At 53.0% G+C, this 57671-nt stretch carries 45 protein-coding genes and 3 pseudogenes (2 of these 48 only partly in view); 16 read left to right on the forward strand and 32 right to left on the reverse strand.

Annotated elements, in window-relative coordinates; genetic code table 11:
- The 3 genes and pseudogenes from MHH78_RS28530 to MHH78_RS28540 all read right to left on the reverse strand — a co-directional run.
- Nucleotides 1-23 carry the 5' end (the start) of a hypothetical protein gene (locus tag MHH78_RS28530; protein WP_339223142.1) on the reverse strand. It extends 112 nt beyond the left edge of the window, so 23 of the gene's 135 nt are visible here — the first part of the coding sequence; it begins with the start codon at nt 21-23; the stop codon falls past the left edge of the window.
- Between the two features lie 69 nt (nt 24-92).
- The gene (locus MHH78_RS28535) at nt 93-1475 is read right to left on the reverse strand and encodes a radical SAM/SPASM domain-containing protein (RefSeq protein ID WP_341169638.1); all 1383 of its coding nucleotides are present in this window, start codon (nt 1473-1475) and stop codon (nt 93-95) included.
- Nucleotides 1476-1880: 405 nt separating this feature from the next.
- A pseudogene (locus MHH78_RS28540) lies at nt 1881-3146 on the reverse strand (IS1182 family transposase); the annotation flags it as partial.
- Nucleotides 3147-3240: 94 nt separating this feature from the next.
- On the opposite strand from MHH78_RS28540, the gene MHH78_RS28545 reads away from it, so the two are divergent.
- The gene (locus MHH78_RS28545; RefSeq protein ID WP_341168437.1) at nt 3241-4371 is read left to right on the forward strand and encodes an IS4 family transposase; all 1131 of its coding nucleotides are present in this window, start codon (nt 3241-3243) and stop codon (nt 4369-4371) included.
- Nucleotides 4372-4392: 21 nt separating this feature from the next.
- Here the strand turns inward: MHH78_RS28545 and MHH78_RS28550 are convergent.
- The 14 genes and pseudogenes from MHH78_RS28550 to iolG form a co-directional block, all read right to left on the reverse strand.
- Nucleotides 4393-4587 (reverse strand): annotated as a pseudogene (locus MHH78_RS28550) (IS5/IS1182 family transposase); the annotation flags it as partial.
- 205 nt (nt 4588-4792) lie between these two features.
- Nucleotides 4793-6571 (reverse strand): hypothetical protein, encoded by a 1779-nt coding sequence (locus MHH78_RS28555; protein ID WP_341169639.1) that lies wholly within the window; start codon nt 6569-6571, stop codon nt 4793-4795.
- A 69-nt stretch (nt 6572-6640) separates the two neighbouring features.
- On the reverse strand, nt 6641-7543 hold the full coding sequence (locus MHH78_RS28560) for a sugar phosphate isomerase/epimerase family protein (RefSeq protein ID WP_341170396.1): 903 nt from the start codon (nt 7541-7543) through the stop codon (nt 6641-6643).
- 79 nt (nt 7544-7622) lie between these two features.
- On the reverse strand, nt 7623-8495 hold the full coding sequence (locus MHH78_RS28565; RefSeq protein ID WP_340755744.1) for a carbohydrate ABC transporter permease: 873 nt from the start codon (nt 8493-8495) through the stop codon (nt 7623-7625).
- Between the two features lie 25 nt (nt 8496-8520).
- Nucleotides 8521-9360, reverse strand: a complete 840-nt coding sequence (locus tag MHH78_RS28570) for an ABC transporter permease (protein WP_235191891.1) — start codon at nt 9358-9360, stop codon at nt 8521-8523.
- 137 nt (nt 9361-9497) lie between these two features.
- Complete coding sequence (locus tag MHH78_RS28575) at nt 9498-11111, reverse strand: extracellular solute-binding protein (RefSeq protein ID WP_339313194.1); 1614 nt, start codon at nt 11109-11111, stop codon at nt 9498-9500.
- 411 nt (nt 11112-11522) lie between these two features.
- Entirely contained in the window at nt 11523-13790 is a 2268-nt protein-coding gene (locus MHH78_RS28580; RefSeq protein ID WP_076076407.1) for a helix-turn-helix domain-containing protein, read from the reverse strand.
- Between the two features lie 754 nt (nt 13791-14544).
- A complete protein-coding gene (iolE, locus tag MHH78_RS28585; RefSeq protein ID WP_341170397.1) occupies nt 14545-15441 on the reverse strand; it encodes a myo-inosose-2 dehydratase in 897 nt (298 codons plus the stop codon).
- A 94-nt stretch (nt 15442-15535) separates the two neighbouring features.
- Complete coding sequence (iolD, locus tag MHH78_RS28590; protein ID WP_341169640.1) at nt 15536-17482, reverse strand: 3D-(3,5/4)-trihydroxycyclohexane-1,2-dione acylhydrolase (decyclizing); 1947 nt, start codon at nt 17480-17482, stop codon at nt 15536-15538.
- Between the two features lie 24 nt (nt 17483-17506).
- Nucleotides 17507-18967: a CoA-acylating methylmalonate-semialdehyde dehydrogenase gene (locus MHH78_RS28595; RefSeq protein ID WP_076076413.1), complete on the reverse strand. Its 1461-nt coding sequence runs from the start codon at nt 18965-18967 to the stop codon at nt 17507-17509.
- A gap of 47 nt (nt 18968-19014) precedes the next feature.
- A complete protein-coding gene (iolC, locus tag MHH78_RS28600; protein WP_076076415.1) occupies nt 19015-20025 on the reverse strand; it encodes a 5-dehydro-2-deoxygluconokinase in 1011 nt (336 codons plus the stop codon).
- Between the two features lie 970 nt (nt 20026-20995).
- The gene (locus MHH78_RS28605; protein ID WP_076076418.1) at nt 20996-22006 is read right to left on the reverse strand and encodes a LacI family DNA-binding transcriptional regulator; all 1011 of its coding nucleotides are present in this window, start codon (nt 22004-22006) and stop codon (nt 20996-20998) included.
- Between the two features lie 198 nt (nt 22007-22204).
- On the reverse strand, nt 22205-23038 hold the full coding sequence (gene iolB, locus MHH78_RS28610) for a 5-deoxy-glucuronate isomerase (protein WP_341169641.1): 834 nt from the start codon (nt 23036-23038) through the stop codon (nt 22205-22207).
- A 39-nt stretch (nt 23039-23077) separates the two neighbouring features.
- A complete protein-coding gene (gene iolG, locus MHH78_RS28615) occupies nt 23078-24124 on the reverse strand; it encodes an inositol 2-dehydrogenase (protein WP_341170398.1) in 1047 nt (348 codons plus the stop codon).
- 214 nt (nt 24125-24338) lie between these two features.
- Between iolG and MHH78_RS28620 the strand changes: the two genes are divergently transcribed.
- The 9 genes and pseudogenes from MHH78_RS28620 (at nt 24339) to MHH78_RS28660 (ending at nt 30770) form a co-directional block, all read left to right on the forward strand.
- A complete protein-coding gene (locus MHH78_RS28620; RefSeq protein WP_341169642.1) occupies nt 24339-25325 on the forward strand; it encodes an alpha/beta hydrolase in 987 nt (328 codons plus the stop codon).
- A 119-nt stretch (nt 25326-25444) separates the two neighbouring features.
- Nucleotides 25445-26374 carry an alpha/beta hydrolase family protein gene (locus MHH78_RS28625; protein ID WP_341169643.1) on the forward strand — a complete coding sequence of 310 codons (930 nt, stop codon included), beginning with the start codon at nt 25445-25447 and terminating at the stop codon, nt 26372-26374.
- A gap of 176 nt (nt 26375-26550) precedes the next feature.
- Nucleotides 26551-26763, forward strand: a pseudogene (locus MHH78_RS28630) (GNAT family N-acetyltransferase); the annotation flags it as partial.
- A 534-nt stretch (nt 26764-27297) separates the two neighbouring features.
- Nucleotides 27298-27822, forward strand: a complete 525-nt coding sequence (locus MHH78_RS28635; RefSeq protein ID WP_341169644.1) for a GrpB family protein — start codon at nt 27298-27300, stop codon at nt 27820-27822.
- 4 nt (nt 27823-27826) lie between these two features.
- A complete protein-coding gene (locus MHH78_RS28640) occupies nt 27827-28405 on the forward strand; it encodes a hypothetical protein (protein ID WP_209875179.1) in 579 nt (192 codons plus the stop codon).
- 59 nt (nt 28406-28464) lie between these two features.
- Nucleotides 28465-28920, forward strand: coding sequence for a DinB family protein (locus tag MHH78_RS28645; protein WP_076076437.1), 456 nt, complete (start codon nt 28465-28467; stop codon nt 28918-28920).
- A gap of 38 nt (nt 28921-28958) precedes the next feature.
- The gene (locus tag MHH78_RS28650) at nt 28959-29411 is read left to right on the forward strand and encodes a GNAT family N-acetyltransferase (RefSeq protein WP_341169645.1); all 453 of its coding nucleotides are present in this window, start codon (nt 28959-28961) and stop codon (nt 29409-29411) included.
- Nucleotides 29412-29485: 74 nt separating this feature from the next.
- A complete protein-coding gene (locus MHH78_RS28655) occupies nt 29486-30415 on the forward strand; it encodes a phosphotransferase enzyme family protein (RefSeq protein ID WP_341169646.1) in 930 nt (309 codons plus the stop codon).
- Nucleotides 30396-30770 carry a hypothetical protein gene (locus MHH78_RS28660; protein WP_341169647.1) on the forward strand — a complete coding sequence of 125 codons (375 nt, stop codon included), beginning with the start codon at nt 30396-30398 and terminating at the stop codon, nt 30768-30770. The genes MHH78_RS28655 and MHH78_RS28660 overlap by 20 nt, the downstream gene beginning before the upstream one ends.
- A gap of 481 nt (nt 30771-31251) precedes the next feature.
- Here MHH78_RS28660 and MHH78_RS28665 read toward each other — a convergent pair whose 3' ends face one another.
- Both MHH78_RS28665 and MHH78_RS28670 read right to left on the reverse strand, forming a co-directional pair.
- Nucleotides 31252-32391 (reverse strand): glycoside hydrolase family 88/105 protein, encoded by a 1140-nt coding sequence (locus tag MHH78_RS28665; protein ID WP_341169648.1) that lies wholly within the window; start codon nt 32389-32391, stop codon nt 31252-31254.
- Nucleotides 32392-32407: 16 nt separating this feature from the next.
- The gene (locus MHH78_RS28670) at nt 32408-35545 is read right to left on the reverse strand and encodes an alpha-mannosidase (RefSeq protein WP_341169649.1); all 3138 of its coding nucleotides are present in this window, start codon (nt 35543-35545) and stop codon (nt 32408-32410) included.
- A 182-nt stretch (nt 35546-35727) separates the two neighbouring features.
- Between MHH78_RS28670 and MHH78_RS28675 the strand changes: the two genes are divergently transcribed.
- Entirely contained in the window at nt 35728-36639 is a 912-nt protein-coding gene (locus MHH78_RS28675; RefSeq protein WP_341169650.1) for a helix-turn-helix transcriptional regulator, read from the forward strand.
- 27 nt (nt 36640-36666) lie between these two features.
- Entirely contained in the window at nt 36667-37056 is a 390-nt protein-coding gene (locus MHH78_RS28680; protein WP_341169651.1) for a hypothetical protein, read from the forward strand.
- A gap of 170 nt (nt 37057-37226) precedes the next feature.
- On the opposite strand, the gene MHH78_RS28685 is transcribed toward MHH78_RS28680, so the two are convergent.
- A complete protein-coding gene (locus tag MHH78_RS28685) occupies nt 37227-40049 on the reverse strand; it encodes a glycoside hydrolase family 3 C-terminal domain-containing protein (RefSeq protein ID WP_341169652.1) in 2823 nt (940 codons plus the stop codon).
- Nucleotides 40050-40325: 276 nt separating this feature from the next.
- Here MHH78_RS28685 and MHH78_RS28690 point away from each other — a divergent pair, with 276 nt between their 5' ends.
- Nucleotides 40326-41537: a sugar efflux transporter gene (locus tag MHH78_RS28690; RefSeq protein ID WP_341169653.1), complete on the forward strand. Its 1212-nt coding sequence runs from the start codon at nt 40326-40328 to the stop codon at nt 41535-41537.
- Nucleotides 41538-41561: 24 nt separating this feature from the next.
- Here MHH78_RS28690 and MHH78_RS28695 read toward each other — a convergent pair whose 3' ends face one another.
- From MHH78_RS28695 to MHH78_RS28705, 3 genes are all read right to left on the reverse strand, one after another.
- Nucleotides 41562-42260 (reverse strand): SDR family NAD(P)-dependent oxidoreductase, encoded by a 699-nt coding sequence (locus tag MHH78_RS28695; protein ID WP_076076464.1) that lies wholly within the window; start codon nt 42258-42260, stop codon nt 41562-41564.
- 33 nt (nt 42261-42293) lie between these two features.
- Nucleotides 42294-42770, reverse strand: coding sequence for a VOC family protein (locus MHH78_RS28700; protein WP_341169654.1), 477 nt, complete (start codon nt 42768-42770; stop codon nt 42294-42296).
- A gap of 139 nt (nt 42771-42909) precedes the next feature.
- Nucleotides 42910-43737 carry a metallophosphoesterase family protein gene (locus tag MHH78_RS28705; RefSeq protein ID WP_341169655.1) on the reverse strand — a complete coding sequence of 276 codons (828 nt, stop codon included), beginning with the start codon at nt 43735-43737 and terminating at the stop codon, nt 42910-42912.
- Between the two features lie 232 nt (nt 43738-43969).
- Here MHH78_RS28705 and MHH78_RS28710 point away from each other — a divergent pair, with 232 nt between their 5' ends.
- A complete protein-coding gene (locus MHH78_RS28710) occupies nt 43970-44260 on the forward strand; it encodes a hypothetical protein (RefSeq protein ID WP_341169656.1) in 291 nt (96 codons plus the stop codon).
- Nucleotides 44261-44304: 44 nt separating this feature from the next.
- On the opposite strand, the gene MHH78_RS28715 is transcribed toward MHH78_RS28710, so the two are convergent.
- Entirely contained in the window at nt 44305-44646 is a 342-nt protein-coding gene (locus MHH78_RS28715; protein ID WP_341169657.1) for a hypothetical protein, read from the reverse strand.
- Nucleotides 44647-44840: 194 nt separating this feature from the next.
- Nucleotides 44841-47219, reverse strand: coding sequence for an ABC transporter ATP-binding protein/permease (locus MHH78_RS28720; protein ID WP_341169658.1), 2379 nt, complete (start codon nt 47217-47219; stop codon nt 44841-44843).
- Nucleotides 47220-47435: 216 nt separating this feature from the next.
- Here MHH78_RS28720 and MHH78_RS28725 point away from each other — a divergent pair, with 216 nt between their 5' ends.
- Both MHH78_RS28725 and MHH78_RS28730 read left to right on the forward strand, forming a co-directional pair.
- Nucleotides 47436-48110 carry a response regulator transcription factor gene (locus MHH78_RS28725; RefSeq protein WP_076076479.1) on the forward strand — a complete coding sequence of 225 codons (675 nt, stop codon included), beginning with the start codon at nt 47436-47438 and terminating at the stop codon, nt 48108-48110.
- On the forward strand, nt 48107-49150 hold the full coding sequence (locus MHH78_RS28730) for a HAMP domain-containing sensor histidine kinase (RefSeq protein WP_341169659.1): 1044 nt from the start codon (nt 48107-48109) through the stop codon (nt 49148-49150). Before MHH78_RS28725 ends, MHH78_RS28730 begins: the two co-directional genes overlap by 4 nt.
- Nucleotides 49151-49669: 519 nt before the next feature.
- Here the strand turns inward: MHH78_RS28730 and MHH78_RS28735 are convergent.
- The 7 genes from MHH78_RS28735 to MHH78_RS28765 form a co-directional block, all read right to left on the reverse strand.
- Nucleotides 49670-50350, reverse strand: coding sequence for a hypothetical protein (locus tag MHH78_RS28735; RefSeq protein WP_341169660.1), 681 nt, complete (start codon nt 50348-50350; stop codon nt 49670-49672).
- A gap of 399 nt (nt 50351-50749) precedes the next feature.
- Entirely contained in the window at nt 50750-51832 is a 1083-nt protein-coding gene (locus MHH78_RS28740; RefSeq protein WP_341169661.1) for a Gfo/Idh/MocA family protein, read from the reverse strand.
- A 111-nt stretch (nt 51833-51943) separates the two neighbouring features.
- Complete coding sequence (locus MHH78_RS28745) at nt 51944-53548, reverse strand: response regulator transcription factor (protein WP_341170399.1); 1605 nt, start codon at nt 53546-53548, stop codon at nt 51944-51946.
- A 42-nt stretch (nt 53549-53590) separates the two neighbouring features.
- Nucleotides 53591-55354, reverse strand: coding sequence for a sensor histidine kinase (locus tag MHH78_RS28750; protein WP_076076489.1), 1764 nt, complete (start codon nt 55352-55354; stop codon nt 53591-53593).
- Between the two features lie 101 nt (nt 55355-55455).
- Nucleotides 55456-56301 (reverse strand): carbohydrate ABC transporter permease, encoded by an 846-nt coding sequence (locus MHH78_RS28755; protein ID WP_036725825.1) that lies wholly within the window; start codon nt 56299-56301, stop codon nt 55456-55458.
- On the reverse strand, nt 56298-57260 hold the full coding sequence (locus MHH78_RS28760; protein ID WP_076076494.1) for a carbohydrate ABC transporter permease: 963 nt from the start codon (nt 57258-57260) through the stop codon (nt 56298-56300). The genes MHH78_RS28755 and MHH78_RS28760 overlap by 4 nt, the downstream gene beginning before the upstream one ends.
- Nucleotides 57261-57428: 168 nt before the next feature.
- Nucleotides 57429-57671: the end of an ABC transporter substrate-binding protein gene (locus MHH78_RS28765; RefSeq protein ID WP_076076497.1), read on the reverse strand. It continues 1107 nt past the right edge of the window; only the last 243 of its 1350 coding nucleotides appear in the window; its start codon lies off the right edge, out of view — the gene reads right to left on this strand; the stop codon is at nt 57429-57431.

Raw genomic sequence — 57671 nt, forward strand, 5'->3', positions numbered from 1 at the left:
TTATTCTTCGTCAGTGATTTCATGTACATTACCTCCTCTCCTCTAAGAATATTTATGGCAAGGTGAATACCTTGACATCAGGGTAATGGAGCTCACTGGCAATAGCTTTCGAGCAGACGGTCCCGGTGAAGATCGAGATAGGTCTTCAGATATTGCCTTGTATCGCTGCAGTTCGATTCGAAATCCCTTAATTCCCCGTCTCTGCTTCCTTTCAGTACGCAGCCGCCCCCACAGAGAGGTGCAAGATTACAGTGACTGCATTTGTCATTCACCACGATATCCCGGTGCCATCTCTGCCACTTCTCTTCATCCAAATGCAGCCCTTGAAGGTAGCTTCCAATCGAATAATCCGGGAATCCGACGGTTTCAACACAAGGATACAGCCGCCCGTCTGCACCAAATACGAGATTATGACGCTTTGAAGCACTGCAGCCGGACAGATCGAAGTAATAGTGGTCATCGTCAGTGTCAAACATAGCTTTGCGGAGTATCCGCAGCTTCTTCTCCATGAAATACCCCAGGCTGACCTTATACCTGCGCCGGTTGGCTTCCCAATCCGGGAAGAGTACATGAAGCTGCTTCAGAAGATCAGATTCAGGCTGGAAGCCGGCAACCTTCCCCGTATTGAAATTATCATTGATCGGGGCAATCTGGCAGGAGAAATCAGGTGAGCTTGTCCACTGAAGCCGCTCGAACCCGGCGAACATCTCCGGCAAATGCCGGACATTCTCCCGGCCTGTGTTGATTCGGACGGTTACGGGTATATGATGCTCCAGGAGAAAAGTAATGTTCGAGCAGATAAGATCATAGCTGCCGCTGTTGTTCCTGTATTTACGCAGCCGGTCGTGGATCTCCTTCGGACCGTCCAGTGTGATTTGCATATGGCGGAAATGCGCCGAATGCTTCTTCAGAAAAGGGAAATACGCACCGAGTTCGGTACCGTTCGTAATGGAGAGAATAGGCCAACTCCGCTCAATAGCCTGCTGTAAAATATACTCCACCTGAGATTGATTACGGGCCAGGAAGGGCTCGCCCCCGAAAAGCTCAAACTGGACGGCCGCCTCAGGCTTCAGATGTACCATCTGATCCATCGCCTGAAATATCTCATTAATCTGTGCAAGGTCAAGCGTCGGCGAGTCCTGGTGAATGTCCGATTGGAAGCAATAAGGGCAGGCGAGGTTGCATTTGTAGGTGGGGCAGATTGTGAATTGTAAGGCCGGATGAGAGCGGTAGTAGGTTTCAAGTGATTCGCGGACATATTGTTCTTCCTTCATATCCGTGAGATACCCTCTGCTCTTAAGCAGGGTACGCGTTTCCGGATCCAGATCGTTTAATGCAGACGTATCAGAGCTTCTATTAAAAAGAACACGGGCTACCTTAGGCTCAACCAAGTCTACAGCGCCGGTTAATGTATTCATGATCAGCAGAACATCATCGCTTAATCTGTGTTTGTAGTTATACTTAGACAATCTCATACGCCCTCATCCTCCTTAGGACTGATAGAGTTGCATTTACTAACTTGTAAATAATGTAAAACTTTTCCTGATGGACAACTATGATAAAAGTCATAAAATAGGAAAAAATCTATTAAATGATAAAAAAACAGGGAAATAGAAATTCCCAATTACTCTTGCAATAAGTAGATAGAAGCGGTTAACCACTCCAGTCCGCACCTGCCGCCGACTTTCTCCGAAATCAGGTGCACAAATGCACCTCATTGTGCCAACCGTATCCTCACGCCAAAGACACCAGCCTCCGAAGAGAGGCCACTGAAAAACTAGCCTTTCTTAGAAAAAGTAAAAAAACGTATTTAAAAGACGACGTTATTCGGTTTCTCCGAATGGACGTCGTCTTTTTCTTACCTATTTCTTCAACTTTGGTTACTCCATGAGTTTCAATATTCGTTTTAAATTAACAGTGAATATCGCCATGGCTCCTTGAATCTCCATGCCAACTAAACCCGTGGAAGATGCAACATCGTACCCGTGTCTGTGTTTGAGTTCGCTATTCTTGGCTTCTATTTTGTAGCGCTCTTTCGCTTTGACCTTAAAGGGTTCACTTTCCTGAAACACAGCTTGCTTGGCATGTTCGTTGCTCTTTATACTTACCGAGTAGGTCTTACTCCGAGCGCCTTCTGTGTAGCACCCTTCCTTTAAAGGACATCGCTTACACTTTTCAATATCATAAAAATAGGTATCCTTTTGGTTTTTGCCCTGTCCCTTTTTGCCTTGCCGTGCTCTTCGAATGGCCAGATGCCCGGCTCTGCAGACATACATACCCGCATCTTTATTAAAATCGAATTCGTCTTCTTTTCTTCGGTTTCCTTGCGTAATCTGTGGATGTAATTTGGCCACAAGTTCAATGCCCTGCTCCGTACTGTAAGCAATATTGTCTTTTTCTGAATAGGCCTTGTCTCCAATGACTGTCTCTACGCTCATGCCCGCAGCTTTGCTCTTTTCAATAAGAGTTTGCAATTCCTTCCCGTCGTTTCGTTCTCCCGTGGTAATGGTCGCTGCCGTAATGATTCGCTCTTCACTCATCGCGATATGGGTCTTGTACCCGAAAAATGAGGAATCTGCGCTTTTGTGGCCTACTTTGGCATCTGGATCAGTAGAAGTCTGCAACTGTTCAACATCGTCAGCGACGGTTTCTTTCAATAGATTGAAGGGTTCTTTGACCTTGGGGAGTCCGGTAAAACGTCCGTCCTTTTCAATGACCTCAATGAGATCTTGGCAGTACCCGATTTCATCTTCCAGTACATTCGTAACGGGCTTCACTGGAAAGGAACTTTTCATAGATTCATCTAAGGCATAGATTGCTTTTCGTACCTTTTTGGAACGTTCTCGCAGCAACTCTTGCGGACTTTTTTGGGTATAGCGGGCTTTGGTGTGGGTAGCATCGACAATAATGGATTTGCTGCGAATGATTCCTTGCTGAATGGCAATCTCCACCGTTTTACCAATGAGTATATCGAGCAACTTCATATCTTTCAGCCGCAACTTACGAAATTTGCTCAGTAAACTAGAATCAATAACCTCTTCCTCTGGCGCCATATGTAGAAAAAACTTGAACGACAAATCGGTTTTGGTGCGTTCCACAAGATCGCCGTCAGACAAGTCATAAATGGATTTAAGCAGTAGATATTTTAAGCGTGTTGATTTCCCAAAAAAAGGGACAAGAAAGGCCGCCATTTCGGGTAATGGTAAGTACGACCAAACCAAACCGAAATGAGGCGACCTCATGAATAATAATACCCCATTCCTGGCCGTGTTCAAACAAGTATTAACCCCGGAAGAAGTCGAAATGGTGACTGGGCAAACCGAGAACTACGAGGATACAGGAACCAAAATGACTGTCGGTGTGTTGTTCGACTACTTTATCCAAGCCTGCTACCACCAATGGGATGGCTTTCGTCAAAGTGCTCGGGTGGGCTCGAACTACGATTTGCCCAAGGTTCATTACTCCACTCTTTCGGGCAAAGCCGGTGAAGTGCCTTACGATATCTTCAAGCGTTTGTTTCAAATGCTCGTCCAGAAATGTAACCGGCAAACCCGGAGGCACCTGAATCTGCCTAAAGATCTTCTGCTTATTGACTCTACGACGGTTACGGCGGCAAACTCCCGTATGTCTTGGGCTCCGTATAAAAAATTCAGAGGAGGTATCAAGCTGCATGTGGCCTTCTCGCATGGACAGCATTCACCCGTGAAGGTGGTCGAATCGATTGCCCGGCGCAATGACGCTCCATTTGGAGAAGTCTTGGCCGATAAGGACTACCTTCTAGTCCAGGATCGGGCATATGGAAAAATCGGTCGATTGGATCAATATGTGCAGCAAGGTCAGTCCTTTGTGATTCGTTTGAAAGACAATCTCCACTTGGTGTTGCCGCGAAAACGTCAGCGACCGGCAGAGGGAGACACCAAAATTGTACGCGATATTACCTGTTATATCGGTCAAGGGAAACACCAATCCGCCCAGCGCCACCGCGTCGTTGAATTTGAAAATGACCGGGGCGAAGTCGTACGGGTCGTCACTGATTTGAGAAAAGAGTCCGCTCACGTGATTGCTGAAATTTACAAAGCACGCTGGGAGATTGAAGTCTTTTTCCGCTGGGTGAAACAGCATTTGAATGTCCCTTGTCTGTTTGGAAACACCGAAAATGCAGTGTATAGCCAATTGTTTGTGGCCCTTACCGCATATGTGCTTCTAAAATACATTTTTGATGAAATTCATCCGAAGGTACCGGTCTTTGCTAAGCTGACTCTTTGGGAATTTATGCAGTACTGGCGTATATTTAATCTTCCGCTGGAGTGGCAGGTTCAGCTTAATCAGCTCAGGCGTAAAGAACATTTAGGTGTTTTTGTCATCCCATAATATGGGTAATCAACATGCCTGTAGATATTTAAACATTCGGACCGGGTCTACCGCGGTTCGTCCATTATCTTGGCAATACCTTTCGTTTAGTTCCTCATAAACAAAGCTGAAGTCCACCAACTCGTCCATGCGCCGCAACAAGTTATCTTTTGGAATGAGTATATTGTAAAGTTCGATATACGGGCTCAAGATAAAACTTTGCTGCTTAGGAAGCATGAAGACCACCAGCCTTTGATTTAATTCTTTAATTGTATCGAAAAAAAGAGACATTCTTTGTGTCGAATGTCTCTTTCAGTTCTTTATGGACTTTTTCAGTGGCCTCTCCGAAGATGCTGGTGTCTTGCGAGCACATAAGTGTTTTTATCAGATCTGGTATCCGAGTGAACATTCCATCGCCCACACGCTACTACTTCTGCCTTCTCTACTGAGCAGGAGAGAGAGTTAGCGTAAATGTCTTGTCAAACGGGGTTACCAGGTTGACCTGTACGGTTTTGAAGCTCTTTGGCGCTCCGGGTTCCGGGGCTGTTCTGCCGAGATGGGCCATCTCTCCACCCGTCAGGTCGATCCAGTCTCCGCCAGAAGTATAACGAATCTGCCCGCCGCTCCACAGGAAGTGATCCTCGTCCACGGACTGCAGTTCTCCCAGGGTGAAGTTGTTCTGATCCGCTGGCTCCAGCTCACCTGAAGCGAAGTTCCCCTCCCAGCCGAATTTGAAGGACAACTGGGCCAGAACCTGGGCAGGCTCCGCGCAGTGCAGCCGGATCGTCCAGCCCGTCTCCGTACGGTGTACCTCTGTCTCCACAGACAGCGTCTGTTCATGGGTCAGCGGACGGCTCTGATGCGGCAAAAGATACCACGGACTGACAGCCGTACCCGCTTCCGGCGGGAGAAGCGCACCCTCTACCGGGCCGTAGTAGCCCTTCTTCTGCACGCCCTTCAGAGAATAGCCCTCCGGCAGCCGGGTCATCTCCTGCATCGGTACGAATCCGGGATAGAAGCTGGTATTCAGCTGCACGGCCAGCAGCCTTACAGCACCGTGACGCATCGCGAAGAACGAAGGCGTCTCCGTGATCAGCGTCACACTGGTCGCCCCGTCTCTGAGCCGGGCCACAGGCGCCCCGAAGTCGGTATGCAGCCGGCTGTGGTAGATCCGTCCCTGGTGACCCGCCGACTCCATTCTTTGCAGATAGCGCTCCCGCAGGAAATCACCGTTCAGGATTTGCTCATACTGCACAGGCAGCTCTGCTGTAACCTCCGGCGGCTGCTGCAGCTCCGGCTCCAGCAGCATACGTACGAGGGCGTTCACCGAGCAGACGCCCGGATTGGACAAGGAGCGTCCAGCCCATTCTGCCATACCCGCCAGCACGGCGTCCTTGTCCGAACGGGCAAGGATCGCATACGGCAGATAATAAGGAGACAGATCATGGAGCACCCCCAGATCCTGCCGCCCGGAATAATCGGTCACGACTTCGCCGGACGGGTGAACAAGGTAGACCATCATGTGCAGGTTCCGGCGCACCGGTTCCAGCAGCTCCGGCTTATCCAGCAGCCGGGCGGCATGAATCAGCATAATATCACTTACGGCGCTGTAGATGCCGTTGCTCCGCTCGGTCCATTCCCCGTCCGGTGTAATATCCATTCCTTCCGCCAGCCATTCATCCGCCCGCTGCCGGGCCTCTTCTCTGCCGAACAGCTCATAGAGAAACCCAAGCGCCGCGCACATCACCCAGCGGTGATTCGGCGTATGGACCCCGCCCGTAAGCATTACGGGGAGGGACTGCTCCAGGAACAGGAGCATGTTGTCCAGCACCGACTGAAGCGGCGGCCACTCCTGCTTCGCCAGCAGCTGATATAACTGCGCGTAGCCGACCACAACGAAGGCCGTATCCGGCGGCGAATGATAATTCGTCCAGCCCGGGGAGATAGAGCCGTCCTGATGCTGGAAGCGCAGCACGAACTCCGTCGCCAGCTTCAGCCGCTCCAGCAGCTCCTCATCCCGGTAATACTTCGAATCCGGGTTCACCAGCGCCGCACCCCAGTAACACATATCCGTCGGGGTACCCGTGGTGTGATTCACCCAGGCAATCCCTGTATGGGGATCAAGGGTCCCTCCATAATACAGGTTGCTCTGATCCAGCACCTGCCGGGGAATTCCCTGCTCTACTGCTCTGTCATTACTCTCTACCAATTGCTTATACATTAGGTTCCTCCTTGCGGGAAGCTCTCTGGCTAATTTCTCTGATTCCTCTGATGCCCATCCGCCTGCGGCCTATCCCCTGCGCGCCAGCTTGGCTGTAAGCAGACGGTGGCTCTCATGTATCTCTTCCGGGCGGCAGGCCGCCTTAAGTTCATACACCTTGACCTGCGCCCGTTCAATCATCGGCAGATAGGCATCGTAGAAATCCGGATCTCCGCTGTTCACATAAGGGCACCAGTGGTCGGCAAGGCCGATCGTCTCATGAATATGGACACCGACGATATTATCCATCAGCCCTTCCATTTCCCCTATACTGTCATACAGGCCCAGACGGTCCATCAGAATAGCGTGACCCGTGTCGTACCAGATGCCGACAGGCGCTCCCTTTAAGGCATGGATGATCGTCTTCGCTTCCGCCAGTGTCGGAATCTGCTGCGGCTTGGAGCGGGTCTCGATGCCGAAGCGGATATTCAGCCCCTTGGACACCGCACGGTTACACACCTCGTCCAGACTCTCAATAATGGTCTGCACATAGCCTGCACTGTACGCTTCACGCCGCTCCATCAGCTCCGCCCATTTGCTGCGGTAAGCTGCCGAATCCCTGCCCTGTCCCTCGTAGATCTGCTCCAGCTCCCCGGAGATATCATACGGGAACGGTACCTCGCCCGGATGCACTACCACGGCTTCGCCGCCGTAACGCTGAGCGTACTCTGCCGAGCGGACCAGCAGGTCTATCGCCCGCTTCCGTTTCTCCTTGTCCTCGAAGCCCAGCAGGACCGAATCCGTGCCGTAGTCAGGGTCCGGGACATGGGGGAACGTATTATGAACGCTCGATATACCGATCTCCCCGCGTTCAATCATCGGCTCGATGGTAACCAGCATTTCCTCCGTCACATTATAATTCAGCTCCACCCTACGGAACCCCAGCTCCCGGATCTCATTAAGTAATCCATCACCTGTAGAATGACGTCTCATATTCCAGCAGGTGGAGAAGGAGAATTCTCCCTTATCCTCCACGACCGTCTCTCCTCTCGCAACGCCTAAGTAATATCAATCAGCCCTTCACAGCTCCCAGCATAACACCACTGACGAAATATTTCTGCAGCCAAGGATAGACGACCAGAATCGGCACCGTGGCGAAGACGACAGTGGCGGCCTTGAGGCTCTCCGGCGGCAGCTTGGTGCGGGCCGCCCCCTCCAGGTTCGTCAGCTCAGTGATCATATTGTTCTGAACCATCTGGAAGAGCTTCAGCTGAAGCGGATACAGATCGGGATTATTGATATACATCAGGGAATCCTGGAATCCGTTCCAGCGTCCTACCGCATAGAAGAGCGCAAGTGTAGCCATAACCGGCATAGATAACGGCAGAACGATTTTGAGCAGGGTGCGGAAATGCGAGCTGCCGTCAATCTCGGCCGATTCTTCCAGACTCGGCGGAATGCTGCGGAAGAAGGAGATCAGGATAATCAGGTTGAACGGGCTGACCAGACCGGGCAGAATCAGCGACCACACGGAATCGATCATATGCAGATCACGGATCAGCAGGTATTCAGGAATAATACCGCCGCTGAAGAACATGGTGATGATGATCAGGTACATGAACATCGTACGGCCCTTCAGCTTGCTTTTGGTCAGCGGGTAAGCAGCTGCAACGGTGAAAAGCATACATAATACCGTAGTCGCAATCGTCAAAATAATGGTGAAGATCAGCGAGCGGATCATCGCATTGTCGGTGAAGACCTGCACATACGCCTTCCAGTTCAGCTCAATCGGGAAAATCGTAACTTCCCCGGAAGTAATGGCCCGCGTGGAGCTGAGGGACACCGCAATAACGTGTATAAACGGAGCCAGGCAGAACAGCACGAACAGCGCAATAAAGGTAACGTTAACGATATCGAATATCCGGTTAGAGGTACGTTCACTCATCGTACTCCGCCTCCTTCTTGTATAATCATAGAATGCCGTCGCCGGTCACTTTTTTCGATATATAATTGGAACCAAGGATGAACACCAGTCCAACCACCGCCTGGAACAATCCAACTACAGTTGCCAGCGTATACTGGCCCGATTCCAGACCAATCCGGTAGACGAAGGTACTAAGCACATCGGAGTATTCGCGCACTGCCGTATTCCCGATGATGTAAGGACGATCGAAGCCGATGCTGACCATTTTCCCCAGGTTGAGAATGAGCAGGGTAATAATGGTTGGTTTGATACTGGGCAACGTAATGTAGAAGATCTTCTTCATCCGGGTAGCCCCATCCACTTCAGCAGCCTCGAACAGCTCGCGGTTGACACCGGTAAGCGCCGCCAGATACAGGATGGTCCCCCAGCCGGCACTTTGCCAGACACCCGTGAACAGGTAGGTAATCAGCCATGGATTTTTTTCGGTCAAAAAAGGAATAGGATTCAGCCCCATGCTCTCCAGTACACCGTTCACCATACCGGATTGGTTGCCGAACAATTGATAGACGATACCCCCGATAATCACCCAGGAAATGAAATGGGGAATGTAGAGGAGGGTCTGTGATATTTTTTTGAACCATACCGACTTCACTTCATACAGCATAATAGCCAGAATAATCGGGGCCGGGAAAGACACTATCAAATCGAGAAAATTCAGCATAAACGTATTGCGTAGACTGCTGTAAAACTCCTTCATGCCAAAAACTTCGCGGAACGCATCGAAGCCGATCCACTCACTGCCGTTGATGCCTTGGAACAGGTTGAAATCCTTAAAGGCAATCTGCACCCCGTACATCGGGCCGTAGCGGAAAATCAGGAAATACATAATGGGCAGTGAAAGCAGCGCGTATAGTTGCCAATACCTTCTGATGTAAGACGCTTTGCTCAAGTTCCTCTCCTCCTATGGAGAAAAAACCGGGCAGAGCAGCATGCCAGCTCCCCCCGGTTTTCACTTTTTTTAGTTTATTTGGCTGAAATCTCTGTAAGCGCCTGCTCCAGCTCCGCTTTCAGCTTGTCTCCGCCCAGAGACATGTAGTCCTTCATTTCCTGTTCGAAAATAGTATCGAATTGATCCGGCTTCGCCATCGCAGTCTTCACGATAATCACGTTAAGCTTGTCGCTGAGCGTAGTGCCGTATTTCGATTCCGATTCAATCGGCTTGCCGAAGACGATAGGACCCACAGTATCTGTGTTGGCAATGTCAATGGACTGCTTCAGCACCTCCTGATTGTTGGCAGGGAAGCCCAGAACCCAGGCTTTCTCATTGGTAGCCTGATCGCCGAGGTTCTTACCGTTGGAGATAATCGCGGTGTCCCCGGAAGTGAACAGACGGTCTTGGAATTCCTGGGAAACATCAGCCTTAACAACCGGGATGCCGTCCACCATATCATAGTTCTCGCCTTCAACACCGTTGTAAATGTCAATCAGGTTGTTGCCAGTCGCCATCCAATCGAGATATTTCACCGCTTCCACCGCACGTTTGCTGCTCTTAGGGATCATGATGTACATGCCGTTCGAGGCATAGCGGGATTTGATATATTTATTGTCCACCTTGGCATTGGTGAGGATATCCGCCGGCAGCACCTTGCTGCCCGGCACATTCTTGTAGAGATTATCAAGAGTGCCATCGGCATAAAACATACTATCCACATCCTCCGACCAGAAGCCGACGTTGCCGTTCTGAATATCCTTGGATACCTGGGCTTTGTCTTCATCCAGACTGAAGTCCTTGCTGACCAGCCCTTCATTGTAGAGCTTGTTGAGGAACTGTGCCGCATCCTTGAAGCCCTCATGCAGCGGCAGCTCGTAGCGCTGGCTGTAAGTAAGGTCGCCGCTGATCGGCTTGATGAAGGAGTAGATCAGGGTCTCCAGCTGAGCCGAGCCGAGGGACATGCCCATCGGAATGGTTTTGCTGCCAAGACCGCCCGGGTCCTTCTCTTTAAACGCTTTCAAAGTAGTGTATAGCTCATCGGTGTTCTTCGGTACCGGCAGCCCCAGCTTATCCAGCCAGTCCTGGCGGATGTATGAAGCGTAGCGGCCTGTAATCGCCCGTTTACCAGGGATAGCGAACTGCTTGCCGTCGAGCTGGCCGAAGGCCATCGTCTCGTCACCAATGAATTTCTTCAGCGTCTGGCCGTGCTCCTCTAATAAGGAACCTACGTCGGTCAACCCTCCCTGCTGGGCGTAACGGTAAAAGACACTGGAATCATAAGTGAAGACAATATCCGGCACATCCGTATTACTGGCCATCAATACGTTCAACTTGGTCACTTCTTCAGAACGCTGCACCGGGACAAATTCTACATTGATATTATTAGGATCACCGAAATTTTTCTGAATCATCTGGGACACGAAGTTGTTGGTAATGGTGTATTGCTTCGGCGTTTTACCGCGGTCGAAGATCTCCACCTTCAAGGTTACGCGTTCCGCGCTCTTCCCGGGTGCGTCTGTACCTCCGGCTGCCGAATTCGATTTACCGTCTGAGGAACAGCCTGCAAGCAGAGTAGCTCCCATTACTGCGGTCAAGCCGATGCCGATTGCCTTCTTCAGAACTCTTTGGTTTACGTTCACTGTCATTGTTCCATCTCCCTCGCCTTAGCAGGCTATAATGGTGACTTCATGATACCCCCGAGCTTGATGATGCCCGTATGTCTTATTCGTTCATCCCGTTCATGTAGGCCGGCCTCAGTGTTTCAAGGCTGCTTGCTGCTGCGGGATGACCACAGTATTCCATAACTTTCGGAGGTCTGACAATAAACCTGTTTCGGATGCGATAAAGCGCCTGAATTCGGACATCCGGTTTATCAGACCAACGATTTTCGTACAATAAACCGCTTTCATATCAGCAAAAACACAGGCCGCATCGCTATTCGCCCCCCTTGTTCAGAGGTTGGCGTAAGAGAAATGCGGCCTGTACCTTACACGAATGCGGCAGATGAATCCCATGCTTCACCATCAAACGGAATTCCTTCATTTCCCCAGCTTACGCTAGTCCTGCGGCTCCAATCTGGAGGCTGCTTCGCGGCGTCTGGAGGAGCGGTAATCGCCCGGCGTGATGCCGGCAATCCGCTTGAAGACTCTTCCGAACGAAATGGCATTCGCATACCCTACTTGAAGTGCGATATCCTGGAGGGAACAATCCGTATCTATCAGCAGCTGCTCCGCTTCCTTCATCCGCAGCTCGGTGAGGAAATCCACGAACTTCATTTTGAATTCGGTCTTGAACAGATAGCTGGCATATTTGCCGGAGACCTGGAACCGGTCACTCAGATGCTTCAGCGAGAGATCGGGATTGGTGAAATTCTCTTCGATATAATCCTTCATCTCATTGACCATGGCCCGGTAGCTCTTCGTTTCGCTGGCAGAGACATAGGTGCGGAATAAATCGGTGACATATTCGAATAGAATGGTTTTCACTTCATAGAGCGCCTCGGCCTCCTCCAATTGCTTCAGCCGGACCTCAGCATTCTCTGCCGACAGCTCGTCCTGCAGCTGTTCAGACATCACCGCCACTTCCCGGCTCAGCATCTGCAGCATAGCCTGGATCAGGGAACGGATATCCTCGTCCTTCAGGAAATCCTGTTCAAACGACTCGAAGATCCGTTCCAGCTGCTCCCGCCACTGGCCGCTCGACATGCGGAAATACTTCACGAATTCAGCAATCATCTGCAGATATTTATACGTCTCAAGCAGCGGCTGGCGCGCTTCGCCGCTGCCTGCCAAGACGATATCCTCATGAATCAGCAGCTTGTGCTGCATCACATATTCGGCGGCCGCATAAGACTCCCGGATCATCCCCGGCCCGGCGGCAGCGGAGCCGATACCGAAGCTGAGCGAGATCCGCAGATTCTGCTCGACCCAGGAGCGGCAATCCTCCGCGAAGACCCGGAGCTTGGCCTCCATCTCCTGATCGCTGCCAGTCGCCAGGAACAGAATCGCTGCGCGTTCGGTTCCCACCCATTCTGCCCATCCCTGCAGCTCCGCATTCCGTGCCAATTCCTGAAATACATTCATCAGGGCAAACTTCAGCGTATTCTGATCCCCCCGGGTATACCGGTCCTCGAATACCTGCTCATAGCGGTTGATCTCCCCAAGCACAACGATGAAGCGCGAGGAAGCATTCGCACCGGTAAGCGGAGACAGCTCCTCCAGCCGCCGGGTCACCTGCTCCAGCCGCTCGCTGTGCAGCAGATCGGTGAACAGCTTGCTGCGCTGCAGCAGCAGGTTCTCCCTGGTTTTGGTATCATAATCGGTCATGTGGTTAATCAGATTCTCCAGCACGCCGTCAATCAGCATCATCTCGTCCGGCCTGTCGGTAGACTGATCCATCGTGCGGATCTGATGGCCTTCAATCCGGTTCATAATCACCTGGATCGGCTTATAATTGCGCCGGGTTACATAGATCAGATACAATACCGCACAGACCACGGTCCCCACCGCAATCGCTACCCAGAGATAAGAGATCACAGAGACCCAGCTGAACAGATTCCCCGCCTTGATTCCACTTGCGAACGTCCAGCCGTTTCTCTCCAGCTTAAGTGTGTTCAGCACCTTGCCGTCAGCAGCACCTTCTGTATCGGAATGAGCCTGGTATACGGTGTTGCCATTGCCGTCCAGAATAGTCATGAACGAGAGCTGCTGGTTAACCATGCTGTCGATGAGCTGCTCCAGGGCACTCATTTTGATATTGATGACCAGTATTCCCCCGGAGCCGAAAGGAAGCGGCATTGCTTTATTGGTTGTCAGCACACGAATTTCTGTACGCTGGGACAGACCCGAATGATAATCCCTGACCGGTTGCCAGCCTTCCGGTACTGCCGGAGTCGAAGTCATGGCCCTGATCCAGTCCTCATCGGCGAATCCCTCCAGCTCCTTCAGCCCCGTATCGGTTAGAACGCTTCCACGCACCCGGTCATACAAATACACCGACTGGATATATGAGGATTCCTGTATCAGATTGCGCAGACTCTGGGCAACCGCATAGATCGTCGCCTGGTCCGGCTGGCTCTGCGTATTGAAATAACGTTTGTAGACCTCGCTCCGCTCTACCGCATCCAGCACCGACAGCTCGGCTTCCTTGATCGTCCGGTCCACACTATCCCTGAGATAGCTGGCGGAGATGCGGTCTGCCTTCTTCGTCTCCGTCCGGGAGATATCATTAATAAACACAAATGAGGCAAAGATCAGAATCGTCACCGTCAGCAAAAATATAGGGAAATAAGACAGCAGCAACCGGCGATACCAGGAACGGGACATTCGACAACCTCCTCCACAACCATCAGGATACCCGGCCGCATCCGGCCGCTTCATATACATATCGTCCAAGGCGGCTCTGGGGCGGCTATGGACTTCAGATCTATTTCATCTGCGGCAACCGGCCATACTGACTGCCGTTCGAATTCCTGCCATTATAGCACATGCGCTTCCCCTCCAGCTAACCAGATAAAGTCAACTCCCCTCGGGCCTTTTCCCCGCCATTCTCCTGTGCTGGTGCAGGTTGTAACTGCCTCCACAAACAGTCAGTAATTAGCGCTTCAACCGCTTCGGCGGGTGCCACTGTAACTGCGCACGCACTACCTTAACAATCACAGCGGCCAACGCTGCAGTAACTGCTTCACAACCACCTTGGCATACCTCGTTAACCAACTCCGGCACTGTCTTCAACCCACTCGGCCACCACCCCTGCAACCGACTCCGGCCACAACAGGTGGATAAATGCATCTTATTTATTCAATTTATTACATTTATGCCCAAGCAAGTGGAAAAACAGCATTTAATAGTATCGATAATGGCACTTTGAATGAAATGCGATTAAATTAAGTGCTGTTTTTCCAACTGCTGTTGTACCAGGATTCATTCTTCCGGCAGCAAGTGGAGTAATTCCAACTAACTCCGCCCGTAGCTTCCACCTGATCTATGGATTTCATGAAAAAACGGAGCGCGCACAGCCGCAGCTGTGCACCCCCGCATATTCCTGCCCTTCAGACATATAGGCTGCCACCCGGATGTCCTACAAACCGCTATTTTCCCGGATATACCGCCGCGCCTTGATCGCATATTCCAGCGGATCGGCAAGCGCCGGGTCCTGCTCCGCTTCAACAACGAACCATCCCGTATAGGGCGAGGCGGCCAGTTCGGCAAAAATCTCCCCGAATGCGATGCAGCCATCGCCCGGTACGGTGAAGGCTCCCGCTTTTACCGCCTGAAGGAAGCTTAGGTTCTCTGCCTTCACCCGCTCGACTACCTCCGGCCGGATGTCCTTCAGATGCACATGCTTAATCCGTGGCAGATGCTCACGCAGCACCTCCAGAGGATTCTCGCCGGAGAAGGCCAGATGTCCCGTATCGTATAGCAGCGACACTTCATTAGGATCTGTAAGCTCCATCAGCCGGGCAATCTCCGCTGCAGTCTGCACCCCGGTGCCCATGTGATGGTGATAGACCAGCGTCATGCCCTTCTCAGCCGCCAGCCGTCCCAGCCCGCTAAGACCCTCTGCGAGCGTGGTCCATTCGCTATCGGTAAATACCGGCTTGTCAGCGAACAGCGGCGTATCCATCTGCCCTTGAATGCTCCGGCCCTGCTCGGATACGACAATGACCTTGGCGCCCATCTCATGCAGGAAATCCCGGTGCGCACGGAAGGCTTTCGCTGTCTCCTCATACGGACGCACCGTCAGGAAGGCGCTGAACCAGGCACTGGCGATACTCAGACCGCGCAGTTCCAGTGCCTTGTGCAAAAGCTCCGGGGAACGCGGATACTTGTTGCCCACCTCGCTGCCCTCATATCCGGCAAGCGCCATCTCGCTGATGCATTGCTCGAACGTATTGCCGCCACCCAGCTCAGGCATATCATCATTCGTCCAGGCAATCGGAGCGATCGCCAGCCGGACGGCATTGTCTCTGAACATGCTCATGTTCTACCCCTTCCACAATCCCAAGTATGGCAGAATCCTTGATCCACTGTGCGCCGTCTGCCTTGGTTCGCGCACATGCAGCGCCCGCTTAGTAGCTCCGGGCTTTCTTGAGTCCGCTGTGCTTCCGGTCATAAGCCTCCTGTACCGCTTCCTTGCCGGACACTTCTGCAACCCCGACATTCCACCAGGCTCCATAGCCATGGGTCATCGTCTTCGGCAGCACTTTGATGTCGATCAGCGTGGAGCGTTCCGACTGGCGGGCCGCAGCAAGGGCCGTGCTAAGCTCCTCGACTGTTGACGCGCGGAAGGTCTGTACCCCATAACCGGCCGCACTCGCCGCATAGTCGATCCGCATCAGCTCACCGCTGAGCTGGCCGTTCGTCCCCCGGTGGCGGAATTCTGTGGCCATGCTGTCCATTCCCTGCTCCATCTGCAGGTTATTAATACAGCCGAAGCCTGCATTATCCAGCAGAAGGACGTTGATCTTCCGGTTCTCCTGCAAGCTGGTTACCAGCTCGGAATGCAGCATCTGGTAGCTGCCGTCCCCGACCAACGCGTAGACTTCACGCCCCGGCTCAGCCAGCTTGATGCCCAGCGCCCCGGCAATCTCATAGCCCATACACGAGAAGCCATATTCCATATGATAGGTATCCGGCACCTCCGAGTTCCACATCCGCTGCATATCTCCCGGCAGACTGCCCGCCGCTCCAATGACAATCGCATCCTGCGGAATCGCTTTATTAATGATCCCCAGCACCTGCGTCTGGGTCAGCGAAGTGCCTAGCACCTCTGCATATTCCGGGAGCTTCTCATCGAGATGACCGGCTACCTCCGGGGTGAACGCACCTGTGCTGCCGGTGTTCACCGGATACTCCACACCAGCCAGGCGTTCCCTCTCCGCAGCCCACGATTTCTTCGCCCGGGTGATCTCATCCGTATACGCAGAGCGGTATCCCCGCTCTTCCAGCGCTGCGGCTAAGGCGTTCAAGCCTTCGGCAGCATCGCAGACCACCGCAAGCGCATCCAGCTTGGCCGCATGATATGGCGAGGCGTTCAGCGTCAGGAATTCCACCTCAGGATGACTGAACAGACTCTTAGAGGCGGTGGTGAAGTCCGTAAACCGGGTGCCGACGCCGATCACCAGATCGGCCTCCGGGGCCAGCGCATTCGCGCAGCCGTTGCCGGTGACGCCGATGCCGCCGAGGTTGTACTCGAAGCTGCTGGCTACGGCGCTTTTGCCGGCCTGGGTCTCTCCGAACGGAATGGCGAATTTCTCGGCAAAAGCGCGCAGCGCCGCTCCGGCATCCCCATACCGGACACCCCCGCCGCAGACCAGCAGCGGCCGCTGCTTGCTGGCGATCAGCTCAGCCGCAGCCGCGATCTCCTGTGGATGAGGCAGCCGGGCGATGACCCGGTGAATCCGCTTGCGGAAGAAATCAGCCGGGTACTCCCAGGCTTCGCCCTGCACATCCTGCGGCAGCGCAATCGTAACCGCCCCGGTATCTCCCGGATCCGTCAGCACCCGCATCGCGTTCAGCATGGCCGACATCAGCTGCTCCGGCCGGGTGACACGGTCCCAGTATTTGCTGACTGCCTTGAAGGCGTCATTAACCGTGATCGACAGATTATACGTATGCTCCATCTGCTGGAGCACCGGATCAGGCTGGCGGGTAGCGAAGGTATCTCCCGGCAGCAGCAGCACAGGAATCTGATTCGCCGTTGCTGTTGCAGCAGCTGTCAGCATGTTAGCGGCCCCCGGCCCTACTGAAGCGGTACAGGCCATAATCTTCCGTCTGCGGCTCTGCTTGGCGAATGCGGTTGCCGCGTGAACCATCCCTTGCTCATTGCGTCCCTGGTAGACCGTCAGTTCACCCGGCGCTTCCTGCAAGGCCTGCCCCAATCCAAGTACATTGCCATGCCCGAACACGGTGAATACCCCGTGCACGAAGCGTTCCGGCCCGCCGCCGTAATCCACATACTGCTGATTCAGAAATTTAACCAGCGCCTGCGCTGTCGTTAATCGGATACGTTCCACTTCATGTTCCTCCCTTCGCCTTGTCTACTGCCAGCGGGCAGTGACGACTTTTTTGCGCGTATAGAATTCTACCCCGTCGCTTCCGTTCGCATGAAGATCGCCGTAGAACGAATCCTTCCAGCCCGAGAACGGGAAGAACGCCATCGGAGCCGGTACGCCCACATTGACACCCAGCATGCCGGACTCGATGTTCTCGCGGAAATAGCGGACTTTCCCGCCATCATTCGTAAAGATACAAGCCCCGTTCGCAAACCGCGAGCGATTCGCAATCTCTACCGCCTCGGCCACATCCTTCACCCGGATCACCGACAGCACCGGCGCAAAAATCTCCTCCTGCCAGATCTTCATCTCCTCCGTCACCCCGTCGAACAGCGTAGGCCCGATGAAATAACCCTCGCCCTGCACCGCAGCATCCTCCCGGCCATCCCTGAGCAGCTTCGCGCCTTCGGCGATCCCCTGTTCAATGTAGCTAACCGTCCGTTCTTTATGGCCTTGACGGATCACCGGCCCAAGGAACGTATCCTCCTCCAGACCGTTCCCGATGGTCATGCTGTTGCACTCCCGCAGCAGGATCGAGATCAGCTCATCGGCGACTTCCTCCTGTACCGTTACCACCGAGCAGGCCATGCAGCGTTCCCCGGCAGAGCCGAAGGCCGCATTCACAATCTGGGAGGCCGAGGCCTCCAGGTTCGCGTCCGCCAGTACGATGGAGTGGTTCTTCGCTCCGGCTAGCGCCTGAACGCGCTTGAGATGGTCCGTTCCTTTTTTGTATACATATTCCGCCACCGGCTGCGATCCGACAAAAGAAATCGCCTTCACATCCGGGTGCTCCAGCAGCCCGTTCACCACCTCATGCGCGCCGTTCACCACATTCAGCACACCGTTAGGCAGTCCGGCTTCCTCCAGCAGTTCCGCAAGGCGGGCCGCCAGCAGCGGTGTACGCTCCGAAGGCTTCAGCACAAAGGTGTTGCCGCAGGCAATCGCCAGCGGGAACATCCAGCACGGCACCATCATCGGGAAATTGAACGGGGTAATCCCGCCAACCACTCCAATCGGATAGCGGTACATGCCTGACTCGATGCCAGTCGCAATATCCGGCAGCTGCCGGCCCATCATCAGTGTCGGAGCACCTGCTGCGAATTCTACGCATTCAATGCCGCGTTGGACCTCGCCGTAGGCTTCTTTGAAGCTTTTGCCGTTCTCCAGGGTGATGATCTTCGCAAGCTTCTCCCAATTCTCGACCAGTAGCTGCTGATATTTGAACAGAATCCGTGCTCTGCGCGGCACCGGTGTTGCGGACCAGCCTGCAAAAGCTGCCTTAGCCGCTGCCACCGCCCGGTCCACATCGGCTCTGCCGGATAGAGGCGTTCTGCCCAGCAGCTCGCCTGTGGCCGGATTCACTACCGGCTCCGTCTGCTCCGTATCGGCTGCTACCCATTGCCCGTTGATATAATTTTTGAGTACTTGTGCCGTTTGCTCTGTCATTCTGTCCACTCCTTCTGTTCTATATAAAGTCTGCTGACTAACCTTACTTATTGCGCTCCTGCTGTAACCTCCTCGTTGGTTCGCAGGAATTCCTCCAGCTCCTCCAGGGTTGGCATAGCATCGGAGCAGCTGTGGCGGGAGATGACAATCGAGGCCGAGGCACTACCGCGCCGCATCGCCTCACTGACACTGTGCCCGCTCATCAGACTGTGGATGAAGGCTGACGCATAGGAATCGCCTGCGCCGAACGTCTTGAGCACTTTTGCCGGGAAAATCCCGCTCCGGTGGCTCTGCCCATCCGCTGTATAGCCAATCGAGCCGCTGCCGCCGTGCTTGATGACCACCAGCTCTGCCTGATGCGAGAACCAGCGGGCTGCTGTGGCCCGATCATCCGCGCCTGCCAGATTGTAAAGATTCTCCATCATATCGAATTCTTCGCGCGTGCCGATGATGCAGTGGCTTTTCTCGGCAGCAAGATTATAGTAGACCGCCGTTTCAGCGGCTGATGTCCAGGTATAAGGGCGGTAATCGAGATCGAAGAACACGGTCACGTTATGCTTGCGGGCAAATTCCAATGCCAGGAACACCGCTTCACGGGAGGGGCTCTGGGCCAGCGCCGTACCGGAGATGAGCAGCGCCTTGGAGCTGGCGATGTACTCCTCCGAGATCTCCTCTGTATTCAGCAGCAGATCGGCCACATGGTCGCGGTACATCAGAATGCTGCACTCCTGCGGGCTCTTAATTTCGGTAAAAGCCAGCCCCGTCACTGCACCCGTCCGGTCCACGCAGACCTGGCTGTCGTCGATGCCATCCTTACGCAGATAGCTGCGGATGAACCTGCCCATCTGGTCGTCAGCCAGCTTGCCGATGAAGCCGGTACGCATGCCGAGCCGCGCTGCACCGATGATAATATTGGCCGGAGAGCCGCCGACATATTTGGTGAAGGTCATCGTCTCTTCCATCGGCCGCCCGGTCTCATTGGCGTTCAAATCAATACACAACCGGCCAACAGCAACTACATCCAGCCGCCGGTCAGGGTCGAACTGTAAACCGTTCATAGTGATGCCTCCTTGATCAAGCTAGGGAAAAGGTAATTCGTTCGGTAACACGAATGGCTGTACATCGGACAATGAAATTAATTGGACAATTAAGATGTTGATCGCACAATCAAATTGTAGATCGTGCAATCAAAAGGTTAGTTTGATACGCCGCTGTATGAGTCGCTTGGCGTGTAGATTGAGCATTTCAATGAGTGATCGTTTCCATGGTTGAACTGGTGATGAATGAATATTGATCGTTAGCTTGGCTGGATCATTGAGTTACTTGTAAATGCAACTTGGAGCAGATTGGAATGCTGTTTTGAAGAAAATCTGGATGTCATTCGGACTGGATGCCATTAGGAACAGATTATTTCACTATTTCTTGGGGGGAGGGTAAGCGCTTAACCTAATTTTCTACTTTAGTATAGTTTAGAAGCGCGCTTTTGGCAATCCTCAATTTGAAAGCGATCTCAACAAGCCGGTAGAATGAATTGAAGGGGAACATTTCCCCCCGGAAAAACAGGTGGAAAAACGTAGCTTAATTCCTCGTTTTTTGACACTTAGGAGCAAGCAAGTGGAAAAAAAGCAACTACTGTGATTGATTTTGCAGCCAAGGTGGATGTCGGGATTATTTAAGTGCCATTTTTCCAACTACTGCTCCTCCGGCGGGCAATCGTTCGCCAGTAGCTGTAGTAAATCCACTTGTTCTCCGGCTTAGCACACGTTGTTGCTTAATGGGCAGACTGGGCTAGCCAATTGTATTCGGTTTTTCGCTTACATTCCGCACGCACGCCCCCCGCAATACCCAATGTATTCGGTTTTTCACTTACATTCCACGCGCACGCGCTCGCAATACCCATTCTATTCGGTTTTTCGCATCCCTCCGGCACTCTCCACCCACACATCTCGCTCTTCCCCCACTACAGCACGCAAAAAAAGACCCGCTCCCAGCCGCAGCCGGAACAGGTCTTGAATAGATAGTGTGTGGTTAGTGCGGAACCGGACCCGTCGAATGACGGATGACAAGTTCGGGCATCAGCATGATTTTGCGCTTGGGGCTGGTGGGGTTACTGATTGATTCATTCAGCAGAAGCATCGCCTGCTCGGTCATCTCGCGCAGAGGCTGGGCGATACTGGTCAGCGAGGGATGGCAGATTTCGGCCAGCATCGTATTGTCGAAGCCTACTACGGACAGGTCGCGGGGAATGGACAGGCCGGCACTGCGCGCCTCCTTGAGCACCCCGATCGCCAGCAGATCATTGCAGCCAAAGATGGCGGTCGGGCGTATGTTCTGTGCCTGGTTCAACATTTCTGCTGCTGCCGTACGCCCGTTCTCCAGCGTTGCCGAGGTGTGGATCATATTCGCCGGATTGTCAAAAGAAATCCCGGCCGCCTTCAGCGCATCCAGGAACCCCTCCACCCGCAGCCTGCTCCCCGGCAGATTGTCAGAGATCACTCCCAGCCTGCGGTGACCGAGGGACAGCAAATATTCTGTAGCCTGATAGCCGCCCTTGTAATCATCGACGGTTACACTGTTGCCCTCCAGCATACGGATATCGGCTGAGAACAGTACGAGCGGCACATGATCGGCCACCATTCCGCGAATCAGCTCAGGATTCCCCGTATGAGAGGCAATAATCAGGCCATCCACCCGTTTGCGCAGCAGGAGCGAGATGTACCGGGCCGCCTTCTCATCGCTGCGGTCCGTACTGCACACGATTAAGTCGCTGCCCTGCTCCTGAGCGTAATCCTCGATACCGCGGGCCGTCTCCGCAAAAAAAGGATTGGCAATATCGGGGATCATCAGCCCGATGGTACCCGTCCGGCGGCTGGTCAACGCAGAAGCTACCAGACTGGGCTGGTAGTTCAGCTCCTCCATGACCCGCCCTACCTTTTCCCGCGTCTTGTCGCTGATCCGGCCGCTTTTATTCAATACCTTGGACACCGTAGCGATAGAGACGCCTGCTTCCCGTGCCACATCATAGATCGTAGGTTTCATCGTTATTAAGCCCGCCTTTGCGTTCATGCCTTCTTATCCTTCGATTATAAGGAAGTCCTCCCACGCTGTCTATCTATCGGGTATGTGTGTCTTTTACAGACCAGCTAGTTCAAAAAGGCTCCCGCTGCGCGGAAGCCCCATAATAATCCATTCGCTTATCTGCCAAGCTGCATAACTTTCTACACTCTTCAGCTCTATTTACTCTGCCGCTGCTGCAGACCCGCTCTGTCCCGGCTTGAACAGCCACTCATGATCGGGATCATTGTGGAACACCCATGTGCGCACCGGTCCGGCCATCACGTTAAGATAATACGAATCATATCCCGGCGGTGCTGAGACAGGATGATAGCCCTCCGGCACAAGCACAATGCTCTTATCCGGAACAGCAATAGTCTCGTCGAGGCTGCGGTCATCATTATAGACCCGCTGCACCACGAAGCCGTGGGCGGGATTGACCCGGTGATAGTACGTCTCCTCCAGATAGGATTCGGCCGGCAGGTTATCCTGGTCATGCTTGTGCGGCGGATAGCTGGACCAATTGCCGCCGCCCGTGCGCACCTCGACCACCAACAGGCTCTCGGCCACACTCTGCTCAGGCAGGATATTAACAACCTTGCGTGACATACTGCCATAGCCGCGATCCTCGATTGCCGCATCTGACGGGGTAATCAGCCGTGCCGGATATTTGCCGCTTCCCGGAGCAAGACAGACTCCAAGCTCCAGCTCTGTCAGTGCAGTAACCTCATAATGCGCTCCCGCCGGAACATACACAGCATAAGGAGCCATATCTTCAAAGACTGACATGCGTCCGCCGATATCGGCGAACCGCTCGCCATCCACCTCTATATCTGCTTTGCCCGCCAGCAGTACCAAACAGACTTCATTCTCTTCGCTATCACGCTCCAGGGTAGCCCCAGCTTGCAATTGGTACACCTCGAACCCGACATACTTCCATCCGGCACTCTCGGGGCTGACCGCAGCGATACAGCCATCCTTATCCGGCGCTCCGGCCTTAATCAGTAGATCAGACATCCTCGTTCATCCTCCTCTGTCTTCAGAATCTGTATCCGCTTACAAGGCCTGCAGTTCAGAAAATCCTGCTTCCGCAGCAGTTACAGACAGCTTGACGGGAAGTCCGCTCAGATACGATTCTCTGGCTGCTTCAGCAATGAGCTGTGCGGCTTCGCCGTCACGGCCGCTGCAGATCACCGGCTCCTGTAGCCGCACAGAACGGGCGAACGCAGCAATCTCCTCCGTGAATGCCTGGTTATAGCGCTCCAGGAAGAAATGCTCCGGCTGATCGCGGGTGACCGAAGCCGCGGTGGATACTTCCACTGTTGTCGGGCGGCAGTTGTCTGCCGTCGCCGAACCCAGCGTTCCGAAGACCTCGACCCGTTGATCATAGCCATATACGGCCTGCCGGCTGTTGTCGATCACGCAGATCGCCCCGTTCACGAACGTCAGTGTAATGACGGCGGTGTCCACATCCCCGCAACGGCCGAACATCGGATCAATCAGGTTCGCCCCCCGGGTGTAGACCTCAGCCACTTCACTGCCTACCAGATAACGGGCCATATCGAAATCATGAATCGTCATATCCATGAACATCCCACCGGAAGAACGTACATAAGCTTCACCGGGAGGCTGCGGGTCACGCGAGGTAATCTTCACAATATGAGGATTCCCCAGCTCTCCGGACTGAACCAGCCGCTTCAGCTTGCGGAAGCTGGGGTCCATCCGGCGGTTGAAGCCGACTTGCAGCAGCACACCAGCGTCCTCTGCCGCCTGCAAAGCCCGCTGGGTCTCTTCCGAGGATAGGCTGATCGGCTTCTCACAGAAAATATGTTTGCCCGCGCGCGCAGCCCGCTCAATCCAGGACGCATGCGAATCAGTCGGCGTGCAGATGAACACCGCTTCAATCTCAGGATCATTCAGTATATCTTCACCCGCAGCAAAAACAGAGCCAAGCCCTCTGCTCTCTGCCCAGGCCAGCAATTCCTCACTCATCATAGCTTCAGCTATGGACTTCAGCTTGAACGAAGGCATCGCACGCAGATTGTCTGCGTGGAGACGGCCGATTCTTCCCGCTCCGATAATGCCAACTACAATCGGTTTAATCATGTTCGCTTATCCTCCTCAGAGGGTAAGCGCTTAACCTTCCCGAGAACAGTATACTTCATGCCCGGGAAAGCTTCAAGCAAAATCTTTTCTCAAAAAGATCAGATAAGCGTAGGCCGAAATAAAATAGGAAATAGATACCGTGAGATTTCTCTTTAACAATTAAATGAATCCTATATTATGCAAGTTAGAACAGGAAAAGAGGTGTTGTCTCATGAGCAAAATTAATTTTACCGAAAGCCTGCTTCGTGTAATTATTTCTCTGATCGGACTTCCATTCACATGGATTCAAGCGGCTCTTTCCAGATACCTTCTGTATAAATATAAAGCTCCAGGAGAAAAGATTTCAGTTGGCTCACATCATCTCCATGCGATGGTTACCGGCAGCAACACAAGTAATCTTCCGACGATTCTATTGGAAGCAGGAATGGGCGGTTGTGCTCTGGATTGGTCATTGGTTCAGCCCGCATTAGCCAAGCATACCAAGGTCCTCTCCTATGACCGGGCCGGTTTCGGTTGGAGTACTACACCTATCAGTGAGCCGACTTGCGAAGGCTATGTTCGTGATTTGCGGGAATTATTGACGCAGCTTGAATTAGAACCCCCATACATTCTTGTAGGGCACTCCTATGGCGGAATGATCATGCGGCTGTTTGCTTCTAAGTATCCTGAAGAGGTCTCCGGGATTATTCTTGTGGACTCCACACATGAGCAAAGATTCATAGAATCCACTTTTAATCAAATCAGATATGAAGAACGGCTGCGGCACCTGAGACGGCTAAGAATGGGTTATCTTTTATCCCCTATTGGGTTGCCCCGTCTATTAAAACAACCTATTGGTGCCAAACGGCTGCCTCCACCAGTTCAACATACAGTGAATACACTCGGATATCGAAATAATGCGTATAAAGCGGCATATCTGGAATCTCTCTGCACTATAGAAAGCGCCCTCCAATTAATAGAGTCAGAGCCTTTAGTTCCGGAATTACCAATCATCGTATTATCTGCCGGAAGGCAGAATGAGGATTGGCAGCAAGCACAGAAGAAGCTCCTCCAGTTAACCGCAAAAACCCGGCAGATCGTGATAGAGGACAGCTGGCATTCCATTCAACTATATAATCCGCAAGCTGTCGTAGATTCGGTACTGAGTTTATTAAGAGATAATCATCGCAACCAAACAGACAAGTGGGCGTCTATTTAGTAGGAATATATATCCATTAAGAAAGGTGAGCTAACATGATCGGGAGATTCATAAGGGTTCTGGAAGGATGTTCCAGACTCGTTATTAGTATTTTTCATCCAGCCATCGGGGGAGAACCGGTGAAGGGTATCGACCTGTACGCACCTTGCCAGGCTGAGGCCGCTAAGCTTTTGACAGAGATGGGCGTGGATCTGGACAACTTAAATATTACCAGTGTAACAACCAACGGGGCCATAGCTCCAAAACAGGGAGGGTATCCCGTCGTCCTCTTCTCCCCTGGATTTGGTGTTGAACGCGATATGTATCTCGGAGTGATTTCCAAGTTAGTCTCCAAAAACTACGTGGTAATTACGATTAGCGCCCCGCATGAGTCTGTCTTCACCGTATTTCCAGATGGCAGCTATCTCAAGCAGGCACCAGAAATGGCGGAGCTGGCAAGCAGCGACTACACCAGTTGGTCCCGTCTGCTCCTCAACCGGGTTCAATACATAAACGCAGTTATGGACATTCTTGAGACGCTTAACTGCTCCGATGATGCTGAGCTCGCCGGGCTGTTCGACCTGGATAAGGTTGCTGTCATGGGACATTCGCTCGGAGGTGCCGCCTCCCTGGAGGCCGCCAAGCAGGATCACCGGATCAAGGCGGCTGTCCTGCTCGATCCCAGTTTTCACCTCATACGCCGCGAAGACGTACTGTCTTCTGTTCCAGTTTTGCTGCTGCGGCAAGAAGCTTCGGCGTACCGGGAGATGGCAGCATCTATGAATGAGACCATTGCATACGATTACATCGATGGGCAGCGCTATGCCTTCAACTCTCTGAATAATGCCCATTTCTATCAGGTAAAAGGGGCTCAGCACATGTCGTTTTCGGATATTCCGCTTCATTACGGTGATCAACATGCAGTTCCCGTTCATGCCGTTACCGCAGAAGCTGCAACCACATTCATGGAGGCGGTCTTTTGTAAGGGTGAGGCGGGCCGAAATCTCGCTTTACAGCCTGGAGAAACCGTCGTTCCCATCAACGCAGAGGGTGAACCTGTAGGAACTTAGTATGAATTGATAAACGTAGTTGCAGGGGCAGTATTGCTTAATTTTAAATGTTCTTTACAGCTAAATACGGGTACTCAATGATACACTTAAGCTATCGTAACTCTTGCTTGAAGGAGTGTTCCAAATGCAATTACGAATAGTGAAAGCGCCCGGCACAAACGATACATCTTATGTTACAGGACTACAGGAAATTCGGATATGGAAAGAAACTGCTGCTCGAAGCCGAAAAAATGGCTAAAAAAAAATGTGATTTTATCAAATTAGATACCCTAAGCTTTCAGGCATTGGATTTTTACTTAAAGCAAGGGTTTGAAGTGTTCGGAACGATACATAACGCCGGCAGTTACTCTCACTATTATTTGACCAAAGAACTCTCTCAAAACAGTTAATTCGTTAGCCAGCGCTTAGGCTAGCAAGCATACGTCTATTTAATTGGGAAAAGCAGATTGGAAATTAAAGGTGTTGCCGGAAGCATCTAAGAGAAGGATAGATCACTTATGAAAGCTAATAGGAATATAGCACTTATTCTTAGTTTCATTGCCTTAACTGGAGGCATGTTCATCTCGTCGCTGATTGGTGTTGTCTTTGGAATCATTAGTATAGCTTTGAGTTTGCAACAAATGAAGGCTGATAGAAAGAAATCCTTAATCGCTATAATAATCAGCACAATTGCAATGTTAATTCCAATAATCCTGGCGGTCACTCTAGCCACTATACTCGATGAGTAGGATAACGCGGGAGTAATGAGGGGAAATCCAGATTTGTAATTAGTGTTTTTTATCCAGCATCCGGGGGAGCCGCTGTGAGTGGTATAGACCTATACGCACCCTGCCGGCGGAGGTCGCTGCGGTCTTAACAGAGATGGGCGTTAATCTCGACACAGAGGATGATCCTGTAGTAACTGTATCGTAGGAGGATTTTTCATGAAAGTTAGACTAAGCGATTATAATCCGGACTGGGTTAACCGTTACCAAGAGGAAGCTTCGTTTTTAACTACAATATTTGCGGATGAAATCGTACGTTTTGAGCATTTTGGCAGCACCTCAGTGCCCGGTTTAAAAGCTAAACCCGTGATTGATATGATGTGTATTGTAAAAGACATAGGCAAAATCGACTCGTACAACGATAAGATGACTCTGCTCGGATATGATGCAGGTGGAGAATGGGGAATTCCCGGCAGAAGGCTATTCCGCAAGGGCGGAGAGGCAAGGACGCATCATATTCATTGTTATCAGGCAGACAACCCTCAGATTGAACGGCATCTCGTGTTCAGAGATTATTTAAGAGCCCATCCGTCGGAAGCGGCAAGATACAGTCAGTTCAAACAAGAATTAGCGGATCGCTTCGAGGATACCAGCCAGTACGGCCCGGCCAAAAAAGCATTTGTGAGCTCGATGGAACAACAGGCGCTTTCCTGGTACGCAAGCCTGCGTTCTGATGCGAGGTGAGCCGATGAATTTCAGATGTGAATGCGGACACCGAATCCACGACAATACGGATTATTTGCCCTATAAAGGATACTTCCTTGCGGACCAGGATCAGGATGATCTTATGGATGAGATTGACGATGCTATTGAGAAATCGGGTCCGACACCGCGGGATAAGGAAGAAGCTGCTATGAGGATTAGATCCTTAATCACTAGACTGTTCAAATCCGCTTACCAGTGCTCCAATTGCGGGAACCTCTTCATGGATCTTGGTCCTGCCGGACTGGAGATGTTCAGGGGAGTTGATCCTGTGAATAAGAATCTGTTACGGTCGGCTTTAGGGGAGCAGTGGCGGGGGCATGTATATGGAGAATGGAAGGACATCCTGCCTGAATGGCAAACTTCCCATGGCATCCTGTACAATGAGACCAATGTCAGCTGTCCAAGCGGAGAATCGGCGGGGAATGGACATTATAGCGATTGGGAAGCCTTGGAACGGGACTATTATCAGTTGTTTGATGAACTCAAGAACAGGAATGCTATACGTTACAGCCAATTGGAAAAGAACGGGACCCTAATTCATTCATGGAGCTTACCTAAATAGCTTTTCTGTATAGGCTGAATGAGTGGAAATAAGCTAAAAAACTCTAAGGAGGAACTCCAATGAAGACAATCCTGCGCATGATGGACCATCTGTACTGGGCGGACGGACGGATTTTGGATGCACTTGAAGCGAGTCACACGAAGGACGCGGAGCTGCTGAAGCTGGTGCGGCATGTGGCGGTGGCGGAGCAAGTCTGGCTGTCGCGCTTGCAGGGTAAGGGCAGCACACAATACGCATTATGGGAAGAAGCGGAAGACCTGACGACAATCCGGCAACTGTTCGAAGAGAATGCTGAGCAATACCGCAGCTATATCGGCAAGCTGGAAGAATCTGTGCTGGATCAGATGATTAGCTACAGCAGCCAAAATGGAACCTCGTTCCAGACCTCCGTCCGGGACATCCTGCTGCAGGTGCTTTTACATGGGCAATATCACCGGGGACAGATCAACCGGGCCCTTCGGATGGAATCGGCAGAGCCTGCCCCTGTTGACTACATCGCATTCTCAAGGCTTTAACCTCGCAACTATTAATGAACAAGGAGCGAATGCAAGAAATGGAGATCAGAGCATTACATACGGGTGAACAACCACCAACCGGATTACTCTTATTGGCGGACCCTTCCCCGAAGCTGGTTGAAGACTATGTGGCAAGAGGGCAATGCTTCGTTGCTGAGGCGGATCAACAAGTGGTCGGAGTCTATGTGTTACTGCCTACAAGACCGGAGACTGCCGAGCTGGTCAATATTGCAGTGAATGAGGAGTTCCAGGGGCAGGGAATCGGGAAGCAACTGGTGAATCACGCGATTCAGGAGGCTAAGCGGCTCAGATTCAAAACGCTGGAGATCGGCACAGGCAACTCTAGTATCTGCCAGCTTGCGTTGTATCAGAAATGCGGCTTCCGGATCACCGGGATAGACAGGGACTTTTTCATCAGACATTATAGTGAAGAAATCTATGAGAACGGGATGCAGGTGGTGGATATGATCCGACTGTCTCAAGATCTGTAAGTCATTCTCGGATACGGAACAGCTTCACCAATGTTAATGCAGTGCAGAAATTACCGCGGGAGGTAACGCATCTTATGCAAGCACAAATATTGCAATTCCTCAATAATACCTATCCGGTTCAACTCTCCAGTATGGAGGCCGTCACCAATGAAATGTACCGTTGCCACTCGGAGAAGGGGACATTCTTCGCCCGAATCACGAATTATAAGACCTATGAAGAACAATTAGCTGAAGTGAACTGGACTACTTATCTGTTCAATCGGGGCGTACGGGTGCCTGAGGTTATACCTACAATACAGGATTCAGTTGTCAGCACCCTGCTGATGAATGAAGAAGAGAAGTGCGTAGTCTTGTTCCAGGCAGCAGCCGGAATTCATTTGCCCCGGGCCAAATGGGACAAAACCATATTCAGAACCCTTGGACAGCAGATAGGCAGAATGCATCAGGTGAGCAAAGAATACCAGCACTCTGAAGCGGCCCAGCCGATTCCGCATTGGTATGATAACGATGAATATGATTTTCTCAAGTCTATTCCTGCAGAAGAGAGGGCCATACGGGATATTGCGAAGGATGTGCTCAAGCAGGTCCGCATGCTGCCGAAGGATGAGGCGAACTACGGCATCATCCACGGCGACCTGTGGCTGAACAATACGCTTGTGGACAGTGACTCTGCGCTGACGATGATTGACTGGCAGGATTGCGAGCGGCATTATTACGTCTATGATCTGGCGGTGCCTATCTACTCTGCCCTGGAGTTCTCGTTTGCGGGCGGACAGAACCTCATAGACTATAAGCGTGCGATAACTAAGGCAATCACGGACGGATATAAGGAAGAGCATTCCCTCTCCGCCGAGATGTCCAGACAGCTGCCGCTGTTTATGAGACTGAAAGAGCTGTTTGAGTACAACCTGATGCATATGTATTGGAACTTCGAGGAGCTCAGCGAGGAGCAGGTGCGCATTCTAAATCTGTACAGAAGCAAGATTGAGTATATGCATACGTGAGGTGAGTGAGGTGTATGACTATATCAGTATTCATTCTGCGGGCTACGCCAAGACTGTAAGGACGGAGGTACTGGAGCGGTTTTTTATTAGTACGATGAGGTTTGAAAAAATCGGTCCTCTATCTTTCTCCAAGGCGCTCCATGGAGCGCATATCGGGGTAAAGGGAATCTCCGCAAATTCGGATGGCAGTTATGCTTACTACATCCTGGAGGGGATTGAAGCGGTGAACCTGGTCGAGGTCATTCTGCCGGCGATGATGGATGAGCAGCTCGAACATGCCATAACCGGTCTGGCGATGGCCATTGCCGACGAATTCGGCTGGTGCATTGATGAGGACCACGGTTTGGATACTTGATGAAATCAGACCTATTCTCTGTGCCTGCACAATGTATGCTGTTTTTCGCATTCATTCGGGCCATATGCCTGCTTGCGAACACAATGTATGCTGTTTTTCGCATACATTCAGGACATACGCCTGCATGTGAGCACAATGTATGCTGTTTTCCACATACATTCGGGCCATGCGCCGGTATGTGAGCACAACGTATGCTGTTTTCCACATACATTCGGGCTATGCGGCGCTGCTGTACCAGCCGATTGCATTCGGTTTTTCGCATACCTTCAGCAACACAGTTACCCTACGAATCACTCTAAGAACTCTTATCCACAAATTTACACACACCTTATCCACTGCAGGAGGAAACGATAGTTTCCTATGCAAAAAAAAGCGGCAGCCGAGGACGATTCGTCCTTGGCCGCCGCTTGTCTGATCCGCTGGCTTCTGTCACCTGCCCACTTCCTGTTTCGACTCTTCTCGCCTAAGCAGAGTTTCCGCCTCAGCAGTAATGCAGCGCTTCACCCAGCGCGACCAGCGCCATCGCCTGGCCGTAGGCCATCGGGGCAATGATGATCCCTTTGTAGTCCTCCTTGGCTGCGCCGATGGGAGTACCGCCGGACACGCCGAGCACTGTGCCTTCGCCGTCAATTCTGTCCAGGATGGCACGGATTGCCTGCAGAGCCGGTTCGCTATAGGCCTCCGGGAGCAGTCCCCGGCGCACACCGTTCAGGATACCTGCGGCAATCGCAGCCGAACCCGAAGTCTCGGTATAGCTGCCGGGATCATCCAGCAGGGTATGCCATAATCCGTCCTCGCTCTGACATGCGAGCAGGGCTTCGGCCTGGGCCTGCAATGTCTGCTGGAGATAGTTGAAGACTCCGTCTGTCAGATAGGGCCGCATCAGCTCCAGATATTCCGGCAGACCGAGCGCGAACCAGCCGTTGCCGCGGCACCAGAAGGCTTCGCTGAAGTTGTGGCGCTCTGCAAAATGCCAGCCATGGAAGAAGAAGCCGTTTTTTTTGTCATACAGATATTTAATATGCAGCAGCAGCTGATGCAGCGAGGTCTCGCGCCACTGCGGGTTGTCGTACTTCACACCCATTTTGGCAGTGAACAGAATCGCCATGAACAGCGTATCAATCCAGATCTCGTTCTCATGGAGCGAGACCTCATGCTTCTGAGTCCCCGTAGTCACATGCTGATAGCCTTGCTCCAGCGTCCGCGGCAGGCCGTGCATCAGCCATTCTATCCATTCGAGACTCAGCTCTCCGGCCTCTTCCAGCTCCATCAGCGAGAGCAGCGGGGCAGTCGTATTAATATTCCGGCTGGGTAGTCCCTTCGTAAGCTGCCGGGCCATCCACGGCTTGGTGTATTCCGCATAACGGCCGTCCCCGAAATGCCGGTCAAGCTTTTGCAGGCCATACAGCCCCACACCCTGCGGCCAATCCCATTCTTCCATCCCGAAATCTCTGGCAAAATACCCCCGGCGTCCCGCGTCTTCCCCCAGGTTCTGCAATTCCGCTTCATTATCCGGCCGGCCCAGCTTCAGCAGCTTATTCGTGACCAGGTCCAGCTTCTGCATAACCTCTTCCTTGCTCACACAGCTAACCGGCACCGCTTGCTTCTCTCCTGCTCCCATCCTAGCCTCTCTCCTCTCAGCTCTGCGCCCCGCGCAGCTTGATTCTGAACGTTCTGATCTCATACGGCTTCACCTGGAAGCTCAGCTGCTCTTCTTCCTTCCAGTCTCCCAGCGGCTCCTCCATCAGGTTGCATTCCTGCCAGGAGGCTATAGAGTAAGCACTGTCTACAGTTATCTGCGTCCGGGAACCGGCGTACTCATGCAGCCGCAGCACCACATCCTTGCCGTCCTCCGAACGTTTGATAGCATCCACTGTCACATGCTCACCATCAATATAGAGCAGCGGGGGCCCTTCCAGCTCACCTGCCACACTGCGAAGCGGATTATTCAGCTCCCACGCCTCCTGGACCACCCTGCCTTCGACGAAATCACCGGTATGCGGGTACAGGGCATACGTAAATTCATGGTGCCCCTGATCCTGCTGCGGATCGGGATGAACCGCCGATTTCAGCAGCGTCAGCCGGAGCACGCTGTCCTTGATGTCATATCCGTATTTGCAGTCATTCAGCAGCGCTATGCCATACCCCTTCTCGCTGATATCCGCCCACTGGTGGCCTACTGTTTCGAAGCGGGCGTAATCCCAGCTCGTATTCCAGTGTGTAGGACGCTTCACGTTACCGAACTGAATATCATAGGTAGCTTCCAGCGCATGAATATCCACCGGGAAAGCCACCTTCAGCAGCTGGTTATGTCCGTGCCAGTCGAGTTCTGTACGGAAGTCAATCCGCACGGTATCGCGGTAGAAGATGATATCCTGGGTAACCGCTGTGCGGTGATAGGTCCAGGTCAAGCGCAGCACCGCCCGCAGCGGGCCGTTCTCGGTCAGCTCACATCCGGTCAGCTGAGTGATCTCAGTCATCTTTTCCTGGTAGAAAATATCGATATCCCACGCTTCAAAATCCAGCGGCTTATCCTCGAACACCTGTAGTACATTCCCCCGCTGCCCTGGCGCCAGCAGCTCACGGCCGCTCTTCCGGTCGATCATTGAAGTGAAATGCCCCTGCTCATTCCACACCACTTCCACAAGCGGTGTGCTCAGCGTGTTGCCGGATACGGCTGCAAGCGGCTGAACCTGTGACTCCTGAGGAGCCTTGCCTGCTTGCCCGTGAACTACCTTCAGCACCGCCGTGCCCAGTGCAGGCACAGACGGAACATAGACCAATACTTCCCCGTCTGCTGTCCGCTGCTGCCATAGCCGGTTCCCGTCAGCGTCATGAACCTGTGCAGAATCTGCAGCACCTACAGCAAGCAGCGCATAACGCGGGCGGTTCCAGTTCGAGCTGTTCATCAGAGTAAACCTGCTGTCAGCCTCTTCTTCTTGGGCCACTCCGTTAATCAGAGCTAGTGAGCGCGCTTCGCCTTCTGCATATTCAGCATCACTGTCCTCATAGACCTCAGCGATCGACGAACCGGGAATGATGTCATGGAACTGGTTGCGCAGCAGAATCTCCCAGATTCCGGTCAGTTCAGCCGCAGGATAAGCGGTTTCAAGATTCCCCTGTCTTACACCCGTCAGCGTATGCAGCCACTCGGCATCGCGCAGCAGCAGCTCCAGGCGGCGGTTATATTTCTTGTTGCGGGCTTGTGAGGTATACGTCCCCCGGTGGCATTCGAAATACAGCTCCCCGTTCCAGGTGTGTACGAACGACTCCGCCTTCCCGATCCGTTCATGCAGCCCGGTGAAATATTCCCCGGCACTGCCCATCTCAATCTTCGGAATGCCCGGAAGCTTGTCGAAGCGCCGGCGAAGCTCCAGCATCTCCCGCGTCGGCCCGCCGCCTCCGTCACCCCAGCCGTATGCAAACATCAGGTGATCATTGATCTCCTTATCCTGATAGGAATTCCAGATCCCGCGCAGCAGCCCCGCCGTCATCCGGCCGTTATACGTGTATTCCGCCCCATCCTTCTCAGAGGTCGTGATGAAATGCGTCAGCACCTCCGAGCCGTCCATCCCCCGCCACCAGAAGGTGTCATGCGGCATCCGGTTGAACTGATTCCAGCTGATTTTGGTCGTCATGAACGTGTCGATGCCCGATTTGCGCAGAATCTGCGGCAACGCCCAGCTGTATCCAAAGACATCCGGCAGCCACAGGTACTTGCTCTCTACGCCGAATTGTTCACGGAGATAGCGTTTGCCCAGCATAATCTGGCGGACCAGCGACTCACCGGACGGGATATTACAATCCGACTCCAGCCACATGGCTCCCTCTGCTTCCCAGCGTCCTTCCTTCACCTTCTCCGTGATTCGTCCGAACAACTCCGGATAATCCTGCTCCAGATATGCGTACAATTGAGGCTGCGTCTGCAGGAACTGGTACTCCGGGAACTCCTCCATCAGCTTCAGTACGGTGGAGAAGGAACGGGCTGTCTTTTCACGGGTATGCTTCAGCCTCCACAGCCAGGCAACATCAATATGGGTATGACCCACAGCTGTAAGCGTTACGTCAAAAGTCTGCGGCATCGCCTCTATCGCCTGATTCAGACTGGCGCCTGCCTTATACAGCGAAGCAGTATGCTCTGGCGAGCCCGGCTCCGACCAGTCGATCAGACGGAAGGCTTCATTCAGCGCTCTAAGCAGCCACTGCTTCTCCGGCTGGTCTCTGCCAAGATAACGGAAGGTGTCGAGCGCTGCCTTCGACATATAGAACAGATCATCAATGCTCTCGTCCAGATAGCCGATGAACGCTTCGCTGAGCCGGTGCTCCTGAATTCTGGGCAGCCCGCCGCCCTCAAGCCCCGACCATAGCCGGAAGGCCAGCTCTACCGTCTGTCCGCCCCATTCATCGCCGAATATTACTTCTCTATGGTTGTTATCTACGCCCTGATAAGGCGATCCGTTCACGAACAGCAGCGATTCGAAGCCGGAGTTATTGAAGTCCCCTGTTTTGCCAAAATCAAATCTGCCGGCAATTTTGAAGCCTGCCTGACTAGGCGGCAGCACGATCTCTGTGCGCAGCCAGATGTAACGGTCCCGCCCGCGCCAATGCTCATGAAGCCTGATGATGCCATCAAAGGACACCGACTCCGGGTACACAACGTTAGCCCCTTCCTCATCCTCAGCGAACGCGAACTCAGTAAGCTCCTGAACCTTAAGATATCTATACTTTTCCACTTCGGCCTGGCGTTTGATCAGCTTTTCTTCTGTGAATAACATCTCTATCACTCCCTGTATCCGCTTTCATATGGTCACTATAGCAAACCTTCCACTCCAAAAACTACCCTACTCTTGCTGTATTCGGCCCTATTCATTGCATATTTTGCTTTTTTGGGCCTATAATATACAGGTGGAAACGGCTTGGACTTCTATAGTAAACGGCAACGGTGAGGAGAGAGGCTATGCTTGACAGCGACCTGTTATATGACCAAGGATATAGCATACGTATCAATACCCCGGCTGATCCGCTCTTTTACTATTTCGACTACGATCAGCGCTCTCACGACATCAATATGGAGTTTCAGCACGATCATGACTTTTATGAGATTCATATTCTGCTGGATTCCAGCGCTACTCATATTATTGAAGGTAATGTACATGCCCTGCAGCAATATGACATTGTTCTGCTTGCTCCGTACCGGCTGCATATGACCCAGTATCCCGCAGGCCCGCCGCATAAGCGGCTAATTATCAACTTCAACCTGCCCAGGAATATACCCGGATTTGAGACCGCTTACAATGCAATGCTGCAGCCATTCTCCGAGGAGGTTCCGATCTACCGGTTCACCGGAGGCCCGCGCAGTGCCGTGTTCGAGCCGCTCAATGCTATTTTCAACTGTTCCCGCAGCGCTTCACCGCTGAACCCTGTGCTGATTCACAGTCTGTTCCAGCAGTTTCTGTGCAGTCTGTCCCAGCAGAATGACAAGAATGCGTACGTGCTGGAAGAGATCGGCAATGCCATGATGCAAAAAATCTATTCAATCACCGCCCACATTCACAGCCATTACGGCAGTGAGTTGTCCTTGAATTCAATCTCCAAGGAATTCTATATCAGCCCTTATTATTTATCGCACCAGTTCAGAACCGTCACCGGCTTCACCTTGACCGGGTACATCCAGATGACCCGCGTCCGCAAAGCCCAGCAGCTCCTGCTCCATACCCGGCACAAGATCTCCGATATCGCCGGACAATGCGGCTTCAACAGCTTTTCCCAGTTCAACCGCATCTTTAATAAGCAGAGCGGCATGTCTCCGTCCGCGTTCCGCAAGACGCAGGGGTTGTCTGGCGGGGCTTCGTCTTTGAGTTCGTACTGAAATAAATATCGAGGAGGAGAATGGAACATGGAAACGCTAAACTCCAGCAAAGATAACAGCAGCGGTGTCACGTATACAATCAGCACCCAATATGAAACCTATGCAAACTACGTGATTGAAGCCTACCTTATCACCGATATCGTTAACGGCTTCGCCGAAGATCCGGATGATTTCATCGTCATTGATCCCAGTACGCCGGTAGAGGGAAGTCTGTATATGCAGGCCGCCCCTGTCCGCCATACTCCCCGCAGCATCGTCGTTGAATTGCGCCTCGGCTATTCAGACGGATCCTTCAGGCATTTCTCCCGGGAGATGACTGACAGGGACAGCGTGATCCGTATGCTTCTGGATTATTGGGGCTTGCAGAAGCTGCCTGCTTATTCCACCTGGTCAGATGTGACGGATGAATTAAGCTAGACTTATCCGGGGACCGGATACACAGCAGAGCAGCGCTTCTCCCGTTACAGGAGAAACGCTGCTCTGTTAGCTTCTTGCATGTTGGACAAGTGGAAACGGCTTTGCCGTCCTTTTAAAGGACGGTACCGTTTCAGCGAGAGATTTACATTTGAACAGAATCAGGGCTGACTTTACACCGTAAACTGCACCCGGCTGAGCAGAACCTCACCCCGCAAGACAAGATATACATCTGTGGTCCCTGCATCCACACTCGCTATAGCGGACTGGCTGTGCCACTGCTGAACGCCGCCGGACGGAACTGTAACGGTAGCCGCCAGCTTGCCGGACGGGCTGCCGGTCCGGACTTCAACCATACCTCCCTTGACGGAGGATATAAGCATCTCGACGCCTGCTGCACCCTCTGCAAACCGGACATTATGGAAGGCGATCCATGCCCCTTCCTTCACCGGATGCACCGCAGCGCCGCCGGCCTTGCATTCATCAAGGAAGACGCTATCGTAATCATCGTAATTCTCAGCCTTCACTGGCGTATACAGATCACGTGGCGGAACTGTCTCGCCATGCAACCTGATGGTGGCTGACAGCCGGATATCTCCCGAGGAACGGCCTGCCATTAGCATGTATTCCCCATCCTCCACACAGTACTGTTCGCGGCTGACGTCCCAGAAGGAGAGTTCAGCGGCCGGTAAGGTGAATGTGACCGTCTGCTTGTGTCCGGCAGCCAGCCGGATTTTGTCGAACCTCTTCAGCTGCTTAAGCGGCCGTTTGATCCGGGTGGACAAGCACTGGACATACAGCTGGACTACCTCGTCACCGTCAACGCTGCCGCTGTTCTCAAGCTCTACGGTCAGACTGATATTACCGTCCTGCTGCACTTCCTCCGACGCCAGCGACAGCTTGTTATAGTTCACCTGCGCATAGCTAAGACCGTGACCGAACGGATAGAGTGGTTCACCGTCGAAGTACATGTAGGTTCTCTTGCCCCGGATAATATCGTAGTCCATGAATTCAGGCAGCTGGCTGACGCTGCGGTACCAGGTCATATTCAGCTTGCCGGACGGGCTGTAATCGCCGAACAGGACATCTGCGACTGCATGGCCCAGCTCCTGTCCGCTGTGCGAGGTGTACAGCACGGCCGGAATATGCTCGTCGATCCAGGTGGAGGAAATCGGATAGCTGCCGACGATCACTACAACGGTGTTCGGGTTGGCGGCATAGACAGCCTTGACCAGATTCTCCTGCTCTGCGGGCAGTACGATATCCGGCCGGTCAATCTCCTCCTTGCCGTTCAAGAGCGGATGGTTACCGACGAATACGACGGCAGCCTCAGCAGCCCGAGCCGCTTCTGCTGCTGCTTCTACGCCGTTCACGACAACTTTCTTATGGAATTGGGCTGCTTCGGCAGACATTTGTTCTTCAGCAGCGCGAATGGTTCCGTCCTCAGCACTGATAACGAGCGGCTGATTGTTCCAGGTCCGCAAGCTGACGGTGCCTTCCCCCTCCGGGACCAGATTCAGCGATTCCTTCACATACCAGCCATAGATTTCATCAGCGGAAGCGGTCAGTGTGCCGGCATCTGTCAGGGTAACATATTGTCCCCTGCTGGCAGATTCAAGGGTATGAGCGGTCCAGCCCCACGCCGTATGGCGGAACATCTCTCCCCGCTCCGGCTGATCATGCAGCACTGCGAGCCGTCCGTCCTCACCTGTTAACCCCACCGCTTGTCCGCTGGCAGCGGAGGTCAGAATGATCCGGTCATCCCCGCTCTCGAAGGTGACCTGCTTACCTGCCAGCTTCTTGATGATTCCCTGCAAAGGGGTCACCGCATATGGCAGCGTACCGGAATACCAGTCTCTGAATGCTTCGTCCCCCAGCGTGCCGATTACAGCCACCTTGGAGAGCGCGGCTGCATTCAGCGGAAGGGCTGCGTTATCGTTCTTCAGCAGCACGATGGATTCCTTCGCGGCTTCGAGCGACAGCTCGCCATGCGCTTTGCTGAGAATTGCCGAGTCGTCTATCTTCGTATACGGATTACCTTCCTCCGGGTCGAACTCTCCGAGCCGGAAGCGGACGCGGAAGGTGTTCGCCAGCGCGCGGTCCAGATCCGCCTCGGTCAGCAGTCCTTCACGGAGCGCCTCGTGAATAACCTTAATGGTCTCCTCTGTCTCTTCGGTTACACTGTCAATGCCATTCTTAATGGATTCCGCCATGGACTGGGCGAAGGAATCATAATACTTATGGTCCTTCACAATCCCGAACAGGTCTCCGGCATCGCTGACAATGAAGCCGTCCATCTCCCATTCGCCTTTCACAATCTCCATCACAGCCGGATGGAGGATAACCGGCACGCCGTTCACCGAATTGTAGGCGGTCATCATGGATTGTGCGCCGCCTTCCTTGAAGGCAGGCTTGAACGCTTCCAGATAATATTCGCGCATATTGCGCGGGTCAATGCTGGACGAAGCCACGCCCCGGTCGATCTCATTATTGTTCCCGAGGAAATGCTTCAGGGTTGCTACCGCTTTCAAATACACCGGATGATCTCCTTGAATTCCCTGGACAAGCGCTGTACTCAGCCGGCCTGTCAGCTCAGGGTCTTCCCCGTAGGCTTCCTCTGTTCTCCCCCAGCGCGGGTCCCGTTCCATATCCACAGTCGGTGCCCAGAGAGTCAAGCCGTTAATAGTGGGATTCTTGCGATAAAAGGCTCTGGCCTCATCCCCGATCGCCGAGCCGATTCTCTGCAGCAGCGCCGGGTTCCAGGTACAGGCGAGGCCGCTTGGCTGCGGGTACGAGGTGGCTTTGCCCAGCCAGGAGATCCCGTGCGCGCCCTCCGTCCCATGCTTGTAACCGCCTACACCCAGCCGTTCAATTTCAGCCTGATATTGCGGCATCAGACTGACCTTCTCCGCCAGCGTCAGCCGGGAGAGCAGATCCTGAACACGTTCATCTAATGGCAATTCATTTTGTCTAAAAGGATACGTAGCAGCGTCCATATGTAATCTCTCCTTCATTCTTCATGATAACGGTTTCATCTCCAGCCAAACCGAGCATCCTCTTCCGTCCGCACAGCCCGGCTGTCCTATCCTCTTCCATCTTAGAAGATTCTCCCTGACAATAACACCTGAACAATTGGCCCAAAAATCAGTTCATTATTAGGGATTCCGTATGGTATAGATGCTAATCAGACACATCACATGCTATTGACGTTATACTATAATTAAATCAAACAGAAGACTACAAGCGATGCTGAAAGGAAGTTCACACACTCTATGCTCAAAAGAACCTATGCTCTGCTCCTCATTCCAAGCTATCCTATATTCCTGCTCTGCATGCTGTTCCAGGGAATGGCCATCTCTATCAGCGCTCCGTTCCTGGCGGTCTACTTCACCGAAGAACTTGGCGTATCCGCCGGAACCTTCGGAATATTTACAGCGGTGACCCTCCTTAGCGGAGTAGCCTTAAGCATGTTCATTGCCAAACGCTCCGACGCCGGACTGAACCGCCGCAGGCTGATGGTGATCTGTATGATGTTCAACGCAGTTGCTTTTGCCGGATACATATTCATCCATGACTTCTACCCGCTGCTGGCCTATATGACAATATTCACCGCAGCCGGCGCCCCGGCGATGCCGCAATTATTCGCCAGTGCCAGAGAAGCTGTGAGCGCCAGCAGCTCTCCTGATCATGCCTTGGCTAACTCGGCCCTGCGCTCGATGTTCTCCCTTGGCTTCATCAGCGGTCCACTGGTAGGAGCCGCACTCCTGAGCCGCTTCGGATTTCAGGGGATTTTCTCAACGACGACACTGATCTTCCTGATCAATGCCCTACTGGTGTTCAGCTTCGTACGGCCTCCAGCCGCTAAGCAGCAGATCCACAGGCGTATCCAGCAGCCGTCCGGGCTGCAACGGAATGCCAGGGTACTGGTTCCTTTTCTCATCCTGACCCTGCTCTATACCGGACACTGGGCCAATAATCTGAATATCTCCTTGTTCATTGTCAATACGCTGGGAGGCACTACACAGAATGTTGCTTCGGTAGCCAGTATCTGTGCGTTAATGGAAATTCCGTTCATGCTGGTGCTGGGGCTGCTGTCAGCCAAATACGACAGCAAAGTTCTGCTGGGCTGGGGCATGGTAATGGGAGGAATCTATTATGCGCTGGTGATCGGAGTAGGTGAGCTGTGGCAGCTCATCGCCGGACAGGTGCTGCTGGCTTTTTTTGTCGCTGTGATCTCTGCAATTGGCATCAGCTATATTCAGGATCTGCTGCCGGACCTTCCCGGCTATGCCTCCACACTGTACACCAATGCTACAACCATCGGCAGACTGGCCGGAAGCCTGGCGGGAGGAGCCGCAGCCCAGTGGTTAGGATACCGCCATTCCTACCTGCTCTGCGTAGTGCTGGTAGTCTGCTCCCTGGGATTGCTGCTCTGGCCCCGCCGCTCTCCAGACGAGAACATTACAACTCCACTCGCCTCTTGACAGGTGAAGTGCCGGGCATGGTAGCTAGATATCCATATCCTTACCTGTGTAATCCACGAATCTGAAATGGCCGGACGGCTCGGCCCTCTGCCCGATCAGGTCCAGAATGCCTTCGGCACTGGTACGCGGGTGAAGCGGTGCCTTAGCTCCGCCCATATCCGTAGGCATCCAGCCGGGATGGACGCTGAGCACATGGATGCCGCGGTCCTTCAGCGTGACATGGAGCTTCTGCGTGAACATATTGAGCGCGGTCTTGGAGATCGTATACGGATAGCTGCCCGGGTAAGCATTGGTGATACTGCCTGCCTCTGATGAGATATTGATGATCGAAGCATCCGGCCCTGTCAGCAGAGGCAGAAGGTGCTTGACCACCCGCATCGGCCCGTACAGATTGATGTCCATGGCATGCTGCATCTCTTCCATATCCAGCTCTTCAAGCGGGGTGTCCGTGGCATTCAGCACTGCGGCATTATTGATGATGACGCCGAGTGTCCGGGCCTGCTCTGTCAGGCTGGCGGCAAGTGCTGCTATTCCGGCCTCGTCCGTCACATCAAGCGTCACTAGAGTCAGCTTATCCCCGTGTACTGCCGCCAGATCAGCTAAGGCTGCCTGCCCGCGCGTCAGATCCCGTACCCCGGCAATAACAGCATGTCCACGCTCCAGCGCAGCCGCCGCCAGCTCAAGGCCCAGTCCGCGTCCCGCCCCTGTAATCAGAATATTCATTGTATAATTCCTCCCGTCTGAATTCTATTTATATTACTGATCCTTATTATTACTGTTATCGTTGTCATTCTCCAGCAATTCCAACACTACCTTCAATTCCTTGAACGTATCCATGTAAGCATACCGTCCGCCGGTATACTCGCCCTTTTGCTGGAGCGGGAATCCCTTGCCTTCGAGCAGCATGATCTTGTCCTTCATGCCTTCGACCACGAACGCAATATGGTGAACCCCTTCCCCGTGCTCATTCAGGTAATCCCGCCAGGTGCTCGGCTCGTGATCCGGTTCAATCAGTTCCAGTTGCAGAGACCCCATGTCAAAGAAAGCAAGCTTCGCCCGCGCCCCGGTCCCTTTGCCGTTATACTCCGTCCGGGCAATGTCTGCCGTGTCCGTGATGCTGATCTGAGGCTTGTCCAGTCCGAAAAAGTCTGCATACGCCTGACTCACCTTCTCGATATCGTGAACCAGAATCCCAATCTGTGTCATGAAGTGATTCCCAAGTAATCCTGACATTCTGTTCTGCCTCCTTTATCTGCTGACCAGACAACCATACCCAACCTGTGAAAGGGCTGTCAAGTTCTCATAAGGCAGCAAAAGACAAAAGAGAATGTCCTTGAAGACATTCTCCTCAGTTATGCTCCGTCTAATAAGCTTAGTGGGCAATAAAAGCCTCGACTTTATAGCCTGATCCGCTGCTGGTTAATGTGGCGTTATAATAGCCCATATTCCCGCCGGGCTTGCATTTGTAGTCCCCGGAGCAGCCGGTGACGAAGAATTTGGTCTTCGTGTACCCCGGATAGATGTTATTCAGCTTCCGGTAGAATTTGTGACCATGATGTGTGAAGATTGCCAGCACCTTCTCTCTGGCTTTTGCCGGAATGGCTGTGAAGAATTTGGAGGTCTCGGCCGCGCTGAGCACATGGCTGGAATCCACCGTAATGCCCTGTACCCGGAGCGGCCAGTGGAAATCAATAATATAGAAATACCTGTCATCCAGATTACGCAGCAGATTGAGGCTGGCCGGCGTGAACTGGCCCAGTGCGCAATCCAGCCATACATATCTCACCTTGCCCTGCGTTCCCGGGAAATTCATCTGTCCGGACACCGCCCCCAAGTATTGAGTGAACAACGACCGTGTGCTGGCCTCCCAATTTCCAATAGAAGCCTTATAAGGGATGCTTCCCAGCGTACTGGTAACGGTGTCCTTGAATTCCTTATAGTACGTCCCGGCGTTATTCCCGTGATCCGCCCCCGCTTGGGTGTTATCTCCCCCGAAGATGATAAACCGTTTGTTCCCGCTGCTCACTGCCTTAGGCAAAAGACTCTTAAAGATGCTCAAGCTGTTACTATATCCCACATGACTGTCACCAAACACCGCAAATTCAACTGTCTGCACCTTGATTCTGCGCTTCACTCCGGGTACAGCCTGCCGCTTGGCGCGAAGCACCCGCTTCCGTGCCGGTCTTGCCTGTCTCTTCATCTCGCACCACCCCACCTCATCAAAAATAGCTTCAGAATACATAGTAGTCTCTACTATTTATATGCGGGAGGAATTGGCTGCTCTTGGACCTGTGAATCCAGATTAGAGCCTTCAGGAAATCAGGCGAAGCGCCTCAGCTGGACGTGCTAGTTCACCCTCGCATATACGTAGCGCTTATAGTACAATGATATCCTGACTGCTTATTATATTAATAAAAGTAAGAGGTGCCCGAATGGCTATTAATTTCACAAAACCGGTGCTGGATCGTTTAAACCAGGAGATCGCAGAGATGGAAGCCGGTATGACAGAGCTGCAGAAGAAGACCCGCAAGACCAAGCTCAAGATCAACCAGCTGGAAAAAGACTGTAAGCTAAGCTCATCCCCAAGCTCCCTCAGCAGTAAAATGAGCCGTATCACCAAGCTGCAGGCTGAGCTCAAAAAAATCTCCCAGCAGCAGTTAGAGCTGTCCAAGGAGATTAACAAAAAGAAAACGCTGCGCGCCCAGCTGCCTTCTGCGGAGTAATCCCAGACTGCTGCTCCGGCTGCTTCCAATGCAAGCGGCTGCTTTTATCTTGAGGGACTTAGCCGGGCACGCATCCAGATTAACAAATAAATTACACATAAGAACATCCAAAAGCCATTAGCGAATATACTCTGCTCCAGAACTATGGACAAAAAGATATGGTATGCGCAAGTGAATATCAGCAGTGATACTAACGCTACCGTCATCGTTCTGCCGGATACCTGCTTCGGAGAACTGATTTTGGAAAGAAAATAAGCAGCGGCTACCGCTACAGTGATCGATAATACGATTCTCAGAGTCTGATTCTCCAGCACATCGTGCAAGGTAATAATTAGCGCCAGCATAAGAAAACCCGCGATGACCTGCAACTTGCCTCTGGTCTTCATTTAATCCCTCCTGGATACATGATTAAATCTCTATTTCCTGTTATTTTATCCCACAATATCCCTGTATGTCTGTGATCTATGACAATTTATCATGCGGAAATTAAATACAGAAAGAACCAAAGGAACGGATTCCCTTGGTTCTTGGTTCTTTGTTATTTCGTTATTTCAGTCTGGCTGATCTGGACTACGGCTGGTTATTCACTGCGCAGGGCAGTCACCGGGTCCTTCTTCGCCGCCATCTTGGCCGGAATAGCTCCGCCCAGCATAGTGAGCAGGACGCTGATGACACCAAGAACGAGCGCGTGGAGCGGATTCAGCTGGGCGACATTTTTCAGCTCCGTCAGGTTGTAGAGGACTGCATTGACAGGGATGGTCAGCAGATAAGTGATGCCGATGCCCAGAATCCCCGAGCATGCTCCGATAATGAAGGTCTCGGCATTGAACACCCGCGTGATATCCTTCTTACGGGCACCCAGTGCACGCAGTACGCCGATCTCCTTCGTACGTTCCATCACGGAGATATACGTAATGATCGCAATCATGATCAGGGAGACCACCAGGGAAATCGCCGCAAAAGCAATCAGCACCATCGTAATCCCGTCCATAATTCCGCCGGAAATGTTGGTGACAATAGCTGCAAGGTCGGTGTACTGTACCTGAGCTTCGGCAGCCTTCCCTTCATTCCACTTATCGAGATAAGCCGTTACAGATTCCTTGGCGCTGAAATCAATCGGATACAGCGAGACTGCGCTTGGAATATCCGTGGCCCCCAGCGCTGCAAGGGCATTCTCCTTCGTCATGGACGACATGCTGGCTGCCGCTGCCATCCCGGCGTTCACTAGCGGCATCTCGCCCATTCCGGTACCGGAGCCTCCGCCTGCGACCCCCTCCGACAAGGCTTGCCCCGTCAATACATTGATATCGGATTTCTCTTGTGCGAGTACAATTTCCGATTTCTGTGCATCTGCAATGAAGGAGGCTGCCAATTCATCGGAGTAGACCAGGCCGGGCGACAGCGTTGAGATTGTCGACCCCTCCTGTGCGCGCAGCACACCGACAATATTAAGTGTTACTGCCTTAGGGCTGTTGTAGAGGTCTTTCAGATTTCCTCCGGTTGCATTGACTACAAACTGTTCACCATTTTGCTTATAATAATCATTGTTCATGACCAGCTTGAGCGGAGTTCCGACCAGATCACTCAGATTGATACTCTTTGCTTCATAATCCAGTCCAAGCGCATTCACTGCTCCATCGGTCAGACGGTTGTACTGATCCACGATCAGCACAAGATCCGTCTTCTCTGTCGGGAATTTCCCCTCCAGCAGATCATAGTATTGCTCCAGATAGCTGCCCGAGGCACTGCCCTGTTTGCTTGGATACGGTGCTACTGTGATCTTGCTTTTATCCAGAACCGACGCCTTGTCCCCATTCTTCACCAGCCAGTTCATATTCACGGTACGGGTGTAAGAGACGCCGTCAATCAGCTTGGGATCGATTCCGTCAAGGTACTCGATATATTCCTTGGTCAGCACGTTCGTGTGGATGGCTGAATTCACCGTAGGGTCGTATGGATACAGCTTTTTCTCAGCCGGATAGGAGGGGAGCTCCGTTGTTTCCTGCCCTGGAGGACCTGCATTCTGCAAATTCATTGCCGTCTGGTTGATGGAGATCGGGAAGTTGGATAAGGCCCCGGTTTCATAGGAGCTGATCTGTTTGTCGAAGCCATTGGACAGGGACAGGATCAGGGCAATACCGATAATTCCGATACTGGAGGCAAAAGCGGTCAACCCCGTGCGCCATTTCTTGGTGGCAATGTTTTTGCCGGATAATTTCAGGGCTGTGAAAAAGCTCATGCTTGTCTGCTTCAGCTTATACGCACTTGAGGTCTTCTGTGTAGGCAGCGGATTGCTGTCCGAGATCGCATGACCATCCGAGAAGCGGATTACGCGGTCTGCATAGTTCTCTGCCAGTTCAGGATTATGGGTAACCATGATGACGAGCTTATCCTCGGCAATCGACTTGATCAGCTCCATGATCTGCTCACTGGTCTCCGAATCCAGAGCTCCGGTAGGCTCATCGGCCAGGATAATATCCGGATTGTTCGCGAGCGCACGGGCAATCGCCACACGCTGCATCTGTCCGCCTGAGAGCTGGTTCGGCTTTTTGTGCACATGATCCTTAAGTCCGACCTTCTCCAGTACCTCCAGCGCCTTGCGGTGCTTCTCGGCTGAAGATACCCCGCTGAGTGTCATCCCCATCTCCACGTTGTCCGTGATGCTTAAGTGCGAGATCAGATTATAGCTCTGAAAAATAAAGCCGACACTGTTATTGCGATACGCATCCCACTCGCTGTCCTTGAAGCGCTCCGTCGATTGGCCGTTAATGATCAGCTCTCCGCTGTCATACTGATCCAGTCCGCCGACGATATTAAGCAGCGTGGTCTTGCCTGAGCCGCTCTGGCCCAGAATCGCAACGAACTCACTTTCTCTGAAATTGAGATTTACTTTATCCAGTGCAACTTGAGTGAATTCGCCGGTCTTATAGCTCTTGGTAATGTTTTTTAATTGCAGCATTGTCCAGTCTCCCTTTCCATTCCTATACTCTTATTCTCTGTAGGTGCGACGCACTTCCTGTCCTGCTGTTCCCCAGTATAATCGTCCAATATAAACTAAACCTAAACTCCCGGTTGAGATTAAGTTGATCTTGATGAGGTATACTTAAAAAAAACCACAGAACATCTATACAGGCTATACGTTCTATAACATGGAACCGTTCCAGGAGGAGAACCTATGTTTACTATTCTTGTAGTTGAGGATGACGCCAAGCTGCGGCAGCTCTTCTGTACTGTACTGACCAGACACGGCTACCGCACGGTTCCGGCTGTGAATGGCGAGGATGCGCTGGCGATGCTGGATAAGGAATATATCGATCTGATGATCTGCGATATTATGATGCCCGTGATGGACGGCTTCGAGTTGACACGGATGATTCGGGACAACAACAGTCAGCTTCCGGTCCTGATGGTGACGGCGCGGGAGAATTTTGCCGATAAGCAGCAGGGCTTCCTCGTTGGCATTGATGATTATATGGTCAAGCCGGTCAATGTGAATGAGATGCTCCTGCGTGTCGGGGCGCTGCTGCGCCGGGCCAAAATCATCAGCGAACGCAAAATCGAATGGGCAGAAACGGTGCTCGACTATGATACGTTAACCGTGATTCAGGGGCCAGAGCGCATCGTGCTGCCGCAGAAGGAATTCTATCTCCTCTATAAAATGATCTCTTATCCGAATAAAATCTTCACCAAGCAGCAGCTCATGGATGAAATCTGGGGGATGGACTCCGAGTCGGATGAGCACACGGTAGTGGTTCACATTAACCGGCTGCGGGAGCGTTTCAGGGACAATCCGGATTTTGAAATCGTCACGGTCAGAGGGCTTGGCTATAAGGCGGTGAAGCAGGGATGATTCGGAGAAGAGACAGGGGGCTATGGTGGTATTTCGTCTCAATGGTGTTCGTGATCATTCTATTCTTTGTCTTCATCCTGGGAATCACAGCCTTCTTGTATTACCGGCTGGGCAATCATACCAGGGAGCACGGCAATCCGTTTCCGCCTGTTCTGACGATGATGCTGTTCAGCCTGGTCGTCGGGACCACGATCACTATCCTGGTAGGTAAGAAGATCCTGGCCCCGATTACAGACTTCAGCAAGGCAGCCAAAGAGATTGCAGACGGCAACTTCAATATCTATCTGAATGAGTCCCACCGGATCAATGAGATCAGTGAGGTGGCACATCATTTCAACCTTATGGTTCAGGAGCTACGCAGCATCGAGACCCTCCGCAATGACTTCGTCGTGAATGTGTCTCATGAATTCAAGACGCCCATTGCCGCAATCGAAGGGTACGCCATGCTGCTGCAGGAAGAGAATCTGAGCAAGGAGGAGCATAACGAATACACCGGAATGATCATTGAAAGCTCACGGCAGCTCTCCAACCTGTCCGGTAACATCCTCAAGATATCCAAGCTGGAGAACCAGGAGATGCTCTCCGAGCTGGCTGAATATCCGCTGGACGAGCAACTCCGCCAGGCCCTGCTGCTGCTGGAATCCCTCTGGTCCGCCAAGCAGCTGAATCTGGATATCGAGCTGGATGAGCAGCGGTATTATGGCAACGAGGAGCTAATGATGCAGGTGTGGCTTAATGTGCTCGGCAATGCGATCAAGTTCACGCCGGAGGGCGGAACGATCTCGGTCGCGCTCCACTCGGACGGGGCCTGGATCTCGGTGGTCATCGCGGACACCGGCATCGGCATGACCCCGAAGGTGCGCAAGCACATCTTCGAGAAGTTCTACCAGGGCGACCCCGCCCGCGCCGCCGGGGGCAACGGCCTCGGCCTGCCGCTCGCCGCGCGCATCATCAGCCTGAGCAAAGGCACCATTGAGGTGCGCAGCGAGCCGGGCCAAGGCTCGGCGTTCACGATCAAGCTGCCGGTGGGCGGGGCTTGAGGCATTAGCCGTGGGGCCGCTTGCGGGGGGATCAGGGGCACTAATGCCCCTCATTTCCGCCTCGCCGCCAACTTTGCCGGATTCAGGGGCACTAATGCCCCTTATTTCCGCCTCGCTGCCAACTTTTCCGGATTCAGGGGCACTAATGCCCCTCATTTCCGCTCGCCGCCGACTTTCGTCGGATTCAGGGGCACTAATGCCCCTCATTTCCGCCGCGCCGCCAACTTTGCCGGATTCAGGGGCACTAATGCCCCTTATTTCCGCCTGCCGCCGGCTTTCGTCGGATTCAGGGGCACTAATGCCCCTCATTTCCGCCGCGCCGCCGGCTTTGCCGGATTCAGGGGCACTAATGCCCCTCATCTCCGCCGCGCCGCCGACTTTACCGGATTCAGGGGCACTAATGCCCCTCATCTCCGCCGCGCCGCCGACTTTACCGGATTCAGGGGCACTAATGCCCCTCATTTCCGCCGCGCCGCCAACTTTGCCGGATTTAGGGGCATTAATGCCCCTCATCTCCGCCTACCATATCTCTGAATCAATGAAACTATGAATCAGCTCGTACCGGCAGACTCGACTACTATCCTGCGCCAAAACGGGTTTAAATTTGCCTTTCTCACATAGAATATTGATATATTTCCTCGCAGTCCGCCGATTTACTCCAAGCCCCTTCACCACATCCACCGGCCGAATCATCCCATTCATCCGGCTCGCCATCCGCAAGATGTCACGCTCTATCCTCGTAAATTGACTGCTCCCCTCCGAACTGGTTTTCAACAAACTTGGGGTTAGCAAAGCTTTCAGCAGGGAGATGGTCTGCTCCGGTGCAGACTCCAGATCATCGTACGGGATGGCGATGACGCGGTATCCGGCAATCTGTAGATACGTCTCCCGGTTCAGCTCTTGGCGGTATCTGGTCCGGTCCGTGTTCTGAACATGCGGCCCATATCCCTTGATCTCAATAGCAAACTTTACCTGTCCAGGCTTCCACACAAAATCCACAAAATACGGCCTGCCCCGCCAATCGGCAACCTCGTACTCCGGATGAAGATCATCCAACTTCCCGAAAATCGGCCACCATACCCGCTCCACAAACATCTGCTCCCCATGCCGGTGCTCCCGGTCCAGCCGGTCCAGACGTTCCCCAGTCCTGCGTTTCTTATGATATTCCAGCCATCTCTGATGCTCTTCAGCAAATCCCATTTCTCTTTTCCTCCTCTATAAAATCAACTCTCCCCCCGCAAACTGAGCTTGATCATCCCACCTGTCTCCACTCACTTCCGGGGGCGTCAGAACCTAAAGTTACAGGCATATTCACGCACAAAAAATCCCGCACCCAATCAATCAGGGTGCGGGATGTGCTTCATCCGTTTTTCAGATTATAGTACCGGCTTGCTCCCCCGTCAATAACATACTCCACTCATACAGTGACTTCGCATAAATACATGCCTTTCCACTGCGAAAATGGCGGGGCCAATGTCCGCATGAGGCCGGGGTTTGAGCGAAACGAAGTTTGATCAAGCACACATTCAGCCACAGCAATAGCTCAAGCCGGGCCAGAATGTGAGCAGCATAACCAGCAGCTACACTCCCGCCGCAACCCTACTTCCCCTCCGCCCAGCACATCCGCTCTGCTCTTACGGTTTCGCCGGACTCAATGGCCTTCTCAATCAGCTTGCCGAGATATACATCCTGCGAGGCTTCCTCCAGTCCGTAGAATCCGGGGCCGCCAGCCGCATAGAGGGCCATCTTGTCCAGACAGGACGCAATGGCGAGCTCGTCATCGTACAGCCGAGCCGGGGCGAAGGGATTGTTATACAGCCATTGCTCTCCGCAAATAATTCCCTGGAGGTAATAGCCATCGGCATTCTCCTGTTCTCCACGGTTGATGCGCTTCAGCTCCATTTGCAGAGGCACCAGATTCTCCTGTTGAATCAGCACCCGGTTGTCGAAGATCTCCCCGCGCTCTCCGCGCACGCTAAGATGATTCGAGCGCGTCCAGGAGCGGTGCTGGTCCTTGGTGAAATCGTAAAGGCCCAGCCGGTCTCCAAAATCCAGCCAGGCCAGCTCCCTCTGCAGCGGAATCAGCTTGTCTTCAACCGGAGGGCCGCTGCGGGTTGGTCCGCCAACCCAGCTGGAGTCGAACCGCATCCCCCGGATGACCGCCTCCTCGAACCCGATGCCGAGCATCCTGCGCATCAGGGCTGCCCCATGATACAGATGGGATACCGAGACCGTCGTCTCGGTGATTCTGCCCAGCCTGCCGGAGCGGATCAATGACAGCCGCGCCTCCTGGATCGGATGGTACGGGTACTGCTCTGCGACCTGTATCCAAGCCCCGTGCACGGTTAGCTCCTTGTGCAGCTGCTCCAGCTCTTCCAGACTGGAGGCAGGCGGCGTCTCTGTCAGTGCCGGAAGGCCAATCTCGGCCAGCCGGTACAAATAGTTCATTGCCGCCCCGCCGCTGACAGAGACTACTGCGAAATCCGGGTCCTCATTCCGCAGCAGCTCGTCAAGGGTACGGTATGTCTGAACACCCCACGCGGCTTCTATCTCATGTCCCTGGGCCCGGTCCCTGACTACAAGGCCGCCGATCCGGAACAGGTCCGGCAAGACCCGGGCAATTCGTAAATAATACTGTGCGCGGAATCCTCCTCCGCCGATAATGCTGAAGTTAACGGGCATACCCTGTCCTCCTTGATGACACATTGATGTTGATGCAGCTCAGCCGCAAGTCCCTGCTCTGTCATCGCGGCTTCTATCATCATACTTGTCTCTAGCGGATTATATGTGTCATCATTTGATCAGCTCCGTGGGATTCATGCCGGTGATCTTCTTGAATAGAGTACTGAAATAAGGAATGTTCTTGTAGCCAACCCGCTCCGCCACTTCGTAGACCAGCATATTGCGTTCCATGAGCAGCTCCCTGGCCTTCTCAATCCTTACCCGGGTCAGATAGTTGTTGAAGGTCTCCCCGGTAATGTTCTTGAAAATAATCGACAAATGATTCCGGGAGATGAACACCTTATCCGACAGATCAGCCAGCGTAAGCTCCTCGGCATAATGCTCATGAATGTAGTTCGTCATGAAATCAACGACCTGCCGGTGCTTACTGCTGCCCTTCCATTGACGGCTGGCACAGATGGCTGTGATTTTGGCGGACAACCAGCTTGCCAGCTGGTCGGGTATGGCCAGGTTGCCGATCTCCTGGGCAATCTGGTCATTGGTGAACAGATCATCGAGCACGAATCCGGACTCATACAGGGAGTAGGTGATAATGCCCCATAGCTCGCTGCCGAGCATCTGCACATAGCTGGCGGAGACCCCTTGCTGCGCTTGCAGCTCGGTAATGTATCCGTATACAAGCTGCTGCGCCTCCGCCTCCTGTGAAGCCTTCATCGCGGCGGCCAGCTTGTAAGAGAACTTCACCGGGAAGAGCACCCCGCGGTCCTGCCCGCTGCTGTGGCTCTCCCGGTAGCAGTACACCTCATAGGCCGGACTGATCCGTAAGGCCCCGTGATCCATGGCGCGGAACGCCTCCTCCGTCGATTCTGGAATCTTCGTCCAGGTATCCTTCAGTCCTCCAATCCCTATGCGGACTACCAGCCTGAGATATGAGTGGATGCTGTCGACCAGCCGGGTCCCCAGCTCCTCCAGCTGCTGTGTGCATTCTGCCTCAGGGTGAATAATCAGCAAGGCCCGGTAGCTGTTCAGCTCGGTGTATTCCATATTAGCGTAATGCTTGCGCGTAACCTCACAGGCAATGTTACTGACTGCGAAGCGCAGCAGATTCCAGTCCGAGACCGAGAAGGAGCTGGCCCGGTCATCACGGATCAGCTCGATCCCGATGCTTGCATGCCTGCCTTCCAGCCAGTAATGATACGAAGGCGGAAGATGGGAATTGTTCCGGTATGAAGGCTCCAGGGTGCCGACCGCAGCGGACCGGACCCATTCCTTCTCGACAAAAGGCTCATACAGCATCATTTTCAGCTCCAGCTCGCCTTGTCTGATCACCTTCTCCTGCTCTCTGAGCAACTCTGCAATAACCTTGTGAAGGATCGTTCTAAGCGTAGGCAGACTGATCGGCTTGGAGACATAGTCACTGACCTGAAGCCGGAGGGCTTGTCTGGCATGCTCGAAGTCTGAATAACCGCTCAGAATAATGATTTTGCCCTTGAAGCCCTCGTTCCTTAATTGCTCCATCATCTCCAGGCCGCTCATTACCGGCATATAGATATCCGTGATTACAATGTCCGGGGTGGTTGCCCGGATCATCGCCAGGCCGTCTTCCCCGTTAAGTGCCTCACCTGCCCATTCCGCACCCAGCTCCTCCCATGGAATCGCCCGTTTCATCCCCTGAAGTACCTGGCGCTCATCGTCAATAATAGCGATCTTCCACATCATGTCTGCCTCCTTAAGCTTCTCTGGCCCGCAGCAGCCTTATCAGCCTTCCTTCGCAGCGAGAGAAGCAGTCAGTATCTGTGCCGGAGCCTCTGTGAGCAGCGGCAGAACAATCTCTACCCGGGTCCCTCCCTCTTCACGTTCCTTCAGCGTAACCCCATAGTCATCTCCGAAATATCCGGCAATCCGCTCTCGCACATTCCGTATGCCATAGCCGCCGGTATGCCGCCTGTGCGGTCGCGCCTCCGGCTGCTTCAGGCCTGCCCCGTTATCATCAATTATAATCTGCAGCGTCTCCTCTACCTTAGTTAAGGAGATCGAGACATGGCCGCTGCGCTGCTTATTGAAGCCGTGCACAATGGAATTCTCCACGAACGGCTGCAGGGTGAGCTTGGGAAGATAAGCCTCCTGAAGCCCCGGTTCCACCTCGATGGTGTACTCCAGACCGTCGCCCCAGCGGAGCTGCTGGATTTCGAGATAACACTGGATGTGCTGTAATTCCTCCGATACCATGATGAAGCTCGCCCCGTTGGATAAGCCGATCCTGAACATCTGGCCCATCAGCTCCAGAATCCGGCTCAGCTCATCCTGTCCGGCCTCAATGGCCATCCAGTTAAGCTGGTCCAGCATATTGTAGAGAAAATGGGGATTGATATTGGCCTGCAAGGCCTCAATCTCCGCTTTGCGCTGCTGCTCATACCGCCGCTCCAGCGACAGGTACAGCTCCTCGATACGCTCGGTCTGCTTGCGGTAGCCGGAGAATAAATAACCGAATTCATTCTCGTAGTCGCTTGGCAGCTCCTCCTTGTGCCCGCCGACTGAATATATTCTCATAGCGCTTACAAGCTGCTTAATCGGCTTGGAGAATTGCCTGCTCAGATAATGCGTCAATAGCAGGACCAGCAGAATCGCTCCAATCCCGATCAGCCCGATCCATTCCGCCAGCTCCAGACTGCTTGCCGTAATCTGCTTCCAGGAGGTGAACTCGATCAGCGTCCAGATGGAATTATCCATTCTGGAGTAGACCAGCAGCGTATTTCCGGTATCCTTATCGCCGGGAATGTGGACATAGCCGGATTTGTTGCTCTTGAGGTCGATCCATTTCGACCACTCGCTCTGCTCCAGCGTCTCCCCGATGCTCAGAATCTGCTTGCCGGCGCTGTCCGCCATGATCCGGTTCGACCCGGAGGAGTTGCCGGTCAGCAGCGCACGGATTTCCCTGGCTTTGATATGAACGACAAGCACACCGAGATAGTCGTTCTCGTTCATGATTTTCCGGGCGAAGCTAAGCACTGGAATGTCTCCCTGCACACTGGGAATGGAATGTTCCCCCGACCAGGCGAAATCGCTTTTCACCAGATTTCTGGCCCAGGACTGCTTATCCAGATCGAGAATATTGCGGAATTGAATATAGCTCTGCCCGCTGCTCGGCATCGGCTGATCCATATAGAGGTCAATCCCCTGAATTAACGGAATGGCATAGGTTAAATTGCCGAGCGCACTCTCAACGCTTATACGCTTGCGGTACCGTTCGAAATCATCCTGCCTGTTCAAGAGAAAGGTCGTCAGCTCGTTGTCCCTTGAGGTGGACAGTGAGATCTGCTCGATCATATCCAGCCGGGTGGTAATCTCATTGTTCAACTCATCCAGCAGCCGCTGCTGATAATGGGAGGTGGTCTGTACAAGGGCCTTGGAGGAATTGCTGTAGCTGGTCCAAGCCGTTACCGCTATCACCAGAATAATTATAATGGCAAAGCTGTGAAAAAACAGACGGTCGATCCTGTACTTTTTAAAAGGATTGGTCAAGTGATCCCCTTCCTTCGCCTCCGGCTCACACGAAATAAACGGTAAAGCGTCGAATAAGGCTCAGGCGCTTTACCGTTATCGGACGGATGTTTTTTTACATCTTATCCCTTTATGCCTGTTGTCGCAATCCCGTCCACGAAATACTTTTGCAGGAAGGTGAACACAAGCGTTGCCGGAACAATAGAGACAAGCGACATGGCCAGAAGCTGGCCCCACTCGGCTGCAGACTGGGAGTCATTAATCATACGCAGCGCAAGGCCCACCGTGTATTTGTCTACCGTGTTGATGTACAGGAGGTGTCCCAGGAAGTCATCCCAGTTCCACAGGAAGCAGAAGATCGTCACCGTAACGACCGCCGGGAAGGCCAGCGGCATGACCACTCTCCAGAAAATTCCGAACCAGGAGCAGCCGTCGATTTTGGCCGATTCGTCCAGCTCCTTGGGCACGCCGCGGATGAACTGGATCAGCAGGAAGACGAAGAAGCTTCCGCCGGCCCCGCCCGCCAGCAGATGGGGAACGACAAACGGCAAATACGTGTTCACCCAGCCCAGCTGATGGAACAAGGCGTACTGGGGAATGATCAGCACCTGGCCCGGCATCATCAGTGTCAGCATCAGAATCGAGAACCAGAATTTCTTCAGCGGAAAATCCAGCCGGGCGAACCCGAAGGCAACCAGCGTACAGGATAACAGCGTTGCGATCAGCACCATAATTTCCAGCCAGAAGGTGTTGAGGTAGAAATCAGTGAACGTATGTCCGGGAACTGAGTTCCAGCCTTTGGTGAAGTTCTCCCACTGCGGGACGGACGGGAAGATTCCCGGTGAACTCAGCTCGGTGCTGTCCTTCAGCGAGGCTCCGATCCACCAGACAATCGGATAGACCATGAGGAAGCTGAAGAGAATCATGAACACATGCCGGAGTGCAGGCTTCCAATTCAAAGTTGTCATTTGCGTTTTTTCCCTCCAGTGTCAGTCTCATAGAATACCCAATATTTCGAGGTGTAGGAGATCAGCAGTGTTGCGGCAACAATGGCGACCAGCATAATCCAGGCCAGTGCAGAAGCGTAGCCCAGCTCGTACCGGCTGAAGGCCCGTTCATACAAATACATAGCGTACACGTATGTAGCGTTCATCGGACCGCCATTCGTAATCACGAAGGCCGAGGTGAACATCTGGAAGGCGTTGATCACGGCCATGATCAGGTTGAAGTAGAGAATCGGCGACAGCATAGGCAGTGTAATGCGGAAGAATTGAATGAACCTGTTCGCCCCGTCTACCGAGGAAGCTTCATACAAGTCATTGGGAATCTGCTTCAGCCCTGCCAGGAAGATTACCATGGTGGAGCCGAATTGCCAGACCGTCAGCAGAATCAGTGTGCCAAGCGCGGTGTCCGGGTTGGTGATCCAGCTTTTCCCTTCGATACCGAAGACTGCAATCAGCTTGTTAAAAATCCCGTCTACCCCGAAGATGTTGCGCCAGAGCAGTGATACCCCGATACTCCCTCCGATTAGGGAAGGGAAATAGATCGCTGTGCGGTAGACGCTGATCCCTCTGACCGCTCTGCTGAGTACCATGGCCACCAGCAAGGCTGCAATCAGCTTAAGGGGCACAGAGGCCAGCACGTACATGACCGTGACTTTGGCGGATTGAATGAATTTGGGGTCTGCGGTGAAAATCCGTTCGTAATTGCGGGACCCGATCCATTTCATCGGCTGCATCAGGGTGTAGTCGGTAAACGAATAGTACAGCGATAAGAACAACGGATACGCCGTCAGTACCAGGAACCCGATCAGCCAGGGCGAAATAAACAAATAGCCTGCAAGCGGAGCGTTCCACCGGCTTTTGAAATAGGAGCTTTTTTTCGGCGCTGGCGAGGCTTGGGCTAAAGTGGTTGTGGAGCGGTTCATCTGTGGTCACCTCTTGTGGTCAATTTGTATAGCTTAAGTATAGTATTGGCCCACACTCCGGCTAAAGGAGGGCAATGCTCGAATTCTTTCAAAATATAACGATTAATTCGAAAACACGTTAAAAAGATAAAGCCCGGAACATTGCTGTCCCGGGCTTCTGTACATAAATTATTTCTCGTAGGATAGCGAGGCTTCCTTCAGCTGCTTGAACGCCTCTTCTGGTGTAGACTTGCCGAAGCTGAGCTGGTCGCGGACAAGTACCCAGTCCTTGTCGATGAAGTTCGTCCAGCCGCCGGCTCCGGCCGACCAGGTCTGGCCATCCGGCTCCGTAGCACGGAGCAGAGCCAAGCCTACCTTATCCAGATCGCTCATGTTCGCTTCCAGCAGGGCCGCATTATCCTTGTTGGCCGG

Origin of the sequence: Paenibacillus sp. FSL H3-0333 (assembly GCF_038002805.1) — a bacterium.
Classification (GTDB): Bacteria; Bacillota; Bacilli; order Paenibacillales; family Paenibacillaceae; genus Paenibacillus_AQ; species Paenibacillus_AQ silagei.

Excerpts from the sequence above, each read along its gene's own strand:
- MHH78_RS28535 (WP_341169638.1), bottom strand. The coding sequence starts at position 1,475 with ATGAGATTGTCTAAGTATAACTACAAACACAGATTAAGCGATGATGTT.
- MHH78_RS28545 (WP_341168437.1), top strand. The coding sequence starts at position 3,241 with ATGAATAATAATACCCCATTCCTGGCCGTGTTCAAACAAGTATTAACC.
- MHH78_RS28555 (WP_341169639.1), bottom strand. The coding sequence starts at position 6,571 with ATGTATAAGCAATTGGTAGAGAGTAATGACAGAGCAGTAGAGCAGGGA.
- MHH78_RS28560 (WP_341170396.1), bottom strand. The coding sequence starts at position 7,543 with ATGAGACGTCATTCTACAGGTGATGGATTACTTAATGAGATCCGGGAG.
- MHH78_RS28565 (WP_340755744.1), bottom strand. The coding sequence starts at position 8,495 with ATGAGTGAACGTACCTCTAACCGGATATTCGATATCGTTAACGTTACC.
- MHH78_RS28570 (WP_235191891.1), bottom strand. The coding sequence starts at position 9,360 with ATGTATTTCCTGATTTTCCGCTACGGCCCGATGTACGGGGTGCAGATT.
- MHH78_RS28575 (WP_339313194.1), bottom strand. The coding sequence starts at position 11,111 with ATGACAGTGAACGTAAACCAAAGAGTTCTGAAGAAGGCAATCGGCATC.
- MHH78_RS28580 (WP_076076407.1), bottom strand. The coding sequence starts at position 13,790 with ATGTCCCGTTCCTGGTATCGCCGGTTGCTGCTGTCTTATTTCCCTATA.
- iolE (WP_341170397.1), bottom strand. The coding sequence starts at position 15,441 with ATGTTCAGAGACAATGCCGTCCGGCTGGCGATCGCTCCGATTGCCTGG.
- MHH78_RS28595 (WP_076076413.1), bottom strand. The coding sequence starts at position 18,967 with ATGACAGAGCAAACGGCACAAGTACTCAAAAATTATATCAACGGGCAA.
- iolC (WP_076076415.1), bottom strand. The coding sequence starts at position 20,025 with ATGAACGGTTTACAGTTCGACCCTGACCGGCGGCTGGATGTAGTTGCT.
- MHH78_RS28605 (WP_076076418.1), bottom strand. The coding sequence starts at position 22,006 with ATGAAACCTACGATCTATGATGTGGCACGGGAAGCAGGCGTCTCTATC.
- iolB (WP_341169641.1), bottom strand. The coding sequence starts at position 23,038 with ATGTCTGATCTACTGATTAAGGCCGGAGCGCCGGATAAGGATGGCTGT.
- MHH78_RS28620 (WP_341169642.1), top strand. The coding sequence starts at position 24,339 with ATGAGCAAAATTAATTTTACCGAAAGCCTGCTTCGTGTAATTATTTCT.
- MHH78_RS28635 (WP_341169644.1), top strand. The coding sequence starts at position 27,298 with ATGAAAGTTAGACTAAGCGATTATAATCCGGACTGGGTTAACCGTTAC.
- MHH78_RS28640 (WP_209875179.1), top strand. The coding sequence starts at position 27,827 with ATGAATTTCAGATGTGAATGCGGACACCGAATCCACGACAATACGGAT.
- MHH78_RS28645 (WP_076076437.1), top strand. The coding sequence starts at position 28,465 with ATGAAGACAATCCTGCGCATGATGGACCATCTGTACTGGGCGGACGGA.
- MHH78_RS28650 (WP_341169645.1), top strand. The coding sequence starts at position 28,959 with ATGGAGATCAGAGCATTACATACGGGTGAACAACCACCAACCGGATTA.
- MHH78_RS28655 (WP_341169646.1), top strand. The coding sequence starts at position 29,486 with ATGCAAGCACAAATATTGCAATTCCTCAATAATACCTATCCGGTTCAA.
- MHH78_RS28665 (WP_341169648.1), bottom strand. The coding sequence starts at position 32,391 with ATGGGAGCAGGAGAGAAGCAAGCGGTGCCGGTTAGCTGTGTGAGCAAG.
- MHH78_RS28670 (WP_341169649.1), bottom strand. The coding sequence starts at position 35,545 with ATGTTATTCACAGAAGAAAAGCTGATCAAACGCCAGGCCGAAGTGGAA.
- MHH78_RS28675 (WP_341169650.1), top strand. The coding sequence starts at position 35,728 with ATGCTTGACAGCGACCTGTTATATGACCAAGGATATAGCATACGTATC.
- MHH78_RS28680 (WP_341169651.1), top strand. The coding sequence starts at position 36,667 with ATGGAAACGCTAAACTCCAGCAAAGATAACAGCAGCGGTGTCACGTAT.
- MHH78_RS28685 (WP_341169652.1), bottom strand. The coding sequence starts at position 40,049 with ATGGACGCTGCTACGTATCCTTTTAGACAAAATGAATTGCCATTAGAT.
- MHH78_RS28690 (WP_341169653.1), top strand. The coding sequence starts at position 40,326 with ATGCTCAAAAGAACCTATGCTCTGCTCCTCATTCCAAGCTATCCTATA.
- MHH78_RS28695 (WP_076076464.1), bottom strand. The coding sequence starts at position 42,260 with ATGAATATTCTGATTACAGGGGCGGGACGCGGACTGGGCCTTGAGCTG.
- MHH78_RS28700 (WP_341169654.1), bottom strand. The coding sequence starts at position 42,770 with ATGTCAGGATTACTTGGGAATCACTTCATGACACAGATTGGGATTCTG.
- MHH78_RS28705 (WP_341169655.1), bottom strand. The coding sequence starts at position 43,737 with ATGAAGAGACAGGCAAGACCGGCACGGAAGCGGGTGCTTCGCGCCAAG.
- MHH78_RS28710 (WP_341169656.1), top strand. The coding sequence starts at position 43,970 with ATGGCTATTAATTTCACAAAACCGGTGCTGGATCGTTTAAACCAGGAG.
- MHH78_RS28715 (WP_341169657.1), bottom strand. The coding sequence starts at position 44,646 with ATGAAGACCAGAGGCAAGTTGCAGGTCATCGCGGGTTTTCTTATGCTG.
- MHH78_RS28720 (WP_341169658.1), bottom strand. The coding sequence starts at position 47,219 with ATGCTGCAATTAAAAAACATTACCAAGAGCTATAAGACCGGCGAATTC.
- MHH78_RS28725 (WP_076076479.1), top strand. The coding sequence starts at position 47,436 with ATGTTTACTATTCTTGTAGTTGAGGATGACGCCAAGCTGCGGCAGCTC.
- MHH78_RS28730 (WP_341169659.1), top strand. The coding sequence starts at position 48,107 with ATGATTCGGAGAAGAGACAGGGGGCTATGGTGGTATTTCGTCTCAATG.
- MHH78_RS28735 (WP_341169660.1), bottom strand. The coding sequence starts at position 50,350 with ATGGGATTTGCTGAAGAGCATCAGAGATGGCTGGAATATCATAAGAAA.
- MHH78_RS28740 (WP_341169661.1), bottom strand. The coding sequence starts at position 51,832 with ATGCCCGTTAACTTCAGCATTATCGGCGGAGGAGGATTCCGCGCACAG.
- MHH78_RS28745 (WP_341170399.1), bottom strand. The coding sequence starts at position 53,548 with ATGTGGAAGATCGCTATTATTGACGATGAGCGCCAGGTACTTCAGGGG.
- MHH78_RS28755 (WP_036725825.1), bottom strand. The coding sequence starts at position 56,301 with ATGACAACTTTGAATTGGAAGCCTGCACTCCGGCATGTGTTCATGATT.
- MHH78_RS28760 (WP_076076494.1), bottom strand. The coding sequence starts at position 57,260 with ATGAACCGCTCCACAACCACTTTAGCCCAAGCCTCGCCAGCGCCGAAA.